The sequence below is a fragment of the Citrobacter sp. wls619 genome (assembly GCF_005281345.1).
Taxonomy (GTDB): domain Bacteria; phylum Pseudomonadota; class Gammaproteobacteria; order Enterobacterales; family Enterobacteriaceae; genus Citrobacter.
In genome coordinates, this window is record NZ_SZXJ01000027.1 from 455,242 (window position 1) to 512,912 (window position 57,671).

The 57,671-nt window shown below is 51.9% G+C and carries 50 protein-coding genes and 1 pseudogene (1 of these 51 running past the window's edge); 30 read left to right on the top strand and 21 right to left on the bottom strand.

Annotation, left to right across the window (positions count from 1 at the left end):
- Nucleotides 1-207 precede the first annotated feature (207 nt).
- From ydcS to patD, 5 genes are read left to right on the top strand one after another with little or no spacing between them, the layout of a single operon-like run.
- Complete coding sequence (ydcS, locus tag FDX19_RS04920) at nucleotides 208-1,353, top strand: putative ABC transporter substrate-binding protein YdcS (protein WP_137381809.1); 1,146 nt, start codon at nucleotides 208-210, stop codon at nucleotides 1,351-1,353.
- 16 nt (nucleotides 1,354-1,369) lie between these two features.
- The gene (locus FDX19_RS04925) at nucleotides 1,370-2,386 is read left to right on the top strand and encodes an ABC transporter ATP-binding protein (protein ID WP_137381810.1); all 1,017 of its coding nucleotides are present in this window, start codon (nucleotides 1,370-1,372) and stop codon (nucleotides 2,384-2,386) included.
- Nucleotides 2,387-3,331, top strand: coding sequence for an ABC transporter permease (locus tag FDX19_RS04930; protein ID WP_005126750.1), 945 nt, complete (start codon nucleotides 2,387-2,389; stop codon nucleotides 3,329-3,331).
- Nucleotides 3,321-4,127 (top strand): ABC transporter permease, encoded by an 807-nt coding sequence (locus FDX19_RS04935; RefSeq protein ID WP_005126751.1) that lies wholly within the window; start codon nucleotides 3,321-3,323, stop codon nucleotides 4,125-4,127. Before FDX19_RS04930 ends, FDX19_RS04935 begins: the two co-directional genes overlap by 11 nt.
- A gap of 21 nt (nucleotides 4,128-4,148) precedes the next feature.
- The gene (gene patD, locus FDX19_RS04940; protein WP_137381811.1) at nucleotides 4,149-5,576 is read left to right on the top strand and encodes an aminobutyraldehyde dehydrogenase; all 1,428 of its coding nucleotides are present in this window, start codon (nucleotides 4,149-4,151) and stop codon (nucleotides 5,574-5,576) included.
- Nucleotides 5,577-5,766: 190 nt separating this feature from the next.
- Here the strand turns inward: patD and FDX19_RS04945 are convergent, their stop codons facing one another.
- Nucleotides 5,767-6,894 (bottom strand): multidrug effflux MFS transporter, encoded by a 1,128-nt coding sequence (locus FDX19_RS04945; protein ID WP_137381812.1) that lies wholly within the window; start codon nucleotides 6,892-6,894, stop codon nucleotides 5,767-5,769.
- 101 nt (nucleotides 6,895-6,995) lie between these two features.
- Here FDX19_RS04945 and FDX19_RS04950 point away from each other — a divergent pair, with 101 nt between their 5' ends.
- On the top strand, nucleotides 6,996-7,778 hold the full coding sequence (locus FDX19_RS04950; protein WP_137381877.1) for a helix-turn-helix domain-containing protein: 783 nt from the start codon (nucleotides 6,996-6,998) through the stop codon (nucleotides 7,776-7,778).
- A 121-nt stretch (nucleotides 7,779-7,899) separates the two neighbouring features.
- On the opposite strand, the gene yncL is transcribed toward FDX19_RS04950, so the two are convergent.
- Nucleotides 7,900-7,995 (bottom strand): stress response membrane protein YncL, encoded by a 96-nt coding sequence (gene yncL / locus FDX19_RS04955; RefSeq protein WP_071828932.1) that lies wholly within the window; start codon nucleotides 7,993-7,995, stop codon nucleotides 7,900-7,902.
- A gap of 192 nt (nucleotides 7,996-8,187) precedes the next feature.
- Here yncL and FDX19_RS04960 point away from each other — a divergent pair, with 192 nt between their 5' ends.
- The gene (locus tag FDX19_RS04960) at nucleotides 8,188-8,361 is read left to right on the top strand and encodes a GhoT/OrtT family toxin (RefSeq protein WP_137381813.1); all 174 of its coding nucleotides are present in this window, start codon (nucleotides 8,188-8,190) and stop codon (nucleotides 8,359-8,361) included.
- 19 nt (nucleotides 8,362-8,380) lie between these two features.
- On the opposite strand, the gene FDX19_RS04965 is transcribed toward FDX19_RS04960, so the two are convergent.
- Genes FDX19_RS04965 through FDX19_RS04975 form a run of 3 tightly spaced genes read right to left on the bottom strand, consistent with a single transcriptional unit; the run spans nucleotide 8,381 to nucleotide 14,836 of the window.
- Entirely contained in the window at nucleotides 8,381-10,540 is a 2,160-nt protein-coding gene (locus FDX19_RS04965) for a virulence factor SrfC family protein (protein WP_137381814.1), read from the bottom strand.
- A complete protein-coding gene (locus FDX19_RS04970) occupies nucleotides 10,537-13,515 on the bottom strand; it encodes a virulence factor SrfB (RefSeq protein ID WP_137381815.1) in 2,979 nt (992 codons plus the stop codon). Before FDX19_RS04970 ends, FDX19_RS04965 begins: the two co-directional genes overlap by 4 nt.
- A gap of 4 nt (nucleotides 13,516-13,519) precedes the next feature.
- On the bottom strand, nucleotides 13,520-14,836 hold the full coding sequence (locus FDX19_RS04975; protein WP_137381816.1) for an SrfA family protein: 1,317 nt from the start codon (nucleotides 14,834-14,836) through the stop codon (nucleotides 13,520-13,522).
- Between the two features lie 282 nt (nucleotides 14,837-15,118).
- On the opposite strand from FDX19_RS04975, the gene FDX19_RS04980 reads away from it, so the two are divergent.
- Nucleotides 15,119-16,717, top strand: a complete 1,599-nt coding sequence (locus tag FDX19_RS04980) for an ABC transporter substrate-binding protein (RefSeq protein WP_137381817.1) — start codon at nucleotides 15,119-15,121, stop codon at nucleotides 16,715-16,717.
- Nucleotides 16,718-16,734: 17 nt separating this feature from the next.
- Nucleotides 16,735-16,968 (top strand): YdcY family protein, encoded by a 234-nt coding sequence (locus FDX19_RS04985; RefSeq protein WP_048211611.1) that lies wholly within the window; start codon nucleotides 16,735-16,737, stop codon nucleotides 16,966-16,968.
- 75 nt (nucleotides 16,969-17,043) lie between these two features.
- Here the strand turns inward: FDX19_RS04985 and FDX19_RS04990 are convergent, their stop codons facing one another.
- The gene (locus FDX19_RS04990) at nucleotides 17,044-17,493 is read right to left on the bottom strand and encodes a DMT family transporter (RefSeq protein WP_048211612.1); all 450 of its coding nucleotides are present in this window, start codon (nucleotides 17,491-17,493) and stop codon (nucleotides 17,044-17,046) included.
- Nucleotides 17,490-18,008: an L-methionine sulfoximine/L-methionine sulfone acetyltransferase gene (gene mddA, locus FDX19_RS04995; protein WP_137381818.1), complete on the bottom strand. Its 519-nt coding sequence runs from the start codon at nucleotides 18,006-18,008 to the stop codon at nucleotides 17,490-17,492. Before mddA ends, FDX19_RS04990 begins: the two co-directional genes overlap by 4 nt.
- Before the next feature lie 37 nt (nucleotides 18,009-18,045).
- Here mddA and FDX19_RS05000 point away from each other — a divergent pair, with 37 nt between their 5' ends.
- From FDX19_RS05000 to FDX19_RS05015, 4 genes are all read left to right on the top strand, one after another.
- Nucleotides 18,046-18,621, top strand: a complete 576-nt coding sequence (locus FDX19_RS05000) for an XRE family transcriptional regulator (protein WP_048211614.1) — start codon at nucleotides 18,046-18,048, stop codon at nucleotides 18,619-18,621.
- Nucleotides 18,622-18,690: 69 nt separating this feature from the next.
- Entirely contained in the window at nucleotides 18,691-19,725 is a 1,035-nt protein-coding gene (locus tag FDX19_RS05005) for an NADP-dependent oxidoreductase (protein ID WP_137381819.1), read from the top strand.
- A gap of 265 nt (nucleotides 19,726-19,990) precedes the next feature.
- Nucleotides 19,991-21,052 (top strand): YncE family protein, encoded by a 1,062-nt coding sequence (locus tag FDX19_RS05010; RefSeq protein ID WP_137381820.1) that lies wholly within the window; start codon nucleotides 19,991-19,993, stop codon nucleotides 21,050-21,052.
- 136 nt (nucleotides 21,053-21,188) lie between these two features.
- Nucleotides 21,189-21,410, top strand: coding sequence for a YgdI/YgdR family lipoprotein (locus FDX19_RS05015; protein WP_043016274.1), 222 nt, complete (start codon nucleotides 21,189-21,191; stop codon nucleotides 21,408-21,410).
- Nucleotides 21,411-21,450: 40 nt separating this feature from the next.
- On the opposite strand, the gene ansP is transcribed toward FDX19_RS05015, so the two are convergent.
- The gene (ansP, locus tag FDX19_RS05020; RefSeq protein ID WP_137381821.1) at nucleotides 21,451-22,893 is read right to left on the bottom strand and encodes an L-asparagine permease; all 1,443 of its coding nucleotides are present in this window, start codon (nucleotides 22,891-22,893) and stop codon (nucleotides 21,451-21,453) included.
- A 277-nt stretch (nucleotides 22,894-23,170) separates the two neighbouring features.
- Nucleotides 23,171-24,712, bottom strand: a complete 1,542-nt coding sequence (locus FDX19_RS05025; protein WP_137381822.1) for a PAS domain-containing methyl-accepting chemotaxis protein — start codon at nucleotides 24,710-24,712, stop codon at nucleotides 23,171-23,173.
- Between the two features lie 531 nt (nucleotides 24,713-25,243).
- On the opposite strand from FDX19_RS05025, the gene FDX19_RS05030 reads away from it, so the two are divergent.
- The 9 genes and pseudogenes from FDX19_RS05030 to FDX19_RS05075 all read left to right on the top strand — a co-directional run bounded on the left by FDX19_RS05030 (nucleotide 25,244) and on the right by FDX19_RS05075 (nucleotide 34,221).
- Entirely contained in the window at nucleotides 25,244-26,242 is a 999-nt protein-coding gene (locus tag FDX19_RS05030; protein ID WP_137381823.1) for an MsnO8 family LLM class oxidoreductase, read from the top strand.
- A complete protein-coding gene (locus FDX19_RS05035; RefSeq protein ID WP_137381824.1) occupies nucleotides 26,242-27,363 on the top strand; it encodes an amidohydrolase in 1,122 nt (373 codons plus the stop codon). The genes FDX19_RS05030 and FDX19_RS05035 overlap by 1 nt, the downstream gene beginning before the upstream one ends.
- Before the next feature lie 24 nt (nucleotides 27,364-27,387).
- A pseudogene (locus FDX19_RS25410) lies at nucleotides 27,388-29,646 on the top strand (NtaA/DmoA family FMN-dependent monooxygenase).
- Nucleotides 29,647-29,656: 10 nt separating this feature from the next.
- The gene (locus tag FDX19_RS05050; protein ID WP_137381827.1) at nucleotides 29,657-30,166 is read left to right on the top strand and encodes a GNAT family N-acetyltransferase; all 510 of its coding nucleotides are present in this window, start codon (nucleotides 29,657-29,659) and stop codon (nucleotides 30,164-30,166) included.
- 9 nt (nucleotides 30,167-30,175) lie between these two features.
- Nucleotides 30,176-31,102 carry an amino acid ABC transporter permease gene (locus FDX19_RS05055; protein ID WP_137381828.1) on the top strand — a complete coding sequence of 309 codons (927 nt, stop codon included), beginning with the start codon at nucleotides 30,176-30,178 and terminating at the stop codon, nucleotides 31,100-31,102.
- Entirely contained in the window at nucleotides 31,086-31,859 is a 774-nt protein-coding gene (locus tag FDX19_RS05060; protein WP_137381829.1) for an amino acid ABC transporter ATP-binding protein, read from the top strand. The genes FDX19_RS05055 and FDX19_RS05060 overlap by 17 nt, the downstream gene beginning before the upstream one ends.
- 250 nt (nucleotides 31,860-32,109) lie before the next feature.
- Nucleotides 32,110-32,631 carry a PAAR domain-containing protein gene (locus FDX19_RS05065; protein ID WP_137381830.1) on the top strand — a complete coding sequence of 174 codons (522 nt, stop codon included), beginning with the start codon at nucleotides 32,110-32,112 and terminating at the stop codon, nucleotides 32,629-32,631.
- 2 nt (nucleotides 32,632-32,633) lie between these two features.
- Entirely contained in the window at nucleotides 32,634-33,818 is a 1,185-nt protein-coding gene (locus tag FDX19_RS05070; protein ID WP_137381831.1) for a hypothetical protein, read from the top strand.
- Between the two features lies 1 nt (nucleotide 33,819).
- Nucleotides 33,820-34,221 carry a hypothetical protein gene (locus FDX19_RS05075; RefSeq protein ID WP_137381832.1) on the top strand — a complete coding sequence of 134 codons (402 nt, stop codon included), beginning with the start codon at nucleotides 33,820-33,822 and terminating at the stop codon, nucleotides 34,219-34,221.
- A gap of 211 nt (nucleotides 34,222-34,432) precedes the next feature.
- Here FDX19_RS05075 and FDX19_RS05080 read toward each other — a convergent pair whose 3' ends face one another.
- Nucleotides 34,433-35,422 carry a zinc-dependent alcohol dehydrogenase family protein gene (locus FDX19_RS05080; RefSeq protein ID WP_137381833.1) on the bottom strand — a complete coding sequence of 330 codons (990 nt, stop codon included), beginning with the start codon at nucleotides 35,420-35,422 and terminating at the stop codon, nucleotides 34,433-34,435.
- Between the two features lie 89 nt (nucleotides 35,423-35,511).
- Nucleotides 35,512-36,441 (bottom strand): LysR family transcriptional regulator, encoded by a 930-nt coding sequence (locus FDX19_RS05085; RefSeq protein WP_137381834.1) that lies wholly within the window; start codon nucleotides 36,439-36,441, stop codon nucleotides 35,512-35,514.
- A gap of 131 nt (nucleotides 36,442-36,572) precedes the next feature.
- Between FDX19_RS05085 and FDX19_RS05090 the strand changes: the two genes are divergently transcribed.
- Entirely contained in the window at nucleotides 36,573-37,190 is a 618-nt protein-coding gene (locus FDX19_RS05090) for a glutathione S-transferase family protein (RefSeq protein ID WP_137381835.1), read from the top strand.
- A gap of 12 nt (nucleotides 37,191-37,202) precedes the next feature.
- Here FDX19_RS05090 and FDX19_RS05095 read toward each other — a convergent pair whose 3' ends face one another.
- Entirely contained in the window at nucleotides 37,203-38,117 is a 915-nt protein-coding gene (locus FDX19_RS05095; protein ID WP_137381836.1) for a LysR family transcriptional regulator, read from the bottom strand.
- A gap of 348 nt (nucleotides 38,118-38,465) precedes the next feature.
- Here FDX19_RS05095 and FDX19_RS05100 point away from each other — a divergent pair, with 348 nt between their 5' ends.
- The 5 genes from FDX19_RS05100 to pptA all read left to right on the top strand — a co-directional run bounded on the left by FDX19_RS05100 (nucleotide 38,466) and on the right by pptA (nucleotide 43,079).
- The gene (locus tag FDX19_RS05100) at nucleotides 38,466-39,431 is read left to right on the top strand and encodes a hydroxyacid dehydrogenase (protein ID WP_137381837.1); all 966 of its coding nucleotides are present in this window, start codon (nucleotides 38,466-38,468) and stop codon (nucleotides 39,429-39,431) included.
- 25 nt (nucleotides 39,432-39,456) lie between these two features.
- On the top strand, nucleotides 39,457-40,155 hold the full coding sequence (locus tag FDX19_RS05105; protein ID WP_137381838.1) for an RraA family protein: 699 nt from the start codon (nucleotides 39,457-39,459) through the stop codon (nucleotides 40,153-40,155).
- A 54-nt stretch (nucleotides 40,156-40,209) separates the two neighbouring features.
- Nucleotides 40,210-41,631, top strand: a complete 1,422-nt coding sequence (locus FDX19_RS05110; RefSeq protein WP_137381839.1) for a DASS family sodium-coupled anion symporter — start codon at nucleotides 40,210-40,212, stop codon at nucleotides 41,629-41,631.
- Between the two features lie 109 nt (nucleotides 41,632-41,740).
- Nucleotides 41,741-42,682, top strand: a complete 942-nt coding sequence (gene mdh, locus FDX19_RS05115) for a malate dehydrogenase (RefSeq protein ID WP_137381840.1) — start codon at nucleotides 41,741-41,743, stop codon at nucleotides 42,680-42,682.
- 169 nt (nucleotides 42,683-42,851) lie between these two features.
- Nucleotides 42,852-43,079, top strand: a complete 228-nt coding sequence (gene pptA, locus FDX19_RS05120; RefSeq protein ID WP_137381841.1) for a tautomerase PptA — start codon at nucleotides 42,852-42,854, stop codon at nucleotides 43,077-43,079.
- Nucleotides 43,080-43,117: 38 nt separating this feature from the next.
- Here pptA and FDX19_RS05125 read toward each other — a convergent pair whose 3' ends face one another.
- On the bottom strand, nucleotides 43,118-45,094 hold the full coding sequence (locus FDX19_RS05125; protein WP_137381842.1) for an alkyl/aryl-sulfatase: 1,977 nt from the start codon (nucleotides 45,092-45,094) through the stop codon (nucleotides 43,118-43,120).
- Between the two features lie 215 nt (nucleotides 45,095-45,309).
- The gene (locus tag FDX19_RS05130; RefSeq protein WP_137381843.1) at nucleotides 45,310-45,882 is read right to left on the bottom strand and encodes a flavin reductase family protein; all 573 of its coding nucleotides are present in this window, start codon (nucleotides 45,880-45,882) and stop codon (nucleotides 45,310-45,312) included.
- A 158-nt stretch (nucleotides 45,883-46,040) separates the two neighbouring features.
- Here FDX19_RS05130 and nhoA point away from each other — a divergent pair, with 158 nt between their 5' ends.
- A complete protein-coding gene (gene nhoA, locus FDX19_RS05135) occupies nucleotides 46,041-46,886 on the top strand; it encodes an N-hydroxyarylamine O-acetyltransferase (RefSeq protein ID WP_137381844.1) in 846 nt (281 codons plus the stop codon).
- 58 nt (nucleotides 46,887-46,944) lie between these two features.
- Here nhoA and FDX19_RS05140 read toward each other — a convergent pair whose 3' ends face one another.
- The 7 genes from FDX19_RS05140 to FDX19_RS05170 all read right to left on the bottom strand — a co-directional run bounded on the left by FDX19_RS05140 (nucleotide 46,945) and on the right by FDX19_RS05170 (nucleotide 56,815).
- Nucleotides 46,945-47,838, bottom strand: coding sequence for a PhzF family isomerase (locus tag FDX19_RS05140; RefSeq protein WP_137381845.1), 894 nt, complete (start codon nucleotides 47,836-47,838; stop codon nucleotides 46,945-46,947).
- 96 nt (nucleotides 47,839-47,934) lie between these two features.
- Nucleotides 47,935-48,615 (bottom strand): respiratory nitrate reductase subunit gamma, encoded by a 681-nt coding sequence (gene narI, locus FDX19_RS05145; RefSeq protein ID WP_137381846.1) that lies wholly within the window; start codon nucleotides 48,613-48,615, stop codon nucleotides 47,935-47,937.
- The gene (narW, locus tag FDX19_RS05150) at nucleotides 48,612-49,307 is read right to left on the bottom strand and encodes a nitrate reductase molybdenum cofactor assembly chaperone (RefSeq protein ID WP_137381878.1); all 696 of its coding nucleotides are present in this window, start codon (nucleotides 49,305-49,307) and stop codon (nucleotides 48,612-48,614) included. Before narW ends, narI begins: the two co-directional genes overlap by 4 nt.
- Complete coding sequence (gene narH, locus FDX19_RS05155) at nucleotides 49,307-50,851, bottom strand: nitrate reductase subunit beta (protein WP_137381847.1); 1,545 nt, start codon at nucleotides 50,849-50,851, stop codon at nucleotides 49,307-49,309. Before narH ends, narW begins: the two co-directional genes overlap by 1 nt.
- Nucleotides 50,848-54,588 carry a nitrate reductase subunit alpha gene (locus FDX19_RS05160; protein WP_137381848.1) on the bottom strand — a complete coding sequence of 1,247 codons (3,741 nt, stop codon included), beginning with the start codon at nucleotides 54,586-54,588 and terminating at the stop codon, nucleotides 50,848-50,850. The genes narH and FDX19_RS05160 overlap by 4 nt, the downstream gene beginning before the upstream one ends.
- 55 nt (nucleotides 54,589-54,643) lie before the next feature.
- The gene (locus FDX19_RS05165; protein ID WP_137381849.1) at nucleotides 54,644-56,029 is read right to left on the bottom strand and encodes a NarK family nitrate/nitrite MFS transporter; all 1,386 of its coding nucleotides are present in this window, start codon (nucleotides 56,027-56,029) and stop codon (nucleotides 54,644-54,646) included.
- 207 nt (nucleotides 56,030-56,236) lie between these two features.
- Nucleotides 56,237-56,815 (bottom strand): TetR family transcriptional regulator, encoded by a 579-nt coding sequence (locus FDX19_RS05170; protein WP_137381850.1) that lies wholly within the window; start codon nucleotides 56,813-56,815, stop codon nucleotides 56,237-56,239.
- Between the two features lie 117 nt (nucleotides 56,816-56,932).
- Here FDX19_RS05170 and FDX19_RS05175 point away from each other — a divergent pair, with 117 nt between their 5' ends.
- Nucleotides 56,933-57,671, top strand: partial view of an MFS transporter gene (locus tag FDX19_RS05175; RefSeq protein ID WP_137381851.1) — the start only. It continues 749 nt past the right edge of the window; 739 of the gene's 1,488 nt are visible here — the first part of the coding sequence; the start codon lies at nucleotides 56,933-56,935; its stop codon lies beyond the right edge, outside the window.

A 57,671-nucleotide genomic window follows, 5' to 3' on the forward strand; every position in this document is an offset into this window, starting at 1 on the left:
GCCACCCTGGCACCTAACTCCTTGTCTATACTCCAGAAGATTAAATCACCTTGCTATAACCCGCGGCGTAATGAGCGTTAGCTCACAACCTGATTAAATTTCCTTGCGCCAGCAGGAACGCTTTCAACACCCCGACTATTTTTAGGAAAGGACATATATTTACGGCAAGGCTGCCGCTCAATATTTTTTCGACAGGAGTAAGACGTTATGAGCAAGCAATTTGCCCTCAGTAGCTTGTGTGCACTCAGTATGACGCTGATGACAGCCCAGGCAGCCGAACCCCCAACATCATTAGATAAACCGGAAGGGCGGCTGGATATTATTGCCTGGCCGGGTTATATCGAACGTGGACAAACCGATAAACAATATGACTGGGTTTCACAGTTTGAGAAGGAAACCGGTTGTGCCGTCAATGTTAAAACAGCGGCCACATCAGACGAAATGGTCAGCCTGATGGCGAAAGGCGGCTATGACCTGGTGACGGCGTCTGGTGATGCTTCACTGCGCCTGATTATGGGCAAACGTGTCCAGCCTATAAATCCTGCGCTTATCCCAAACTGGAAAACAATCGATCCGCGAGTGGTCAAAGGGGAATGGTTTAACGTCGGGGGGAAAGTTTACGGCACTCCGTATCAATGGGGGCCCAACTTGCTGATGTATAACACCAAAATTTTCCCAACGCCGCCAGATAGCTGGAACGTGGTGTTCGTCGAGCAAAAACTTGAAGACGGAAAAAGCAATAAAGGGCGAGTCCAGGCGTACGATGGTCCGATCTATATCGCCGATGCGGCGCTGTTCGTCAAAGCCACTCAGCCGCAGTTGGGTATCACCGATCCCTATCAGCTGACCGAGAAACAGTATCAGGCGGTCATCAAAGTCCTGAGCGATCAGCACGCACTGATCCATCGCTACTGGCATGACACCACTGTACAAATGAGTGACTTCAAAAACGAAGGTGTGGTGGCATCAAGCGCCTGGCCTTATCAGGCTAACGCCCTGAAAGCAGAAGGCCAGCCAATCGCCACGGTTTTCCCGAAAGAGGGCGTTACCGGTTGGGCTGACACCACCATGCTGCATAGCGAAGCAAAACATCCTGTTTGTGCTTACAAATGGATGAACTGGTCCTTAACCCCGAAAGTTCAGGGCGATGTCGCTGCCTGGTTTGGTTCTCTGCCGGTAGTCCCTGAAGGTTGTAAAGCCAGCCCGCTGCTGGGTGAAAAAGGCTGTGAAACCAACGGCTATAGCTATTTCGACAAAATTGCTTTCTGGAAAACGCCAATCGCAGAAGGTGGAAAATTCGTTCCTTACAGTCGCTGGACGCAGGATTACATCGCCATTATGGGCGGTCGTTAATTCCGCTGGGGGTTTTATGACGTACGCAGTGGAGTTTCATAATGTCTCGCGTCTGTACGGGGATGTTCGTGCAGTTGATGGGGTAAGTATTGCAATTAATGATGGTGAGTTTTTCTCTATGCTGGGGCCATCCGGCTCCGGCAAAACGACCTGTCTGCGCATGATTGCAGGGTTTGAGCAGCTTTCGGGCGGTTCAATTAAAATTTTTGGTAAGCAAGCCAGTGAATTACCGCCCTGGGAACGGGACGTCAACACGGTATTTCAGGATTACGCACTCTTCCCGCATATGTCGATTCTCGACAACGTGGCTTATGGGCTGATGGTGAAAGGCATTGATAAAAAGCAGCGTCATGCCAGGGCGCGAGAAGCGTTAGACAAGGTTGCACTCGGCTTTGTCCATGAACGCAAGCCATCACAACTCTCGGGTGGACAGCGTCAGCGTGTAGCGATTGCCCGTGCGTTGGTCAATGAGCCTCGCGTTTTACTGTTGGATGAACCACTCGGTGCGTTGGATCTCAAGCTACGTGAACAGATGCAACTGGAGCTGAAAAAACTCCAGCAGTCACTCGGCATCACCTTTATCTTTGTCACCCACGACCAGGGTGAGGCGCTGTCGATGTCCGATCGTGTGGCGGTATTTAACAATGGTCGTATCGAGCAGGTGGATTCACCACGCGAACTCTACATGCGTCCGCGTACGCCGTTTGTGGCGAGTTTTGTGGGGACGTCAAACGTCTTTGACGAAGCGATGTCGGCAAACGTCTGTGGGTTACAGGGGATGTTCTCGCTGCGCCCGGAACACATTCGGTTAAATGATATGGCGGGCGAGGTTCAGGCTCGGGGTGTCATTCAGGCGGTGCAGTACCAGGGGGCGGCGACGCGTTTTGAGCTGAAACTTGCTGGCGGTGAAAAGTTGCTGGTGAGTCAGGCGAACCTGACGGGAGAAATGCTGCCGTCGACGCTGTCGCCAGGTCAGCAGGTGATGGCATCGTGGTCACGCGATGTCATGGTTCCGCTGATAGAGGAGAGGTGAATGGCTATGAACGTCATACATTCGCCCGCACAGCCGACAAAGCTGAACCGTATCTCGGGGTTCTTCTGGCGTAATCCAGGGCTTGGGCTGTTTTTGCTACTGCTCGGGCCGCTGATGTGGTTTGGTATCGTCTACTTTGGATCGTTGCTGACGCTGTTGTGGCAAGGTTTTTACACCTTCGACGATTTCACTATGTCGGTGACGCCAGACCTGACGCTGGCGAATCTGCAGGCGCTGTTTAATCCGGCCAATTACGACATCATTGTGCGAACGTTGACAATGGCAGTGGCGGTGACGATAGCCAGCGCCATTCTGGCGTTCCCGATGGCATGGTATATGGCGCGCTATACCAGTGGCAAAATGAAAGCCTTTTTTTACATTGCCGTCATGTTGCCGATGTGGGCGAGCTATATCGTCAAAGCCTATGCGTGGACGCTGCTGTTAGCGAAAGATGGCGTGGCGCAGTGGTTTTTAACCCATCTCGGGCTGGAGCCACTGTTGACCGCATTCCTCACCTTGCCGGCTGTCGGCGGTAATACGCTGTCAACATCGGGATTAGGGCGCTTTTTGGTTTTTGTCTACATCTGGCTGCCCTTTATGATCCTGCCGGTTCAGGCTGCTCTGGAACGGCTTCCGCCCTCGCTTTTGCAGGCATCGGCTGATTTGGGCGCGCGTCCTCGTCAAACCTTTCGCTATGTGGTTTTCCCGCTGGCAATACCCGGTATAGCCGCTGGCTCTATCTTTACGTTCTCACTGACGCTGGGTGACTTTATTGTGCCGCAGCTGGTGGGGCCGCCGGGCTATTTCATCGGCAACATGGTGTATTCGCAACAAGGGGCTATCGGCAATATGCCAATGGCGGCGGCATTCACTCTGGTGCCCATTGTCTTAATTGCACTGTATCTGGCGTTCGTGAAGCGTCTGGGAGCTTTCGATGCACTCTGAACGCGCACCCTGGTTACTCAAACTGGCAGCATGGGGAGGGGTTCTCTTTCTGCACTTTCCCATCCTCATCATCGGCACCTATGCTTTTAATACAGAGGAGGCTGCTTTTAGTTTTCCGCCGCAGGGACTGACACTGCGTTGGTTTAGCGTGGCGGCACAGCGTAGCGATATTCTTGAATCAGTGACGTTGTCACTTAAGATCGCCGCGTTGTCGACAGCAATCGCTCTGGTACTGGGTACGCTGGCGGCGGCTGCGCTGTGGCGCAGGGACTTTTTCGGTAAAAGCGCAATATCGCTGTTGCTGCTGTTGCCGATTGCGCTGCCGGGCATTATTACCGGCCTGGCACTGCTGACGGCATTTAAGACCATCAACCTGGAACCGGGTTTTCTCACGATCGTGGTGGGCCATGCGACGTTTTGCGTGGTGGTTGTCTTTAACAACGTCGTGGCGCGTTTTCGCCGCACCTCATGGAGTCTGGTTGAAGCGTCTATGGATCTTGGCGCCAACGGCTGGCAAACCTTTCGTTATGTCGTGCTGCCCAATCTAGCATCAGCACTGCTGGCGGGAGGCATGCTGGCGTTTGCCTTGTCGTTTGATGAAATCATCGTGACAACGTTCACCGCCGGACATGAAAGAACACTTCCTCTGTGGCTGCTCAATCAACTGGGCCGCCCACGAGATGTGCCTGTTACCAACGTTGTGGCATTGCTGGTAATGCTGGTAACAACACTGCCAATTTTAGGGGCCTGGTGGCTAACGCGTGAAGGCGACACCGTCGCCGGAAACGGTAAATAAACGACGATATGGGAAATTGCTATGCAACATCAATTACTGATTAACGGTGAGCTGGTCAACGGTGAAGGTGAAAAGCAACCCGTTTATAACCCTGCCACTGGTGAACTTATTCTGGAGATTGCTGAGGCATCAGCCATGCAGGTTGATGCCGCAGTGCGCGCGGCAGACAACGCGTTTGTCTCCTGGGGCCAGACCACGCCGAAAGTGCGTTCGGAGCTGTTGTTAAAGCTGGCGGATACCATTGCCGATAACGCACAGACCTTCGCGGAGCTGGAATCGCTCAACTGCGGTAAACCGCTACATTGTGTGCTTAATGATGAAATTCCGGCCATCGTGGATGTTTTCCGTTTCTTCGCGGGGGCTGCGCGCACCCTGCAAGGACAGGCCGCCGGGGAGTATCTGGAAGGGCATACTTCCATGATTCGTCGCGATCCTCTGGGTGTGGTGGCCTCCATCGCGCCCTGGAACTATCCGCTAATGATGGCGGCATGGAAGCTGGCTCCTGCGCTGGCCGCCGGCAACTGTGTGGTGATTAAACCTTCAGAAATTACCCCGCTGACGGCGCTTAAACTGGCGGAATATGCGAAAGATATTTACCCGGCAGGCGTGATTAACGTCCTGTTTGGCCGGGGTAAAACGGTGGGCGATCCGCTGACCGGCCATGAAAAAGTCCGTATGGTTTCACTGACCGGCTCAATTGTGACCGGGGAACATATTATCCAGCATACTGCGCCTTCGATTAAACGCACGCATATGGAACTGGGCGGGAAAGCCCCGGTGATTATTTTTGATGATGCCGACCTTGATGCGGTGGTCAGTGGTGTACGGACCTTTGGGTATTACAACGCCGGACAGGATTGTACTGCTGCGTGTCGAATCTACGCACAAAAAGGCATCTATGATGCGTTGGTCGAAAAACTCGGCGCCGCCGTTGCCAGCCTGAAAATTGGCGCACCGAATGATGAAACGACAGAACTGGGACCGTTAAGCTCACAGGCGCATCTTGACAGGGTAGCTAAAGCGGTCGATGACGCGAAAGCGCTCGGACACATCAAGGTCATCACCGGCGGCAAAAAAGTGGCGGGTTCAGGCTACTATTTTGCGCCAACGTTGCTGGCGGGCGCGAAACAGGAAGATGCTATCGTGCAGCGTGAAGTCTTTGGTCCGGTGGTCAGTGTCACCGTCTTTGATGATGAAGATCAGGTCCTGGCGTGGGCTAATGATTCGAAGTATGGACTGGCATCGTCAGTCTGGACGCGGGATGTTGGTCGCGCGCACCGACTGAGCGCCCGCCTGCAGTACGGCTGTACCTGGGTCAATACCCACTTCACGCTGGTGAGTGAAATGCCGCATGGGGGACAAAAACAATCAGGCTATGGCAAGGACATGTCGGTCTACGGACTGGAAGATTACACGGTGATTCGCCATGTCATGATCAAGCACGAGTAATATCATAAACCGCGAACGGTAAAAGGGGCACGGATAGCTAAATATCGGCCAACGTGTCTCTATACTATGCGCGGCACTGGCCTCGTCGCCATCGGACGGCGGTAAGTTGGAAATATCCGCGAGGTCAGGCTAATTTGCATTTAATCAGGCCCCGGCACAATGTCGGGGCCTGATTATTTAGGTGATTGTTCTAACGACGGCGCAGGCTACATAGCCAGGCGATGAACGCACAGACAGTCAGAACCAGTCCCAGTTGCTGCACGATACCCGCTAACCCTAACATCATTCCCAATAACAGGTAGTAGCATAATCCGAACAGAGCCCCCGCGGCCCCAGCCTGTTCACGATAGTGATGCAGAGCCTGACTCAGCACATTGGGGATCGCGATGCCATAGGCCACAACAACCCCGACCACAGGCAGCAGAATCCAGACTGAATGCTGTAGCCACCATGCTGCGAGACCAGACAGCAGCGCTAAAGCACAGGCATGGCGCACCAGATATTCCGATGACAAACCGATCATTAACAGCTTGCGATTCAGCAGGCTGCCTGACAGTGACGCGAGGGCAAGCAAGGATCCCGTCCAGCCAAATGCCCTGGAACTCCATCCTAACTGTCCGAAAAGAAACGGGGCCAGGCTGTAATAGCTGAATAGCATGGTATTCAACAGTGCAACCAGCATGGCATTTTTCCACAGTGTACTGTCCCTCACCATGCGGGAGAGCAGCCCCGTCAATTGTGGTCTGCGCGTCGTCTCCGGCCGTGTTTCCGGCAATAAGGCTGTGGTTAACATCAGTAGCAGTATCGCCAGCAATACCAGCGCAGTAAAAACGCCCGTATGACCGTAAAGACTGACTAACCAGCCTCCGCTCACCAGACCAAAAACCGGGCTGATTGCCAGTGCTGCGCCCATAATGGAAAAAATGCGGGACAGTGTTGTTGATTCATAACTGTCCCTCAACATCGTCTGCACCACCACAGACCCGGCGGCCGCGCCAATGGCTGATACCATACGGGCCAGCAGCAAGATGCTGAAATCAGTGGCAATAACCGCCATTACGGAACCCGTCCCGTAACAGAGGAGTCCAGCCATCATTGCCCAGCGTCGTCCAATGCAGTCGCTAAGCCAGCCCCACAGTGCAACCCCCACGGCAAAGGCGACAAAATAAACGGAAAGTGTTTGAGCAGCACGTTCACTGCTTATTTGAAAAAACGTGGCGATATTTGGCAATGCCGGACTGTAAATGGTTTCCACCAGTTGTGGAAACATAATCAGTAATGTGAGAAGCCATAAGGGCGGTCGATGAGTCATATTCATAGCAATATCCAGAGAAACAAAAAACTGGGGGGGATTATTGCTGAATAGAAAATGTCTAATTACCATTATCAGGACTTTATATATCAAATATCGGACAGATGATGAAAATTGCGCCTGATGATGTCTTCGACCCGGATGGTTTTAAGGAAACAGTCGTCGGTATTGCCTCTGATATGGGCGTACATGATTCCGGTCGGCACAGTCATCTTCGCCATCAGTTACTCTTTTCGGCGGCGGGGTGCATCACCATTGAACTGGAAAATACCCTGTGTCTTCTTCCGCCTCGCCGTGCGGTCTGGATCCCCGCGAGTACGGTTCACCGGGCCATCATGCGAGGGGTGATGGCTTATCGGTCATTATATTTTTCAACCATTCTGCCGACGTTATCCGCCTTGCCACTACAGGTTGTCGAAGTGAACCCGCTTTTTTTTGAAGTCATAGAACGGATGGCATTCTGGCCCTGGCAGATGGCAGAAACGCAGCAGGCCAGCCTCATCACTGTTTTTTGTGAAGAAATCAGGGCTGCACGTCGTGAAAACTGGACGTTGCAGTTTCCCTCAGATGTTCGCCTGGATCGGTGGCTGGAAGGGGTTCGAATGGGGGCGTTACCACCCCGACTGAATCAGTTATCCCGCCAGGTCGGTGCTTGCGAACGCACAATCAGCCGCATTTTTATCAGAGATACAGGGATGAACTATCAGACCTGGCGGCAGCAATTCAGGTTGTTAAAAGCGATGGAGATGTTGGCGGAGGGGGACTCAGTCAGCCAGGTGGCGCAACAGCTGGAATTTGTTAGCGACAGTGCTTTCATCGTGTTTTTTCGGCAGCTAACAGGTACAACACCGACCCGTTATCACGGGGGAATAATGCCGCAGAAGGATTAGGGGTATTACATATTAAGGATAATTTACCGGGCTGTGGCGGAGTGGGAAGATCGTTTACTAATGGCAGAGAGAAGATTTTCTCTCTGCCAGCAGGCGCTGCAATTCATCAAAAAGAGTCACATCAAGCAAACCAGCCGAACCTTACGGAGATCAGGCTGAAAAGTCCTACAGCAGCAAATATATTTATCAGCACCACAGTCTTACTGGAAACATTCATTTTTGCCACCTTTCGTTTTAACCCCTTTGGGTATAGTACGGCTTATAGCTATCCGCAATAGTACGAAATCTGAACATGTTGAAAGTGGGCTGTTATTTAGGCGGTTTTCTTAAATAAATGAATAAAACTTGATGTGGGTCATAAAAGAGAGCATATTGCGCGCGATTTTCCCTTCTGGCCTGGATGCCCTAAATGTCTCTGTACCAAAAAATGTTGATTTTTTATGCGGTAATGGCCGCTATTGCGGCCATTATCACCTGGTTTCTGTCGCGTGATAAAAAACGTATTCGCTTTCTGAGCGCGGTATTAGTCGGGGCGACATGGCCGATGAGCTTTCCCGTCGCACTCCTGTTTTCTCTTTTCTGATGGCTCTGTCAATGCTGTATCAGGGGGTCAGCAGAGCGACTAATCTCAGTCTGTCGTCTTTGGTTACATCCAGAGGATGCTGGTATCCCACGTTTTCATTCGCACGGGTGTACAACGCAACCAGCCAGTCGTAAACGTGCCGGCTTGCACCGTGCTGCGGCTGCTCATCCAGTTGCGTCAGGCGCGACATCGGTTGTTGTACTGGCGCACTGAAAATAGCCGCGCCCTTGAAGACCCTGCTGGCAGGGCGCTGATCCTCTGCAACGTTGGCGTAGCCGAGCCAGGTAATAAAATCACCGATATCGGCGTGTAACTGCGCCCCGCAGACATTCTCTCGCTGCATAATCTGCTGAAGCCGTTGAGGCATCTCGAGCCGATAGCTGGTAGTGATAAGAATGTCGGCTACCTGTCGCAGCGTTCGCGGCTCAAGCCGTAATCGGCGCGCATTATTGTCATCGCGACACCACTGACGCACATGGTTGATCCACATTTTGTGCGCCTGGTACCCGGTCTCTTTGCTTTCGGATGAGTGCAATGGCTCCCGGACGTCGGCAAACAGGTCGATCTCTTCATTAAAAAGTCCACTGACTTGTTCTTCGCGTGGCTGCTGGACGCGCAGCAACGACTCAAAGCAGCGCATCGGTGGTAGTAACCCCTCCAGGAGTTCACCATGCTTCGCTGCCTGGGCCTGAAGCTGGCGGATCACTGTCTCGCTGGCGTCTGGTGCGCTTTCGCTGTCGTTAAGCCAGCTCATCAACGCCTCACGAACACGCTGTTGATGCTGTTCATGCAGGGACGTTAACCGTGACTGGCGTTGTTGCGCGGATGTCGCTTGCGACAGCCATTCAGCAAGGCGCAACAGGCTGTGTTTATCCAGTGCCTGCAATGTCCCCCAGCGCAACCCGGGCTTGCCCATTAGTTGCTGCACGGCCTCATCGAGGTTTTGCTGTGTGCTAAAACGAGCGTCTTGTGGCGTAATGGCCCACACAACCCCCGGTAATGCCGCATCATGCACGGGTTGGGTATCGTTGGCCCAGTTCATCAGTTTACGCGTGATGGCCGGTGTCTGCGAGCGTGAAGACACCGCGTTGCAGATCAGCAGGACATCGGGTTGCAGATGTTGGCGGTAATGTTCCAACATCCAGCCTAATTTGGCCCGCCACAGCGGGTTGGGGTGGGCATCCGGTGCGAGGGGAATATCGAGCAGGTCGACGTTTTCCAACACCGAGTCTTCGACAGTCAGCACCAGTTCACGCGTCAGCAGCGCCAGCGATTCCAGCGACAGACTGACCGCGTTAAGCAACTGATGGTTTGCAACAGGATGAACCACCACATCGCTTTGCGCGTCGTTCCCGGTTAATGCGACCTGAGTCAGGAAGCTTTCGGCAGGCAAGCCAAAATGATCGACCAGCAAACTCAGCGGCGCGGCTAGCTCGTGCGCCTGTCCGGTTTGTTGCAAAGTGTGCGCTAATGCCAGCCATTGCTGCGTTAGCTCTGGTTGTTCTCCCCACAACAGCGCCCAGGCGTGAGCGCGGGTGGTCAGATCCAGCGCCGGCAGCAACGTAGCAAATTGATGCCATAGCGCATCATCAATTTGCTGCTGGTTCGCAGGAACACAAGAGCGCCAGAAACGGCCAATAGCGGCTACGTCATGTGCCGTGATGCCCTGAACCGGATGACGCTGACGCAGCGTTTGCCATTTTTCTAACCGGGCTTCAATAATCGATTTTTCAACCTGGCGGCTGTCAGGCATTGCGCAAAACTGTGTGATAAACAGCTGTACCAGTTCTGCTTCACTCAGTAGGCGCAGACGCAGAGGCCACTCGCTATCAACGGGATTGTCTTCACGCGTAAAGCGGATCGCCATGTTGGTCGGCGCATGGCCCGGATTGATATGCGAAAAGTAGTCAAAGCTGCGATCCGGTGTAGCAATATTCAATTTCCCACTGGTGTTGCTGCACAGTGCGGACAACAGATGGGCCTTTGCTGGCTGTGAATGACCGTACAGACCCACACAGCCACGCGCTGAAAACGCCGTGTTCAGCGCAGACTCAGTAACCGCGGCGATGGTGAGCTGAGCGAGCAGGGAATCCGCCTCATCATCAAGCCGTGCTGCGCGCTGGCGTGTGTCATTCACCCATTCGATGGCGGCTTGTGCTGTGTTAAACATCTTACTCATTTCAGGTACACACTCCCGCTATCAATCCAGTAATGGCTGCCGCTATGGCGACGATCTGCCAGTGTATTCAGTTTTAACGTTAAGGCATTGGCGGCAACGGGCGTGCCATCCTGTAGCCAGGCATCACTGAGAACGAAAAATTCCGGTCCCGTTTCTTTGCTGCCACCGCGCAGTTGCAGCCGTACATTTAATACACCGTCACCGGCAATCGTTTTTGCCAGCTCAGCAGAATTGATGCTCAGCGTATACAGCGGGGTGGCTGGCCAGCGGCTGTTTGCTAACTGGCGAAAGCCCAGCGTCACGTTGCCGCGCAGCGGGAAGTGCAGACGGGTATCCAGTTTTGCTCCAGGTTTATCCAGATCGATGTCGTGATACCAGATATTTTCATCGCGTAACGTATTGACCGTATTATCCAGTACACCGAGGTAGCGGACCGTCGAGTACGCGCCGATATCCGCAGCTTTAAAGTTAAAGCGCGGCAGACGTAAATCCAGCGCCAGGCTACACAGCATCGCGCCAACGGCTGCGGTAGATTTGGGATTGCCGATGCGCCCTTGCTGGCTGAACGGATACCACTCATGTACGCGATAGCTGTCCATCCAGATCATGCGGTTGACCGGAACGGGTTGCAGATGGCGGATTAGCGCCTGAACCCCCGGCAAACAGGCGGGTCTGCCAGTGACTAACAAAATATCGCAACGATAGTGGGAAATCGCTTCACAAACGGCGTGCAGAGGGGATGTCAGGGTAAATTGCCCGGCCAGCAGCGCTTCTTGCAACTGTCTGAACTGCACCTGCAACGGTACGCTCAGCACATCAAAAGCCGGTGAACCAGACGGTAATGCATGATCGATAGCCTGTTGGATATAGTTCATCACATTGCGTGTCGGACGCTGAGAAAGCAGTTCGCCAAAGGTGGCGTGCAACCCCGCTACGGGATCGTTAATATCGCTTTGCTCCCAGGCACTGAGTACCGCATGACCCAGTGGCATAAAGAGTTGCAACGCGGTTTGTTGTCGCAAAATAGCCTGCGTATCGATTCTCCCGGAATCACCAAACAGTGTGGCCAGCAGGGCGGCGGCATCGGTTACGCCAGCCTGTTGTAAGCGGGTTTGCAGGGCGGGCAGTATGCAGCGTTGTATGACATCCAATAACATGTCATCCCCGGCGACCTTGAAGCCTTCACGAAACAGCAGATGCGGGGTGATTTTGACATTCGCCCCAACGCCGTCATCCAGTTGATAATGGACCACGGCCATATCCGTCGTGCCACCGCCAATATCGATGGAGGCGACGCGCAGTGCACGACCTTTAACTTCACCGGGTTCTGGCTGGCGGTCCGGACGGGCGAGGGCGTTAAAGAACGATTCTGTATGCCCGTCGTAGTGTGAAATCGCTTCGTTGTACAGCCAAACCAACTGTCCGCAGCTGGCCTCATCCCATTCCATCTGGATCTCAGGTACGGGAACGACGCTCTTTTCTTGCTGTTTGCGGGTGGTGAAATCTTCGTCCTGCGGGTGCCAGCCCATTGCTTTCCAGACCAGCGCAATGGCTTCAAACATACGCAGACGGAAGATCTCGCGCTCCTGTTTTGGCATGGCTGACGGCAGAGTGAGGATCAGCGTGCGCAACTGGCGTGGAGAGGCCGGGAACCCGAGGCGCAGGCGTGTCGCTACGCTGTTAATTTGTCCCAGCGCCTGGGCCAGAATCTCGCACAACATATGCGTCATCAGCGTGCTGCGGCTGTATTGTGGCGAGAACACCGGCAGCCGGTCATCTTGCGGCAGGCTGAACAGCGGCTGACCGTCATCGTTCATCAAATTCATCAGTGGGAAGGCGGTAGCCAGCGGCTCACGCTGCGTTTTGCTGTTCATCTGGCTAAAGCGCCAGTCGTGTAACACGGGGGTTTCATCCCATAAGTACCGACGTGGGCTGGAGATCCCACTGCTGCCTTCCGTTCCCATACGCTGCATCGCCAGCTTACGGGCTTCATCCCCAACGCGGACAATCGACGGCCAGATAAAGGCATCATCGCGACCGCTCTCAACGGAGAAATGTTGCTTACCAAAGCGCGCCTCGGAAAACTCCAGTCGGCTGGTGAACAGGGGATCGTTGAGGAACTGTGGTTCGCTTAATGAACGCACCTGCAATTCAGCCGTCTGACGCAAACCGTCATTAGCATCGCCATGATCTTCAATCAACACGCCGCAGGTATGGGTATTACCAATATCCAGAATCAGATCGACAGGAATCGCGGGCGTGCTGAGCGTATGGGTCACCAGCTTCACTTCCGGGACGGAAAGTTGTTCGCCTAACAGGGTCAACACATTCAGCCAGTGCGCCTGATATTCAAAGTTGCGTAGCGCTTGTTGGATCTCCTGCTCTGAACGGTTTTCTTGCTGCGTGACGTGCTGCAAAAAGGACTCGCGTAACCAGCCATCAATCCACGTCTGGTCGAGGAAATCTGCGATCTCATTATCGTGCCAGGCCAGCGCAAATCGCGTGCCATTCAGCAGATCGTTCTCATTGGGCGTCAATGCTGCCGGGGCTTCAGTCAACTGACTGTCCAGCGCCACCGTGACACGGTGAGTATTGCCGGCACTGTCCGGTTGTGCGAGTTTTCGTACCTGCACGCGCGCCCAGTTATCCGGGCCTTCAACAAATGTGCGGGGCGGGTTAAAACGCAGGAACGGCAGCGGCAACCAGACACCGTCAAGAACGTCCAGAGAATAATGCAGCGTCTGCGTGCTTTCCGGTTTCACGACTTCGGGTTGGCCACCGGTATTGCCCGGCAGGGTATAGCGTCCCGACGCCAGATCAAAATCCAGACGCAGAAGGGGACCGTTTGCCGTTTTACGCACAAAACGACCGTGGTGCGCAGATTCCTGTGGTGTCAGCCCAAAATCCAGAAATTGCACACCGCTATTGGCGATGAGCGTTACGCTCTGTTTGTAATCACACAGATTCACCAACATAAAATCAGGCACCTATCTTTTTGATCGTCAAAGGGATTTCCGCGTGTTCGTCATAACGTGCGGTACAAGCTGCGACGTCGTTTGTTCCTGCTTTACAGGTGATTTCGGGCATGGGGTATCGCGAACCGTCCGTGCAACGGGCATTCCCACGACTCTTAATCATTAATTCGCCCGATTGATGCAGACCAGAGAAAATTTCGGCGCGGCAAACGATATTGTCGCCATGCACGACACGCGCAGTGCCCTTATTGGCCTGAATTTGATAACGCAGCGACGGGGCTTTACCACTGACCGGATCTTTTATATCGACCAGCACACGCCAGTTGCCGTTAAGAAAACGTGTTGTACCAGCCTTCATCTGGTTGGCATCCATTACCAACGCATCTTTCGGGATAGCGGCAATTACCACCGGTCCTTCTACGGGCTTCTCTTTTTTCACCGGTGGAATAACTTCAGCCCGATGCAGCGGCAGCGAAGGTGTCAGCTCTGGCAGGGGTTTACTGTCTATCTTTGCCACGTCAATGAGGGCGACTGCAGGTGCGGGAGAATCCGTGTGTTGTTTCCATAATAGCGGCCCTGCAATGGCGGCAATGACTGCCGCAGCAACGGGCAGGCTCCACAGCGGCAGGCGACGCGTGGGCTTACGCTGTACTGGCGGTGGCGCGATCTCTGGCTCACTCACGATGACCGGGGGTTGTGGTTCGGGTTCAGCGGGTTTCGCTAGCTCAATGGCCGTTGTCAGCAGCGGGGTATCGGCCTCGGCGAAAGTGATTTCCGTCGGGATTTCTTCGACTTCCGGCTCCGGCTCCGGTTCAGGTGCCACTACAACCTGGGGAACGTCGGTATGACGCAGGCAATCGAGTACATCGTCACGGGTGTTTTCATTCAGATTGACGAAGCCCCAGAACGTAATGACGGGTTTGCCATCAACCAGGAACACGTGGTTCTCACCTGGAAACTGGATGGCTTTGTCGAGTAGTGAACCAAACAGTTGCAGAGAAGTTTTACCCGATTGCAGGCTTTTCCGACTCAGGGCCGCGGCATTCTCCAGCGTACTGGACAGATAGCGCAGAGCCCGAAAACGCGCATCTTCATCAGCGGCTTTCCACGCGACAGCCTTTCCTTCAAGCGGGGAATACCAGTCCACCCGATCGCCACTGTCGTTAACTTGTGGGATTGCCAGACAATCCGCCATCGCCTGTTGTTTACGCAGACGAAGCGTTTCACGAATTTGTAGTGCTGAATCAAACACGGCCTGACCACCGCCACCCACGGCCTGATAGTCATCCAAATTGCCGCTGCGCAAGAGAGTTTTTGCCACGTAATTGCCCCTTAGACTTCTTCACACAGCCATTATACGGATTCTCAAAACAAGCAAATGCCAGAAGAGATGCCAAAATGGGCGAATTTTCATGGCATAGAGTATTGGGAAAAATCTTGACGTTTTGAAAAAGACTTAAGGTAAATTACTTCGCCTACGATGATGAATTAATCAGCGAAAACAACCCGATTAGAATAACCTGATAGAGATTTGTTATTAGTGCGTCTTTGCCAGCTATGCTCTGATAGACGAGTAAATAATAAAAGAAGAAGGCTTATAACCATGATTGCAAGGAAAACGCTGCTCGCGCTGGCACTCAGCGCCGTCTTACCAACAGGTGCTGCCTATGCCGCCAGTACTGATACCATTGTTTACTGCTCTGAAGCATCGCCGGAATCATTTAACCCCCAAATTGCCAGTTCAGGTCCGTCGTTTGTCGCCAGTTCACAGGTGTTGTACAACCGATTGATCAACTTCGATCCGGTCAAAAATACCCCGGTCCCGTCTCTGGCAACGGAGTGGACAATTTCCCCCGACGGCAAGACCTACACATTTACCCTGCGTCAGGGCGTGAAGTTCAATAGTAATAAGTTCTTTAAACCTACCCGTGATTTCAATGCCGATGACGTCGTTTTCTCGGTATTACGCCAGAAAGATGCCGATCATCCGTACCATAAGGTTTCACAGGGTAGCTATGAATATTTCAACGATGTTGGCCTGGACAAACTGATCAAAGAGGTTAAGAAGGTTGATGATTATCACGTTCAGTTTGTTCTGAACGAACCCAACGCTGCATTTCTTGCTGACTGGGGGATGGATTTTGCCTCTATTCTTTCGGCAGAATATGCCGATGAGATGCTGAAAAAAGGCACGCCGGAAAACGTCGATAACTGGCCGATTGGTACCGGGCCTTATGTCTTGCAACAGTACAAGCAGGATTCACAAATCCGCTATCTGGCAAACCCGAACTACTGGGATGGTGCAGTGCCAACGAAACATCTGATTTTCTCCATCACACCAAACGTACAGACGCGACTGGCGAAACTACAAACCAATGAATGCCAGATTATTCCCGCGCCAGCACCGGTGCAGTTTGATGAAATCAAAAAGAACAAGGATCTGACGCTGCATTCGGTCGAGGCGCTGAACGTCGGTTATCTGGCGTTTAATACGGAGAAAAAGCCGTTTGATAACGTACTGGTGCGCCAGGCTCTGAACTATGCGACAGATAAAAAAGCCATTATTAACGCGGTCTTTTTAGGTTCCGGCACGGTGGCGAAATCGCCAATCCCGCCGAATATGCTGGGCTTCAATAAAGACCTGAAAGATTACGATTACGACCCGCAGAAAGCGAAAGAACTGCTGAAGAAAGCGGGGCTGGAAAACGGTTTTGAAGCGACACTGTGGTCAATGCCGGTGCAGCGTCCGTATAACCCGAACTCTCGTCGTATTGCGGAGATGATTCAAAGCGACTGGGCAAAAGTTGGTGTGAAAGCGAAAATCGTCTCCTGGGAATGGGGGGAATATCTCTCCGGGATGCGTAAAGGCGAGCACGATACTGCGTTGTTTGGCTGGATGTCAGATAACGGTGACCCGGATAACTTTGCCGATGTACTGCTGGGTTGCGACAGCATTAAAACCGGATCAAACGCCGCGCGCTGGTGTGATAAAGAGTATAATTCGCTGGTTCAAAAGGCGAAACTGGTGAGCAAACCGCAAGAGCGCGCCGCGCTTTACCAGCAGTCGCAGGAAATTTTCTATCAGCAGGCTCCGTGGATTGCGCTGGCGAATGGTAAAACCTTCTATGCCACACGCAGCAACGTCAGCGGATACAGCGTTAGCCTGATGGGCAGTGATTTTTCAAAAGCGAAATTAAATTAATACGTTAAGGAGGGAGTATGTCGCATCTGGATGAAGTCAGCGCACGTGTTGATGCCGCCATTGAAGAAAGCGTCATTACGCATATGAATGAATTGCTGATTGAACTGAGCGATGATGTTGCGCTGAGCCGGGAAGATCGTTACACCCAGCAACAACGTTTGCGTACGGCAATTGCACATCATGGGCGTCAGCATAAAGAAGATATGGAAGCGCGTCGTGAGCAGTTGACCAAAGGCGGCTCTATTCTTTGATATTTCCGTGCCGGATGGCGGTGTTCACACCTCATCCGGCGTTCCGTAGGCCTGATAAGCGAAGCGCCATCAGGCTTAAAACGAACGTCTTGCCACCAGCCAGGCACCCACTACCAGCAATATCGCACCGCATACCGGACCCACCAGCGCGCGAAGCGGTACACCCTGGCTACGCAGAATATCCAGCACCAGACCGCCAATAAGCTGGCTGGCGACCAGCACCGCGATGGTGGTGGCGGCGCCTACGTTTTGGTATCCGCTGATACTGGCGAAAACAAAGAACGATCCCAGTAAACCCGGGATCAATGTCCACCAGCGCACGCTGGAAACCAGTTCACCAAACCCCGCCGCACCTTGTTTAAACCACAGTATGCTGACAAACAGGACGATCCCGACCAGTGAGTTAAGCAGCATAGCAATCAGGATTGTCGAAGACGTCTGGGTAATGCGTACCATCAACGTGTTTTGCACCACCAGACCAATACCTGCGGCAATCAGAAAGGAGAGGGTCAGCGTCTGGTTCATCCACGCGCATCCGGTTCGCTACGGTCATCTAACTGCAGCTGCATAAAAGTCAGATCCAGCCAGCGACCAAATTTAGTCCCGACCTGGGGCATCTGCGCGGTAACATTGAAGCCCAGCGTGCTATGCAGGTGCAGCGATGCCTGATTTTGCGACTCGATTCCTGCCACCATGACATGCTTGCCACACGCGCGCGCTTCTTCAATGAGTCTGCTGAGCAGCCTGCGCCCCAGTCCTTTTCCCTGATGTTCCGGGTGTACGTACACTGAATGTTCGACGGTATGACGGAAACCGTCAAAGTTGCGCCAGTCGCCAAAAGAGGCGTACCCCGTGACGACGCCATCCTCTTCACTTACCAGCACCGGATACCCCATCAGTTGGCGAGCTTCGTACCAGGAGATGCGGTTTTCGGCATCGACCGTTTGATCGTTCCAGATAGCGGCCGTATGCAGTACGGCGTGATTGTAGATTTCTGCGATGGCGACACAGTCGTCTTTGCTGGCAAATCGAATTGACATGTTGAACCTCAGGGGTTGTTCACTATAGTATTACAATATGAATACTATTGAAGACAGCATAAATCAACGGATCAGTGCAAGAATTCGCATTGAGCGGGAATCTCGCGGCTGGTCGCTGACGGAACTTGCCGAACGTGCAGGGGTGTCGCGGGCGATGATCCATAAAATAGAACGCGGAGAGAGCAGTCCAACGGCGACGCTACTGGGACGGCTTTCCGGTGCGTTTGGTATCAGCATGTCCACGCTGATTGCCCGGGCCGAAATGCAGGAGGGTAAACTGTTACGTTTCGCCGACCAGCCGGTCTGGCACGATCCGCAAAGCCACTATTTGCGCCGCCACGTTTCTCCGCGCAGCGATCTGCCTATCGATCTGGTGCAAATCGAATTACCGGCTGGCAGTGATATCCCGATGCCCGCCTCTTCTTATGTGCAGGCCCGACAGCTTCTCTGGTTGCAGCAGGGGGAATTGGTGTTTGTGGAAGGTGATACACGCCACGAAATGAAAGCCGGGGACTGCCTGGAGTTGGGGCCGCCAAACGACTGTCGGTTTATCAATGAAACCGCGCAGTCCTGCGTTTATCTGGTTGTGCGGTTAAACCACGCTGGCAATTAATGTGAAAGCATCACAGAGATAGCGCGTCTACTATTGATGGATTCATGCCAAAAGCAGAGGAGAACATCAATGGGTCAACAAATGCAACGCAATCGTCGCTGGGTTCTGGCGTCACGCCCGCATGGCGCACCGGTGCCCGGTAACTTCCGTCTTGAAGAAGAGGCCATCACGACGCCCGGTGACGGAGAGGTGTTACTGCGTAACGTCTACCTCTCACTCGATCCCTATATGCGTGGGCGTATGAGCGACGAACCGTCTTATTCGCCCCCGGTTGAGATTGGTGCCGTGATGGTGGGCGGCACGGTCAGTCGGGTCGTGGCATCGAATCATTCGGATTTTAAACCCGGTGAATGGGTGCTGAGCTATAGCGGCTGGCAGGACTTCGCCATCTCTAATGGTGCTGATTTGGTAAAGTTAGGCGATCACCCTGAGCATCCTTCCTGGGCGCTTGGTCTGCTGGGGATGCCGGGCTTTACGGCGTATATGGGGCTGCTGGATATTGGCCAGCCCAAAGCCGGTGAGACACTGGTTGTTGCTGCGGCAACCGGACCTGTTGGCGCAACCGTGGGTCAGATCGGTAAGCTGAAGGGCTGTCGGGTTGTTGGTGTGGCAGGTGGGGCAGAGAAATGTCGCCATGCTACCGACGTGTTGGGCTTTGATATCTGCCTCGATCATCATGCCCCCGATTTCGCACGCCAACTGGCACAAGCCTGTCCGCAGGGTATCGATATCTATTATGAAAACGTCGGCGGTAAAGTTTTTGACGCCGTTTTGCCGTTACTCAACACTTCCGCCCGTATTCCGCTGTGTGGTCTGGTGAGCGGTTATAACGCCACATCACTGCCGGCGGGCCCAGACCGTTTACCGCTGCTTATGGCCACGTTACTGAAAAAACGTATCCGCTTGCAGGGCTTCATCATTGGTCAGGATTATGGTCACCGCATTCATGAATTTCAGCGAGAAATGGGGCGCTGGGTCCAGGAAGGCAAGATCCACTATCGCGAGCAGGTCACTGAGGGTCTGGAAAATGCCCCGGAGACCTTTATCGGTCTGCTGACCGGTAAAAACTTTGGCAAGGTCGTGATTCGTCTTGCTGAAGAGTGATACGAAGAGGCTAAAGGCGCTAACAGCCGGATGGCGCCTACGCCGCCATCCGGCAAGCGTTGTAGAGCCAATCTGTTTGAATATTGATTTCGCTACAAGCGAGTATTCATGGAGAAAATAAGAAGGTTTTCACCGAAAGTGAATAAACACTCCACTTTGCGATAAATAATGATTACTATTCTCATTCTTAAAAAGGCAAAACCATGATTTTGCTCATTGAAGCTATGTGAAGCAGTAACAACTGAATTTATCAAAGGGAGTCGTCATGTCTTTACGTCATCTGTTTTCACCGCGTCTGCGTGGTTCTTTACTGTTAGGTTCACTGCTCGTTGCATCATCATTTAGCACGCAGGCTGCGGAAGAACTGCTGCGCAAAGGCGTAGGTAAAGGCGCCTACGAAATGGCGTACAGCCAGCAGGAAAACGCACTGTGGCTGGCCACCTCGCAGAGTCGTAAGCTGGATAAAGGTGGGATAGTTTACCGTCTTGATCCGGTGACGCTTGAAGTGACTCAGGTTATTCATAACGATCTCAAACCGTTTGGCGCGACCATCAATAACACGACGCAAACGCTGTGGTTTGGTAATACCGTGAATAGCGCGGTGACGGCGATTGATGCGAAAAGCGGTGAGGTGAAAGGGCGCCTGGTACTGGATGCGCGTAAACGTTCTGAAGACGTTCGTCCGCTGCAGCCTCGTGAACTGGTCGCCGATGACGCCACCAACAAGGTATACATCAGCGGAATTGGTAAGGAGAGCGTGATTTGGGTCGTGGACGGTGAGACGGTCAAACTTCAGGACACGATTCAAAATACCGGTAAAATGAGCACCGCACTGGCTGTCGACAGCAAGGCTAAACGCCTGTATACCGCCAATGCCGATGGCGAATTCATTACCATCGATACCGCCACCAACAAAATTCTCAGCCGTAAAAAACTGCTGGACGATGGCAAAGAGCACTTCTTCATTAACCTGAGCCTGGATACGGCCGGTCATCGTGCGTTTGTCACTGACTCCAAAGCGGCGGAAGTGCTGGTTATCGACACCCGTAACGGTAACGTGCTGGCAAAAGTTGCCGCACCGGAATCTCTGGCCGTACTGTTCAACCCGACACGCAATGAAGCCTATGTAACCCACCGTCAGGCCGGCAAAGTCAGCGTGATCGATGCGAAAAGCTATAAAGTGGTTAAAACCTTCGATACCCCGACGTTCCCGAACAGCCTGGCGCTCTCTGCCGATGGCAAAACCCTGTACGTGAGTGTGAAACAGAAATCCACACGCGAGCAGGAAGCGACTCAACCGGACGATGTTATTCGTATCGCCCTGTAATTCTTCGGAGGGGGCAACCCCTCCAGTCATTTCTCTATACGCCACGATACGCCTCGTTACACCCCATCGGTAGCCTGACAAACTTCAGCGACTTACACTACGCCCTCAACGGCTAACTGAATAACACGGGAATACCATGAAAAAGCCATTAATCTGTCTTTGTGCGGGCGTAATGCTGTTTACGCTGGCTGGCTGTACCACCGATTACGTCATGACGACGAAAAGCGGACAAACTATTACCACCCAGGGCAAACCAAAACTGGATAAAGATACGGGAATGACCAGCTATACCGATCAGGACGGGAATGCGCGGGAAATTAACAGCAATGATGTTGCTCAGCTAATTGAAGCAAACTAAGTCAAACGGGTAGGCCAGAAATCTGACCTACCTTAAAGCGTTACGGCGCGGTGCGGTGGATTTCCGCAACGCGTTTACGTACCCCAAACCAGCCAGCGACCAGCAGAATGGCAATCAGCGGTAATGAGGCGATAGTGTAGGTCCCATTCGGATAGTCAAACGCCATTAACACCAGCACCGCCAGTAAAAACAACAGTGTTAACCAGGACGTAAACGGCGCACCAGGCAGTTTGAAGTGAACGTCTGCGGCTTTGCCATCTTTAATGGCCCGACGCAGACGCATCTGGCACACCATAATGAATGCCCACGATGCAATGATGCCCAGCGAGGCAAAGTTAAGCACGATCTCGAACACCTGCGAAGGCACCAGATAGTTGAGAAAAACCCCGACGACATACACGACAAGCGTGGCCAGTATCCCGGCATAAGGTACGTGTTGACGGCTCATTTTGGCCATAAATTTTGGCGCGGAACCGCCCATCGACATTGAGCGCAAAATACGACCGGTGCAGTACAACCCCGAGTTGAGGCTGGAAAGCGCGGCGGTAAGCACCACGATATTCATAATACTGCCAATATAGGGAACGCCGAGTTTGGAAAAGAAGGTAACAAACGGGCTTTGACCTGCCTGATAGGCATTCCACGGTAACAGCATGACCAGCAACACCACGGAACCCACATAGAACAGGCCAATTCGCCAGATAACGCTGTTAATCGCTTTTGGCACCATCGTTTGCGGATCTTTGCACTCACCAGCCGCTGTGCCTACCAGTTCAATAGAGGCAAATGCAAAGACGACACCCTGGACCAGTACCAGCGCTGGCAGCAGGCCATGCGGGAAAAACCCACCGTTATCGGTGATCAAATGAAAGCCAGTGGTGTTACCATCCAGCGGTTTTCCCGTGCCCAAAAAAACAGTTCCGACGACCAGGAAGATAACGATAGCCAGCACTTTGACCAGGGCAAACCAGAACTCCATCTCCGCAAACCACTTTACGCCGATCATGTTCATAGTGCCGACAATGGCCAACGCGCCGAGGGCAAACACCCATTGCGGTACATCACCAAATGCGCCCCAGTAGTGCATATACAAGGCCACGGCCGTGATATCCACGATTCCGGTCATCGCCCAGTTGATGAAGTACATCCAGCCAGCCACATAGGCCGCTTTCTCACCTAAAAATTCGCGGGCATAAGAGACAAAGCTGCCGCTGGAAGGGCGGTGTAAAACCAGTTCACCGAGTGCCCGCAGAATGAAGAATGAAAAAATACCGCAGACCAGATAGACCAGTGCTAACGCGGGGCCGGCCATTTGTAAACGTGCGCCAGCCCCTAAAAATAACCCGGTACCGATAGCACCGCCAATGGCGATCATTTGTACCTGCCGGTTACCCATCGCTTTGTGATACCCCTCTTCGTGAGCATTCAACCAGCGTCGTTTCGCCGCGTGTTGTTCCGCGGCTTGCGTGTTGTGTGTGTTCATTACGTTTCCTGTTAACCTGACTAATTTACAAAATCCTTTTTGCCGCAGCAGCTGCGGCGAAAACAGCGTTACCCTTCATTGTGTTACCGCGGGAAAACTGTCGGCCGAGCATCCTACATTCAATTGATAAGTGACGCAAAGCCTGGACACGGGGAAGTGGGGTTTTTCTGTGGCCTGAATTGACGGGATGTGGACTCGATTCAGTAAAAATAGAGGCGGTGGGCAATGTGAAGGAATGCGCTCATCCTGATCGTCAGCAGAATGAGCGCTGTTTGCTTTACGCCGACACGCCAAAGACCTGTACGGCCTGCTGCAATCGCGATGAGCGTTGCGTTAAATCGGCAGTCGCGTCAGTGACACGCTCCACCATCTCGGCATTATTGTGCGTCATGGTCCCAACACGCGAAATGGAATCATTAATCAGATCCAGCGCCTGGGTTTGCTCCCGCGTTGCCAGACTAATGTCTTTAATCATCATCGACATCTGTAACACATCGCTGATCATCCCGGTGAGATGCGTTTCTGTCTGTTCAACCATTTTTACGCCGGTATTGACATTAGCGACGTTCTTCTCGATAAGCTGTTTGATCTCTTTTGCCGCTGATGCAGAGTGTTGCGCAAGATTGCGCACCTCCGCGGCCACGACGGCAAAACCGCGCCCGGACTCTCCGGCTCGCGCCGCCTCGACAGCCGCGTTGAGCGCCAGAATATTTGTCTGGAAGGCGATGCTATCAATTACGCCAATGATGTCGACAATCTGACCATTATCACGAGAGATCGCCTGCATCATGGCGATAGTTTGTTTCATAATATCGCCGCCTTCAGCGGCATTGGTGCTGGTTTTATCGGCCATCGTCATGGTGTGCGCCGCCGTTTCTGCAGTTTGCTGCACTGCGCTACCAATTTCTTCAATGGCGGCAGCGGTTTGCTGAAGGTCCGCGGATGTTTCTTCAGAACGTGTATGCAGCGCGATACCTTCTTTAGAAACGCGCTGGCTGATGGCCTGAATTCCGGATATTTGCGTACTGACGTCATCAACCAGTGAATTTAGATTAAGTCCGGATTGATTAACCAGTCGCATTAACATGCCGATTTCATCTACGCGATTTAAATGGCAGTTGTCGGGTTTTCGTCCGGATACGACTTTCTTCATTTGAGTCAATAGTGTATTAACTGGCTGACAAATTTGGCACTTAAGGTAAATAGCGAATAACAGAAATAACGCCAGTAGACCGCCGGATTGAATAAAGTGGTTTACGGGGGCGAAGATTAATAACAAAGAGAGCAGGGCAACGACTCCCAAAGCATAATTGACGCGTTGACTAATGCTCAACCATTTAAACATTGAAGTCCATGCCAATATGCCACGGCGAATGATAATACCCTTAAAAAGACGGAACCCGCTAAGTTGTTGATTATTTATTTTTTCATACAGCTGCGCACTCTGAGATATTTCGTCTCGCGAAGGAACAGTACGCACTGAGATGTAGCCCGTTAACTTTTCATTGTGCCAAACGGGCGTGACGTTGGCGCGTACCCAGTAGTGGTCACCGTTTTGACGCCGGTTTTTCACCATTCCCGTCCAGCTGTCACCCTGCTGCAACGTGTACCACATGTCAGCAAACGCGGCTGGCGGCATATCCGGATGGCGAATAATATTATGCGGTTCACCCATTAATTGACTTTCGTTAAAACCACTGGCATCGATAAACGCGGAGTTTGCATAGGTAATATGACTCTCTTTATCTGTCGTCGATAGCAGCGTCGCTTTACCGTTAAGTGTGTGCTCAATTTGTGTAACGGGCATGTTACTTTTCATAAAGGCCCCATGATGGTATGTATAATTCATACAAAGATCCCCGTAATAATGCCAGGGGATATTAAAAAGCTGTTTTAAACCATTTTAATAAGAAACGCTGCATTCTCTACTAATCATCAGTTCTGTGAAAGTATTTAAAATAAAAAAATTAATGCGTGGAACCCATGTCTCTTTCATAAAAATGAAACAATCAATACAAGCGCATAACACAGACAGGTGTTTAGCCTGACTTAAATTAAATTCAACACTGAACACGCATGTAAAAATAAATCAAACGAAAAAGGATGTTGCCGCCTTTCCAGTATCAATAAAAAACCTATTATATTTTGTAGTATGCAAATACAAGCCATTTTTTCTGCATAGTGGCGCGTTCAAAACCGGAAGTTTGACTCCTGTTGGCATCAACGTTATCCCTGATCGCTGCGGGGTTGGTTATCTGTTTTTTAGCTGAGTAAATGTGAATTAAATGTTTCTATATGGTTATTTGATAATTTAATAATACTGACATGTTAACAAATATAGGCCTGCAACATGTCATACCGCCTGAGTATTCTGGATAAAAGCCCCATCGGGGAAGGTGAAACTGCCGCAACCGCGCTGGCCCGCACGCTGCGCCTGGCACAACGCGCAGAAGAGTGGGGATATCATCGCTTTTGGATAGCTGAGCATCACAATACGCCGCAACTTGCCAGCCCCTCACCGGAACTGGTGATCGCCTGGATACTGGGACAAACCCAGCGCATTCGTGTGGGCTCCGGTGGCGTCATGCTGCAACACTATAGCCCCTACAAAGTAGCGGAAAACTTTAATCTTCTGGCCTCACTGGCGCCGGGACGTGTCGATCTTGGGGTTGGGAAAGCGCCTGGCGGTTTACCGCTGTCAACGCAGGCACTGCAGTTGGGTCTGCATCAGGAAGAAAAAGGCAGTTTTGCCGACCAGCTTACTCAACTGAACGCCTGGCTGACGCTGACCGGGACAGAAAGCGGGCAGACAGTATTCCCGACTCCGCTCCCGCCTGCGCCGCCGCAAAGATTTGTGCTGGGCGCGAGCGTAGAAAGTGCACGCCTGGCGGCAGAGTCCGACTGGAACTTTATTTTCGCGGCGCACCTGAACGGCGATAAAGCGTTACTGCATGAGGTGCTGAGCTTCTGGCAGGCCAACAGTTCACGTCCAACGATTGTCGCCGTGCAGGTAGTTGTGGCTGACAGCAGTGATATGGCAGCGCAACTGGCGAAAGATGTGCAAATCTGGGGCGTCGAGTTGGAGGATGGACAACGCGTCACCGTCGCCAGCGAAGAGCAGGCGCTGGCTTTCGCCGTGCAGGCGGGCAGCGCACCACGAACAATTGCCCGGCGTGAGCAGGCGTTACTGCAGGGGAGCGCTCAGGAGGTGGTGGCCACACTGCGTTCATGGCAGGTGCAATACGGTATTGATGAATTCATTATCGATACGCCGGTGGCCGAAGGTCAGGCGCGCCTGACATCGTTACGCCTGTTGGCACAGGCCCACAGCACGATGGAGGTTGTCTGATGTCATTCGCCTCACAGCTTATCGACTGGCGTCGCGAGCTACATCAGCACCCGGAGCTGTCCCTCCAGGAAGTGGCGACAACCGCGCGTATTCGTGACTGGTTGCATGCTGCAGATGTCACGCTATTGCCGTTCAATCTGAAAACGGGTGTCGTTGCCGAAATTGGTCAGGGAGACGATGTCATCGCTCTGCGGGCGGATATCGATGCTTTACCGATCGAAGAAAATACCGATGTGCCGTTTCGCTCCGTCACGCCGGGGGTGATGCATGCCTGCGGACATGATATTCACACCAGCGTGATGCTCGGTGCTGCACTGTTGCTTAAGCAGGAGGAAAACACACTACCGGGACGCGTGCGTATTTTGTTTCAGCCGGCAGAAGAAAGTTTTGGTGGCGCTAAAACGCTGATCCGTGCCGGAGCCCTGCAAAATGTGGCCGCGATCTTTGGCATGCACAACGAGCCCGGGTTGGCGGTAGGCGATTTTGCCACCCGAGGAGGGGCGTTTTACGCCAATGTGGATCGCTTTGTGCTGCGTATTACCGGAAAAGGCGCGCATGCGGCGCGTCCACACGAGGGAAAAGATGCCATCCTGCTCGCCAGTCAACTGGTGACGGTATTACAAAGCGTCGCCAGCCGTGAGGTCAATACGCTGGATTCGGTGGTGCTTAGCGTCACCCGAATTCAGGGGGGAAATACATGGAACGTACTACCGGAATCCGTTGAGCTGGAAGGGACGCTCCGGACACATCGCGCAGAGGTGCAACAACAGGTCAAATCACGGGTCAGTGATATTGCCGCTGGGTTTGCCCACGCCTTTGGCGCACAGATCGATGTTATCTGGCACGCGGGGCCTACGGCCCTGGTCAATGACGCGCACTGGGCCGATATTGCGACCAAAGTCGCCAGACAATCCGGTTACACGACGCGCCATGCCGACCTGCATATGGGCGGGGAGGATTTTGCCGTTTATTTGCAAAATACGCCTGGGGCGTTTGTTAGCATCGGGAGTGCCAGTGAATACGGATTACATCACCCGGGGTTTAATCCGGATGAACGGTTAATTGAACCTGCCGCACACTACTTTGCTCATTTAGCAAAAACGGCATTCGCACACCTTTAATTTACCTGTTGGGTAGGGGTTACTATGGTTGAAAATCGGCAACTACGTCTGGGTACTATTTTGCATGGTGCCTCCGGAAATATGTCAGCATGGCGTCATCCGGCAGCGCGTGCTGATGCCAGTATTAATTTTGATTTTGTAAAAGAGACGGCACATATTGCGGAGGAAGGGAAGCTGGATTTTATTTTTGTCGCTGACGGTTTGTATATTAATGAGAAATCTATTCCACATTTTTTAAATCGCTTTGAGCCGCTGACGGTATTATCTGCGCTGGCAAGCGTCACCCGTCATCTTGGCCTGGTGGGTACGGTTTCTACCTCCTATAGCGAGCCGTTTACTACCGCGCGACAGTTTGCCAGCCTGGACCATCTTAGCCAGGGCAGGGCCGGATGGAATGTGGTGACATCCCCACTGGAAGGTTCGGCTAAAAACTATTCCCGTGCCCAGCATCCTGAGCATGCTCAACGTTATCGCATTGCCGCTGAATATATACAGGTAGTAAAAGGTCTGTGGGATTCCTGGGAAGACGATGCGTTTGTCCGCAATAAAACAAGTGGCGAGTTCTTTCATCCGCATAAATTACACACCCTGAATCACCATGGTGATTATTTCCAGGTGGCCGGGCCACTAAATATTGGCCGGACCCCACAAGGCCGTCCGATTATATTTCAGGCAGGCGCGTCAGACGATGGGAAAAAATTGGCGGCGCAGCATGCGGACGCTATTTTCACCCATCAGGAATCGCTGTCTGAAGCCAAAGCATTTTACCAGGATGTCAAAAGTCAGCTTGAAGCTGTCGGACGTCATGCCGATGAGCTGCATATTTTCCAGGGTGTCAGCATTATTGTTGGCGACAGTGACGCTGACGTAGAGCAACAGTATCAGGCGACCGCAGCACTGGTGTCGATCACCGACGCGCTGAATTACCTGGGACGCTATTTTGAACACCACGATTTTAGCCAGTACCCGCTGGACGCACCGTTCCCGGATCTTGGCTCCCTCGGGGAAAACAGTTTTCGCAGTACCACTGACGAGATCAAGCGCAATGCGCGGGAGCGGGGATTAACCCTGCGTCAGGTGGCGCTGGAAGCTGCCAGTCCACGTCCACGTTTTAGCGGAACGCCGGCGCAGGTGGCTGATGGTCTGCAGCAGTGGTTTGAGGAGAAAGCCGCCGACGGTTTCATCATTCAGGGGGGTACGCCAGATACCTTCCCACGGTTTGTCGAACAGGTTATTCCCGTGCTTCAGGCGCGCGGTTTATTTCGCCACGACTATCCCGGCACGACGCTGCGCGCAAGCCTGGGGCTGGCAACACCTGCAAATCAATTCACACAATAAGAGAAAAACGCTATGCAGAAAAAATCACGACTTCTTGCGCTGTCACTGGCTTTCAGCGCGACGGTCTGGGCAAATGACGTCACCATCAACGGTACCGGCGTGAGCCTGGAAGCCAATAAAACACCGATTCACACGGTTAAAAACCCACAGGCGATTGCGCAGTTACCCGCTAATCTGCGCCTGGCTGTGCCGGGTAAATTTACGGTCGCTATCGCCGGACTGAGCCAGCCGCCGCTGACTGTATTTGCCGATGATAATAAAACACTTATCGGCAGTGAGGCCGATATTGCTCGCCTGGTTGCCGATAGTCTGGGGCTGGAGCTGAATGTCGTCCCCACGTCATGGGAAGACTGGCCACTGGGCGTGGCGTCCGGGAAATACGATGCTGCGATCAGCAATATTACCGTGACCAAAGCGCGCAAAGAGAAGTTCGATTTCGCCACCTATCGTAAGGACTCCCTGGGTTTTTATGTCAAAACCGGCAGCACGCTGACGAAAATTGAACAGGCGGAAGATATTGCCGGGCTGCGCATTATCGTCGGCTCAGGGACGAACCAGGAAGCCATTCTGTTGGCGTGGAACGAAGAGAATTTGAAGAAAGGATTAAAACCGTTTACGCCAGTGTATACCAAAGATGATGCTGCTCAGACGCTGGCTCTACAGTCAGGTCGTGCGGATGCTTACTTTGGTCCGAATGTCATTGGGGCCTGGAAAGCGGCGCTGAATGGTAAAACGCAATTGGTGGGCAGCGTCGATGGCGGATGGCCGAAAGCCGCACATATTGCCGTTACGCTGAAAAAAGACAGTGGCCTGGTGCTGCCGGTGCAAACTGCCCTCAACGGTGTGATCGGCAATGGCGACTATGACAAAGTGCTGAACCGCTGGGGGGAAGGGGTGGAACGTATCCCGCAATCTGAAGTTAATCCGGCCGGTTTAGGCGACTAAGGAGGTCAATGTGAGCGATCAATTCCGCGTTGTCTCGCCCGAAGCCATTGAGCTACAGCCGATCCTCAACGGCCTGTTTGGTGAATATGCCGCCCGCTATGGCGATTATTTTTCTCGTGATGCTGAAGTAGAGCTAACCGAATGGTATCTGGCCCCACAGGGGATCTTTGTGGTGCTGGAGCGCGACGGCGAAATTATTGCCACCGGGGCTTACAAACCCTATGACAAAGACACCGCTGAAATTAAGCGTATCTGGACTAAAAGCAGCCTGCGTAAGCAGGGGCTGGCAGCGCATGTGGTGCAGGAGCTGGAGCGCCGGGCATTACTGGCGGGCTATAGCCGTATCTATCTGACCACGGGCTTTCGCCAGCCAGAGGCCGTCCGGCTTTATTTGAGTCAGGGATACGATCCTCAGTTCGATACCAAACGTAATCCAGAAGAGTACAGCCAGCCGCCTTTTGATGGGCGGTTGCGCTTCACCAAACTGTTGACTATCGCAGGTCAGGCCAAAATTGCCTGAGGAGAGAAGATGAAAACGACTGCAACCATCAAAGTCGTCCCGGCACGTTACCCGATGCGCACCATAGGGGCGATTATTGCCCTGTTTGTGCTGGCGGCGATTATTCAGTCTGTCGCGTTTAATCCGCGCTGGGAATGGGGCGTGTTTGCTCGCTGGTTCTTCGACCCGGTTATCTTGTCTGGACTTGGGCAAACGCTGTTGTTGACGCTCATTGGGACATTACTGAGCGTGGTATTTGGTGGGCTGCTGGCGCTGGCCAGACTCTCATCATCCTGGCTACTAACCAGCCTGGCGTGGGGATACATCTGGTTGTTTCGCTCGCTCCCGCTGATTGTGGTGTTGATCATTTTGTACAACTTCTCCTATTTGTACGACACGCTGGCGATCGGCATACCGTTCACTGCTCTCCAGTGGGGCAGCTTTGAGACTATCAATGTCCTCGGACAGTTTTCCACTGCGGTTGTTGGCCTGACGCTGGTGCAAAGTGCTTATACCGCTGAGATTATTCGCGGCGGGTTTCTTGGGGTTGATCATGGTCAGTATGAGGCGGCAGCCGCCCTGGGATTACCTGCATGGCGCCGCACGCTGCGCATAATCCTGCCACAGGCGTTACGCACCATTTTGCCTGCCGGATTCAATGAAATTATCAGCCTGGCAAAAGGGACGGCGATGGTTTATGTGCTGGCCATGCCGGAACTGTTCTACACCATCCAGATGATCTACAACCGCACCCAGGAAGTGATTCCGCTGCTGATGGTGGGCGCCGTGTGGTATCTGGTGATCACCAGCGTTTTGTCATTCATTCAGCATCTGGTTGAACGCGCGCTGGCACGCAGTGAAAGACGATCCGCTATTAACACCGCCAGGGTGAGTCGCACGGCTAAACGTCGCCGCCAGGTTCCACAGCAGGAGGCTATCCATGTCCCACTCGCCTGAAGGTCATATTTCCATTACCGGCGTCAGCAAATATTTTGGTCGCCATAAGGCGCTGGATAACGTATCGCTGGAGATCCCACCCGGCACGGTCACGGTTATTCTCGGGCCTTCCGGTTCAGGTAAATCGACGCTATTGCGGGCGATTAATCATCTGGAGCGTGTCGATGAGGGGTTTATTCAGATTGACGGTGATTATATTGGTTATCGCCTTCAGGGAGACCGGTTGTATGAGCTGAAAGAGGCGGAAATCCTGCGCCAGCGCATCAATGTGGGCTATGTATTTCAGAACTTTAACTTATTCCCGCATTTAACGGTGCTGGAAAACCTGATTGAAGCGCCTGTTGCACACGGACTGGCTTCGCGCAAAGAGGCTATTGAGCGAGCATTTACCTTGCTGGATGCTGTCGGACTACGGCAAAAAGCCGATGCCTGGTCGCGGCATTTATCCGGGGGCCAGCAGCAACGTATCGCCATTGCCCGCGCGCTGGCGTTAAATCCGCGCGTGATGCTGTTTGATGAACCGACGTCCGCACTCGATCCTGAACTGGTGGGCGAAGTGCTGGATGTGATTAAGTCACTGGCACAGTCGGGAACCACGCTGGTTGTGGTGACGCATGAAATCGGGTTTGCCCGGGAAGTGGCCGATCAGGTGGTGTTTATGGTTGACGGCAAAATTGTCGAGCAGGGTAGCAGCGAACAGGTGCTAAATTATCCGCGCCACACGCGCACGCAGCAGTTTTTGTCGAAAGTTCTTTGAGAGTGCGTCCAAAGAGTGAAATTATCAAGAAAATATGAACGTTCGTTAATCCTAAATTAGTCTTCCTTTTGAGTAACACGCTTAGTGACTAATTATCAAAAAATTACTTTATTATCAGGTGAATAATGACTTGGGCCTGGAATATATCACCCTTAGTGAAGTTGTGAGAAAGCATAGTAAAACTTTGCTTAAATTATGTGTTATGTATCATGCCATTGAGTATGGACACTTTTTAACTAAGGAATTGAAAATGGTAAGAGCATTGGCCTGTCTCGGCGATAAAACAAGTTTTGGAGAAATTATTACTGCTTCTGCATCCTGGTATGAAGGTGATAGAGCTATTGCCCAAACCGGTGACAGGGCGATTTGTCGAAAATGTAATGGACATTTTCCAATTTTCGCTTCTGCAGTGGACTGGATGGAAAATGGTAAAGCATATGTAGCTACTGGCGACAGGGTGTTGTGTGGCTGCTCCAATCACTATGTTTTTGGTTCAGCCACACAATATACTAGCAGTGGAGCGGGTACTTTAACCACCCGCGACACTAGTCAATTATCGATAATGATGCAAAACTCACAGGATGTCAGCAGCAGAAACTGTATTCGTTTTAAGTGTAGAGATGATGACGGCAGACTGATGGTGGATTGCCGGTATGTTCTCATACTCCCGGACGGCCATACAGAAACGGGGAATACAGATAGCCAAGGGATGACAGAGTGGCATTATGCTGAATCCGCTGAAAATATTAACCTGCACATAATAATGGATTAATTATGGCTGTTTACCATCTCAGTACCCGTATTAACTCTAATGTTCCGGTTGATTCTTTACTGTATGACCTGTGCATTTATCGCATGGACTCCAGCAGGAGGAAATACTCCTTGGTGGATGTGAAGCAACAGGGGTTTCTGGGTAACTACGAAACACAGAGTCACATGACCGGAAATATAAATGAGTCACTCTCGACAATTTATATTATGGAAATGAAACTTTACCGAAAAACCATGTTGCATACGCACTGTGTAACGTCTGTCCCGTTCACTAAAATGTATACACTGGAAGAATTTGCGTCAGGCAAAGCCTGGTCTCCGGTGAAGCGGGAGAACCCCTGTTATTTTGAGTCAAAAGGGACAATGAAGCCTGAGAGTCAGGGGGGAGAAACAAAACATATTAAGATCACTATCCCGGAACGCCCATTTATTGCGAGAAAATATCCTGTTGGTAATCCCAGAGATCCTTTTGAAAGAAATATAATCGAGCAGCAAATAAATAAAAGGTATAATCATTATCCAGATGCTTTTCCAGATCAAAATTCTGCAAGTACTTGCGGGCCCGCCGCTTTTTATTATTGTATTCAAATGGACCGTCCTGATGTATATGCACAGGCCGCCAGGGAATTGTGGGGATATGGAAAGACTAAAATAGGTACGCTGACTATTTCTCCAGGGGAAGGATGTAAACATCCTTCCGGTACATTTTATACAAGTGACGGGAAACCCAGGATATTAGGGCTTGACTGGATGACATTGGCTGGGCTTAGCGATTCAGAGAACACTGTGTTGAGTTTTGATACTCTCGATTCTCCAGTGGCAGGGATCACTATGTGGCAAACGCTGACAGAGTGGTTCGAAAAGGCTGGTTATGAAAAAGTATTTAGCAATGTTGCCCCTGTTCAGGCAGGTATCCAGGGAATCCGAGATCTAAATGAATATGCCCAAAAGGGTTATAGAGTTGTCACATTGATTAATGATGGGCTTTTAAAACGAAGCGATTCGAATTTAACGGTACCAACACACTGGATTGTTTGGGATGGGCCTGCTACACAGGATTCCAGCGGATATATGCATTTGGATTTATTTTCATGGGGTAACGTTTACGATCAAATAAAATATAAAAAAGATGCTTCGTTTTTTGTTTCTAGGTTTTTTGGAGGAATGGTTTTTAAGCCATTGAAATAAAATGAGATTATCATTGGGTGTTTTTTCCATATTCATTTTATCAGGGTGCACGTTACGCGCCGAATTTGCTCCAGAAAAAAATGAGCTTTATGATGCATTAGTTGGTGCACCTTACTATGCTCAGATAAATATTTTGGGTGGGAATGTTGCCACACTGACAAATTCTCATGGCGATAGGGAATTTGTTGGGAATATATCACCTAGTGATACAGGGCTATACTTAGCCCATTGCAACAATGACAAATATGATAATAATTGCATACAAATTAGGGGAGTACCGACAAAAAAAGGAGTGATTAAAGTTAAAGTATCTGGATTTTTCAATGTGGCAATGTTTCAAAAATCTAGTGAATTCGATAAAACCTATACTATTACGGTCAAAGATTCAGAAGGATCTTCTTAAGATCGTTTGAGAGGCGCTCTCAGCATAGCCCATCAAGATACGAGAACCCGCTCAGAGAGAGGTTTTCTCATTTCTTGATGGTTAAAAATAGCATTAACGTACAATATTAGGTGCTGAATCATCCGCGCCACACGCGCACGCAGCAGTTTTTGTCGAAAGTTCTGTAAATACGCGGAAGAGCGTTGCGGCACAGGATTGTGCCGCACAGCAATTACAGGGTAGCGACGATTTTGCCTACCTGACCGTTGGCTTCCATGTACTGGTGTGCCTCAACGATGTCATCAAACGCAAAGGTTTTATCAATCAGTGGTTTGAGTTGCCCCGATTGCAATCCTTCAAGGATGAAATGTTTAGCTCGTGCCAGTTTTTCAGCATCAGTGGTGATTTCGAAAAGCTCATAGCCGCGGAAGGTCAAATGGCGGCCAAGGATCTCAATCACCGGGATCGACAAATCGCGACCATCCAGCGAACCGTACTGGAAAAATAACCCTCCGGCAGGCATTACCTGGGCTATTTTCGCCACACCGGGGCCGCCGACCGGATCGAAGACCACGCGGGTACCTTTACCATCGGTTATACGGTTAATTTCTGCGACCAGGTCCTGCTCCTGACTGGCAATGACCTCAGCGGCACCCAGTTGCAACAGGGCGTCGCGTTTCTCATGGGTTCGCGTCATCGCAATAGGTGTTGCACCTACCATGTTGGCGATCTGAATTGCGGCCAGACCAACACTGCTGGACGCGGCATTGATCAGCACGTAATCGCCAGGCCCGATATTGGCATACTCCACCAGCGCGCCAAAAGCAGTCACATACATCATCCAGCTGGCGGCGGCCTCGGCAAAGCTCAGGTTTTCCGGATGTTTGACGACCGCATGAGCAGGCGCATTGACGATTTCGCCATACATACCGTACTGATGAAAGCTGAATGCCGGAATGACGCTCACGCGATCGCCTGGTGCGAACTCGTGCACATTGTCACCGACGGCTTCAACAATGCCGGAGGCTTCATAGCCCAGGCGAGCAGGAAAATTGGGTTGGTAAATATACTGACCGGTACGGTACATAATTTCCGCCCGATTAATACCTATTGCACGAACGCGGATCTGAACATCGTTTGCAAGCGGTGCCGGGGTCTGAATATCCTGAATATTCAGCACATCAGCGCCACCTATTTGATTGAAAACCACAACTTTAGACATAACGGACCTCGGTAAATTGTTCTGACTTGAGTCCGCACAATGTATCGGTTCTGGTGGGGGTGAAAAACCGCCATTACGGAACTTCACTATTACTCAAATTGTAATAATCCCTGAAGCCGTGGTTTTTGCTGTACGAAAAGCTGACTCAGCCAGTCAATAAAAACCCGCACGCGCGGGGCCAAATAGCGCCTGTTCGGGTAGAGAACAGACACCGGTTTAGCTTCTCCCGCATAGTCACGCAGCACCTCAATCAGTTGTCCCGACTGGAGGTAGGGTGCCAGTACGGCGTGAACGCCGTGTATGATCCCCAGTCCAGATAAACAACCGGTTAGCAGAATGTCGGAGTTGTCTACGCACATTCTGCTTGCTGGCACGACAGATACCGTTTTCCCATCGTTGATGAAGGACCACTCCAGCGCGTCACGATGACGTTCGCTAAAGAAGTTGAGTGCCTGATGCTGAGCTAAATCATCCGGTGTCTGTGGGATGCCCCGTGTAGCCAGATAATCTGCGGACGCACAGGTCACCATTTTTACCTCGCCAAGTCGTCGGGATATTAGCGAGGAGTCCTGCAATTCGCCAATGCGGATCATGCAGTCGATCCCCTCCGCAAGCAGATCAATTTTGCGGTCAGTGGAGGTGAGAACAATCTCAACGTCCGGATAGCGAGACTGAAAGTCGCTTAGCGCGGGGACTATAATCGAGTGAGCCAGCGACAGTGGCGCGTTGATCCTGAGCTTTCCACGCGGAGGCCGTGTTGGTGAGAAAGAGGCCATGATGTCATCCACGTCACCCAGCAGTGCTTTGGTCCGTCGGTAAAATGCGTCACCTTCTTCGGTCAGGGTAACCTTCCGCGTCGTGCGGTTTAGGAGTTTCGTCCCCAGATCGTCCTCAAGATGCTGAATTGCTTTCGTCACCGCGGGGCGGTGCAGGTGCAACACATCAGCGGCTTTGGCAAAACCACCTTGTTCGACAACCTGCACAAAAATGCTCATATATTCAAACATACTCGAACGCATCTCTTATTCTCTCCCGTATCCGTTATGACGGTTGTGGTTTCCGACATTGTTATTATGAGAGTAATAATCCAGGCTGCATAGATTGTCGAATGCTGCTCTACACTTAGGGTTTTAACATTGAGGGTTGCAGCATGATTAAAGTCTATGGGGTACCGGGCTGGGGATCGGCCATCAGTGAAGTGATGCTTACACTGGCGGAGATCCCTTACACGTTTATTAATGTGGACGGCTTTGACAGCGACGGGCCGTCGCGGGCGTTGCTAAAAACAATGAATCCGCTGTGTCAGGTGCCCACACTGATACTGGAAAATGGCAATGTGATGACGGAAACGGCGGCTATTGCGCTGATGATTCTGGACAGCAGGCCCGAACTGGCGCCGCCTGTCGGACATGTAGAACGTCAGCAATTTCAGCGCCTGCTGATATGGCTGGTGGCAAATGTCTATCCCACGTTCACGTATGCTGACTATCCCGAACGCTGGACGCCTGATGCCCCGGCGCAGTTGAAAAAGGGCTGTATTGAGTACCGTAAATCGCTTTATATGTGGCTGAATGACCAGCTAAGCGCCGAACCGTACGCGTTTGGCGATCAGCTCACGTTGCTGGATGTTTATATTGCCGTTCTGCGCACCTGGGGGCCTGGACATGACTGGTTCCAGGACAATACGCCCAATATCAGCGCCATCGCGGACGCGGTTTGTCAAATCCCGCGGCTGCGTACTGTACTGAAAGATAATAGAATTATTTGACGCGATGAACGCTTAAAACATGTCTTGCCCCTGTTCGCGGATCATCCTGATAAGTCGTTCTGTGATGGGAGAGGGGCTGCGATCCTTGAGTCGACCAAGAATAAAATGACGGGAATTTGCTGTTCCTTCCAGCGGGATTTCCTTCAATTGTTTATATACCACGCCGCCCTTGGTCAAATTACGCCGGGGTATGAAGCCCAGTAATTCTTTATTTGCCGCAAGGATTTTGGGCATAAGATGAAACGATGATGTTTCTATCTGGGCTCGCGGTGGCGGAAGCCCCCGGCTAATAAAAAACTGATCGATCCAGCGTCGGGAGGCCGTATTTTTCCCCGATAACAACCATTTGTATTCGACAAGATCTTGAGGCGTAATTGACTTCAACTCTTTTGTGAAAATAGGATGCTCGCAGCTGCCGACTAAAACCACAGCATCCTCCATTATCGGGTAGATAATGGCGTTTTCATAGCTGATTGTTTTAGTAACAATAATGATATCTAACTGATAATTCTGCAGATTATCCCAAAGGTAATTATTCACTCCGGGAACAATTTCGAGCATAGCGAGGGGGTTTTCTGTCAGGAAAGCCTGACACAGTTTAGGTATGAGATATTCAGCGACAGTCGGTACACAGCCTATACGTATTTTGCCTGACACCCCGCGAACATAGTTTTCGAGGTCCTGCTCCGTTTGCTCCATAAAAAAACAGAGCTTTCTGGCCCGTTCGCGCATTAATTCGCCCGCGGCGGTAAGCGTTATACCGTGCCCGCTGCGGGTCAATAATTGTGTACCCACTTCCTCTTCCAGACGCTGGATGCATTTTGACAGCGCAGGTTGCGAGCGCCCAAGGCGTTCTGAGGCTTGAGCGAGGCTACCCACTTCTGCAATAACATAAAAAAACGTCAAATCGCGAATATTGAGATTCATGACTCTACAGCACCTTTTCCCATCCGCCCGGTATTAGCGTCACAGCATGGTAGAGAATGACGCGCCATTATTTTTTGACCTGACAGCAAAAAGATGACGTTTTCTCTTGCATAAAAAGTAAGAAAATACGGCGAAATGTGTGAACCATGCCGCCTGTCAGTTCCGAATTATTACGCAATGACATCCTGATGAATTAATGCAACCAACTGTATTTTATGATGTTTATAAGCGCATTTTGTTTTTACGCTATTTAACGAAAAGTTATTGCCGCTATCAATATTATTGCCTATTGCGTCGCCTTGTCCTGGGGTAAAAATCTCCCATCCCGACTATGGCAAGGAGATGAGGATGCGTTTTACCGTATTAATGACGGCACCAAAACTGGCGCCGAAGGGTGTTAAAAAACTAATAGATGCTGACTGTAAAATAATCTATGTAAATGATTCAACAGATCCGCAGGCGATCCTGTCGATTTTATCCACTGAGCCTGTTGATGCCGTCATTTCACGCACGATGACGCTAACGGGCGAAGCTATCCGTGCTTGTCCAACGCTGAAAGTCATCACCAAACATGGCGTAGGCGTAAGCAACATTGATGTCGATGCGGCGACGGAACGAAATATTCCCGTCCTCGTGACGCCGGGAACAAACTCACAATCGGTTGCCGAACTGGCATTAGGGCTTATGCTGGCGGCCGCCAGGCGCATTGCATCCTATGACCGGGATTTACGCACAGGGAACTGGAGCCGCGCCGGAAACGGCCAACAATTAAGTGGACGCACTTTGGGATTGGTGGGTTTTGGCCAAATAGGACAAACGCTGGCTCAATTCTGTATAGCGCTGGGCATGAAGGTCGTCGCTTACGATCCCATGCTCAAGGCCAGCCCAATCGAACAGGTCACACTTGTCAACGATTTACCGGCGTTGCTTCGCCAAAGCCAGGTGCTCAGCCTGCATTGTCCGCTGGTTCCCGCTACCCGAAATCTGATTAACGAAGAGGCGCTTTCACTACTGCCTGATGGTGCAATTCTGGTTAATACCGCCAGAGGGCCGCTGATTGATGAAAATGCGCTGGTAGCTGCTTTGCAGAGTGGAAAACTTGCAGGCGCAGGTCTGGACACTTTCGTTAATGAACCACTGCCCCTCAGCGATGCTATTGCCTCACAACCCACCGTTGTTATGACCCCGCATGTTGGCGGGTCCACGCCTGATGCGTTAGACGCGATGGCTGCGCATGCCGCTGACAACGTGATTAATTTCCTTAACGGAAAACCGTTATCCCCGAGTCTGTGTGTTAACCACCTGATTAAATAATATTTACGACGTACTGGAGAATAAAATGTCTATTGGATTCAGAGTCTTTACTCAACGTGAACTGCCTACAGCTGATGTTATCGAAGGTTTCAAAACCATACCAGCAGCAAATATTGCCGACTGTATGGGGCGCCTGAGCGCGATGAATTGCCGCATCCGACGCATGACGGCACCTGCGGAACAAAATATGGTTGGTGTCGCGCTGACGGTAAAAGCGCGTCCTGGCGACAATCTGATGATGCACAAAGCGCTGAACATGATTAAACCTGGCGACATTCTGATCGTCTCCAATGAAGGGGACAGCAGCCAGTCGCTGATGGGCGAGATCATGGTCGCCTATGCCAAATCTCAAGGCATTGCGGGCATCGTGCTGGACGGACCAATGCGTGATCTTGATACCATCTATGCAATGGGGGTTCCAGTTTATGCGACAGGTCATACCCCAGGCGGCCCATTCAAAGAAGGTCCAGGCGAAGTCAATGTTCCTGTCGCTTGCGGCAATATTCACGTTACGCCGGGCGATATTATCGTCGGAGACAGTGATGGCGTCATTGTGATCCCTAAACATGATGCGGCAAAATTGCTGGAAGAAGCTCGCAAGTTTTCTGCCAACGACCATGCAAAACTGGTTGCGGCGCAAACCGGAAAAGCCGATCGCAGTTGGGTGGATAAAGCGCTCGCGGCGAAAGGCTGCGAAACGATTGACGCTGTTTATCCGGGTTAACTCTACAGATGCCAGCCACGTTTGTGGCTGGCTTGCTCAAATAGGCTAATAATAATGGCAGAAAATATAAAAACGTTGTCGTTTAAGAAACGGTGGGGAATTCCGTTAGCGATCCTGGCGATGGCGATTACCTATACCTTTCCCATGGCAGGACTCTCCATGGAGGGGAAGCATGCGCTGGTATTGTTTGCGGGTGTTTTTATCCTGTTCTTATCCGAACCTATCCCCATTGTTGTTTCAAGCTTACTGATTGTTCCTGCTGCTGTATTATTAAAAGTATGCAGCTTAAAAATGGCACTGTCGGGATTTTCTTCATCTTCCTCTTATCTTCTGGTTGGCGCATTTATTATGGCTGTGGCGCTAACCAAAACACGCTTAGCAGAACGGATTACTTTTTTAATTCTTAAAGTTACCGGCAGTAGCGTGCGTAATTTAACACTGGGGGTGACCATTGCGAATATTGTGCTGGCATTCTTTATTCCGTCGTCAACCCCAAGGGTCGCGATCCTGCTACCCATTTGTCTGAATTTAATTGCCTTATTTAAAGAAGAAGGGCGAACAAAATTTGCAGTGAATTTGCTGCTCACCATGTCGTTTACCAATTCCACGATCAGCGGCGGTATTTTGACAGCCAATTTACCGAACCCCATTACCGTTGAATTTATTCATAATGCCGGTGGGCCAATGATCTCCTATCTGGATTTTTTGATAGTCGGGTTCCCGCCAGCATTACTGATGACGTTTATTACCTGGATCTACCTACAGTTTGCTTATCCGCCTGAGCAATCGCATATCCCCGGTGGAGAGCAGTTGATTAAAGACAGTCTGGACGGGATGGGAAAAATGTCTGCGGCTGAGTGGAAAACGTTGTGGATTTTCCTCGGCGTGGTCTTCCTGTGGGTCACCGGTGATTGGATAGGTGTCGATTCTACCACGGCCTGTATGCTGGGGGCTTGTCTGCTCTTCTTCCCTAAAATTGGCGTGATTAATTGGTCGGAAGCCAATAAAGGCGTGTCGTGGCAAGTGCTGTTCATTTGCGGCGGCGGTGTCAGTATGGGGGCTATTTTGATGAAAACCGGTGCGGCAGAATGGATATCGATGTTGATCTTTAACCATCTGGGTTTATCCACGCTGAGTACCATCGCCTTGCTGATTGTCGTGCTTATCGTCGTGCAATACATGCATATTTTCTTTGTGGGCACGACAGCGATGGCGGCAGCAATGTTGCCTGTATTGATTGGTATTGCCCATGCGGCAGGTCTGCCACCGGCAATGCTGGCGTTACCGGGTGGGATGATTATTGGCGCTTATCCATTATTGATGTTTTATAACACCATTCCGGGTGTGTTGGTCTTTGGTACCGGGAAGGTTGCTATCAATGATTATCCGCGAGTCGGTATTGTTCTGTGTGCGATTGCTTGTCTGATTTATGCATTATGCGCATTGTATTATTGGCCAATGCTTGGCGTGTTTTAATTTTCAGGAATAATTACGTATTTGTTGTTAGCGATTATTTTACCGTGGTGTTTATCTGAAGTATCGCGTGGTTGATTATATCTGTCGATAATCTTGTAAAGGATATTATATGAAAGTTACGCTTCTTGGCGCTGCCGGAGGAATAGGGCAGGCGTTGTCGTTACTCCTTAAATTACACATGCCAGAGGGGTCTGAACTCGCACTCTACGATATATCAACAGCAACGCCAGGGATTGCTGTTGATTTAAGCCATATTCCAACCGATGTGCATATTCACGGATATTGTGGCGCGCAGATTCAACATGCGTTAGAAGGTGCAAATATTGTTATTGTCTGTGCCGGTATTGCCCGTAAACCGGGAATGGATCGTTCTGACCTCTTCAGTATTAATGCCAATATTATTCATCAGCTTATTGGTGACGTCGCAAAAATATGCCCGGATGCCTGTATTGGTATTATTACTAACCCTGTTAATACCACAGTGGCGATTGCCGCTAATGTCCTGCAAAAGGCTGGCGTCTACGATAAAAGCAAGCTCTTTGGCATCACCACGTTGGATGTTATTCGTGCAAATACGTTTGTTGCACAAATGAAAGGCTGTAGCGTGCGGGACGTTGAGGTTCCGGTCATCGGCGGGCATTCGGGCGTCACGATCCTGCCGTTGTTCTCGCAGCTTACGGAGATAAAATTATCCGATGACGAGATGCGTGCGCTGACAGACCAGGTCCAAAATGCCGGGACTCGGGTTGTCGAAGCTAAAGCGGGAGCCGGGTCGGCCACATTATCAATGGGGCAGGCAGCCGCACGTTTTTGTTTGTCGTTACTCCGTGCTCTGAGTGGGGAACAAGGCATTGTGGAATGCGCATATGTAGAAAGCGGCAGCCCATACGCCCGTTTTTTTGCCCAGCCCGTTGAATTGGGCGTCAACGGTGTATCTCGCGTTATTGCGCTAACTGACCTGAGCCGCATTGAGCAGGATGCACTCGAGGCAATGCAAAGCGAACTGCGTAAAGATATTGCGTTTGGTGAGCGGTTTATTTGTAAGAATTAACGCGGGTAGTTTTGAAAAAGCCGATCGTCGAAATCGGCTTTCAACGTTTACCAGGCCGGTAACGTTGTGCATCTGAGCATCATTGTAGACCAAAGACGTCTGGAGGAATTTTGCTAACTGGCGCATATTAGGTGATAGCTTTTTTGCCCAAAACAATAAGGAACCTGCAATGCCGCACATCGATATTAAATGTTTTCCTCGCGCCCTTACCAACGAACAAAAAACCGCGCTGGCGGCGGATATTACAGATGTCATTATTCGTCATTTGCAAAGCAAAGACAGCTCGGTCAGCGTGGCGCTGAATGAGATTGAGCCTGACGCATGGCAAGCGGTATGGGATGCGGAAATCGTGCCGCAGATGGACACGTTGATTAAAAAACCCGGTTACAGCATGTGAGAAAAAACGGGCGAGTTATTCGCCCGTTTTTGATGCCGTTATGGTGTGACAATATTGAACCAGAATTCAAATTTGTCCATGTAACCGAGCATGGCGTCGAGCCTGGCGCCGTCACCGGTAATTTTCACATCACCGCTGTCTTGCGCCTGTTTTAGCGTCACTTCCTTGAGGATGATTTTGTTCAGCGTATCGCGATTGAGCGTGATAGTGGCATCCGCATCTTTCGCTTCGGAATTAGCGGTATGGTTCAGAACACCGTTTTCCAGCTCCAGTTTGTATTTACCACCATCGCTACCAAGGTCGATATTGAATACTGATTTCGCATCGCCCGCTTTCTGCCCGTTAATATGTACCGCCAGGTAGTCGAAGAACATTTCCGGCGTCATAGCACGAACGGTATCCGGACTGGCCGTATTCGGCGTTGGGCCTTTCACCACGCCGTTGCGCAGTTCTTGTGCGCCCGTCAGGTAGAAGTTACGCCACGGTCCAGACTCTGCCTGATAGCCTAATTGTTCCAGCGCATCGGCTTCGAGGTTTCGCGCGGCCTGGTTGTTCGGATCGGCAAATACGACTTTGCTCACCACCTGTGCAACCCAGCGATAGTTACCCTGGTCGTAGTCAGCTTTCGCTTTTTGCAGAATGGCATCCGCACCGCCCATATAGTCGACGAATTTCTTCGCTGCTTCTTCTGGCGGCAGTTCATCCAGCGTTGCCGGGTTGCCGTCAAACCAGCCGAGGTACAGCACGTAGGTGGCTTTCACATCGTGGCTTACGGAGCCATAGTACCCGCGGTTCGCCCAGGTGTGTGCCAATGAATCCGGCAACTTAAAGTTCGCCGCGATTTCATCACGGGTCAGACCTTCGTTGGCCATGCGCAGCGTCTGGTCGTTAATATAACGGTACAGATCGCGCTGGCTTTTCAGTAGGCTCACCACCTTGTCATTGCCCCAGGTCGGCCAATGGTGCTGTGCCATCAGAATTTCCGCCTTATCACCCCAGCGTACAATCGCTTCGTTGATATATTTGGACCATGGCAACGGTTCGCGGATTTTTGCACCGCGCAGAGAGTAGGTGTTGTGCAGGGTATGGGTGACATCTTCAGCCGATTCGATGAGTTTTTTCTCTTCGATGTACCACAACATTTCTGAAGGCGCTTCGGAGCCCGGGGCCAACATGAAGTCATAGGTCAGGCCATCGATAACCTCTTTTTGCCCATCTTTCTCGATGATATTCGTTGGCGCAATCAGCGTAACCGTTCCTGCGGAAGTGGTGGTTCCCAGCCCGGCGCCGACCTGACCTTTAGCATCAGGTTTTAGCAGGTTACCGTACATGTAGCTGGCGCGGCGGCTCATGACGTTACCGGCCATGATGTTTTCAGCAACCGCTGCTTCCATAAAGCCGGCAGGCGCATAGACCTTCACTTTGCCTGCTTTAACATCGGCTTCATCAATAACGCCGCGCACACCACCGTAATGGTCGACGTGGCTGTGGGTATAAATCACCGCGACAACCGGTTTTTTGCCACGGTTTTTAAAGTAGAGATCCATCCCGACTTTGGCCGTTTCTGCCGAGACCAGCGGGTCAACAACGGTGATGCCTTCTTTACCTTCGATGATGGTCATATTCGACAAATCGAGGTTACGGATCTGATAGACACCCTCAGTGACTTCAAACAACCCGCTGATATTGATCAACTGAGACTGGCGCCACAAGCTCGGGTTTACCGTATCCGGCGCCTTATCGCCTTCCTTAATAAACGCGTACTGTTGCGGATTCCAGATAACGTTGCCTTGTTCACCTTTGATCACGTCCTGAGGAATCGGGGCGATAAAGCCCTTGTGCGCGTCGGTAAAGTCGGTGTTATCAGAAAAGGGGAGTTGATTGTAGAGCGCATTGTTGGCTTGTTGCGTGGCCGCCGTCGCCTCTTTCGGGGCTTCAACAGACATGACGGGAACAGCAAAAGACGTTAATAACCCAGCAAGTATAAAGCTTTGTGCGATTCTATTAAGTTGCATCGTAAAACCTCTCTGACACTTCGTAAGTCCAGTTCTGGGGAGATGCTGCTTTAACGGATTGCGTTTTGAATCAATATTTGACGTAGTGCACGATTAAATATAATTCACATGAATGGTTCAGCAAGGTAGGGGAACGATTTATCTGACTGGTTTCTCGGAAGTTTTGAGAAGGCTGATGGGGATGACAGGCGGATCTGCCATCCGTTTGTCTGTGATTATCTACTGGCAGTAACCTGTTTCCCGCTGGTGACAAATGTTCCGGCACCAAGGTGATGCAGTGTATTGAGTTTGCCATCATCAAACTGCCAGCGTCCTTGCACAAATGCCCGCTCATCAGCGGCAGCCGAGACCACTTCGCCAAACAAGGTGTCATATTTGTCCTGAGCCGCTGTGGCAGGAAGCAGGCGGCATTCCATCCAGGCGAGACACTTAGCTTCTATTAGCGGTAGTCCCAATACCGGGCCTTTGATTACCGGAATGCCGTAGCAGTTGAACTTATCTTCTATTCGGCCGGAAACACTCCCTACGGCATAGGTCCAGTTCGTCGCGGCAACCCCTGGAATAACAATACCAAATTGACCGCTACGTTCGATCAGTTCGCGCGACCAGGCCGTCTTGTCGACAACAATGGCTACCCGCGGCGGATCAAATTCCACGGGCATTGACCACGCGGCCGCCATCACATTACGCCGTTCTGTATTCGCGTCACGACTGGTTATCAAAATGGTGGGGCCGTGATTAAGCAGTCGGCTGGCGTGTTGTAATTCAACCGGACGAAAATGACTCATAGCGACTCCTCGGCAGACTAAAAATGACATCACAATAAACATAGATAGTAACGGGATTAGCGATTTTGTCGCCTCACCGGGGTGAACAGCGCACAAAAGCGACAGCGTAAAATTAAAAATGCGTTATAAGTACAACATTCAACAAACAGGAATCCCGTATGACGCCTTTTTTAAACGCTTATTTTGCCCGTATTGGCTGGTCTGATGTGCCCAACGTCGACATTGAAACGTTGAGAGCGCTGCACTTACTGCATAACGGTGCCATACCCTTTGAAAATCTTGATGTGCTGCTGCCGCGTGAAATGCAGCTTGACGATGTGTCCCTTGAAGAGAAGTTGGTCACTGCCCGCCGCGGGGGCTATTGTTTTGAACAAAATGGTGTATTTGAACGGGCGCTACGCGACATCGGCTTTACCGTACGCAGTTTGCTGGGACGTGTGGTATTGGCGAATCCATCAAGCCTGCCGCCGCGGACACATCGCCTGTTACTGGTTGAATTGCAGGGTGAACAGTGGATCGCTGACGTTGGCTTCGGCGGGCAAACGCTGACAGCACCGATTCGTCTGCAGGCTAACATTGAGCAGAAGACGCCACACGGCGAATATCGCCTGATTCAGGAGGGGGAAGACTGGATATTGCAGTTCCGCCATCATGATCACTGGCAGTCAATGTACCGATTCGATCTGGTGGTGCAACATCACAGCGATTATCTGATGGGTAACTTCTGGTCTGCACACTGGCCGCAGTCGCATTTCCGCCACCATCTGCTGATGTGTCGTCATTTACCCGACGGCGGCAAGCTGACGTTGACCAATTTCCACTTTACCCATTATCAGGATGGTCACGCGGTAGAGCAGATTAATCTGCCTGACGTCGCCAGCCTGTATACGCTGTTGCAGGAGCGCTTTGGACTGGGCGTTGACGATGTAAAACACGGCTTTAGCGAGGAGGAACTGGCGACGGTCATGGCGGCGTTTGATACGCATCCGGAGGCGGGAAAATAGGGGCATCAGAATTAATGCCGGATGCGGCGCAATCGCCTTATCCGGCCTACATGAAGATTTAAAAATCTATCGCCCATTCGGCGTGAAACAGGATCACTGCCGAGCCGGAAATCATCACTTTTTCTGGCTGGTTATCACGGATAGTCACTGTCACATCAACCACACCGTCGCGTCCCAGCGCACGCCCCTGGTGCCCCTGAACATGCAACGTTTTGCCATCATGGGCCATCAGGTTATGGTGTACCAGCCAGGCCCCCATTGGACCATTCGCGTTGCCGGTAACCGGATCTTCCACAATTCCAATAGCCGGTGAAAACATGCGGCCATCGGTTGCGTTTTCGCCCGGACGGAGTTGAAACGGGAAGAAGCCGTTACAGCCAATCTCTTTGCTAATTGCCGTCAGCGCGGGCAGGTCAGGGGAAAGGGCGTCAATATTCACCTCGGGCTTCAGTGGGATCATCACTTTTGAATGCCCGGTAGATGCCACCTGAATCGGCAACCCAGGCAGCATATCGTCTTCAGTGAGGTGCAGCGCGTTAATAATCGCACGGCGAATTGCTCCATCCAGCGGTGCCTCAAAAACAGGTTTCCCTTGCTCCAGGCTGATGCGGTAGTCAGCGCCGTGCGTGCGTACGTCGACCCGGTGGCGACCGGCGAGTGACGTTTGCCAGACGGTCGTATCACCCAGCCCCAGCACGTTGGCGCGAACATAATGCGCGGCGACGGTAGCATGCCCACAGATGGGCACTTCGACCGTTGGCGTGAAGTAGCGAATACGCACATCGCTGTCGTCACTGGTCAGTAGAAAAGCCGTTTCCGAATGGCGCAGCTCACGTGCTATCAGTTGCATCTGGGTGTCACTCAACCCATCCGCATGCAGCACAACTCCCGCTGAATTGCCGCGAAAGGGTTCTGAGGTAAAGGCATCAACGTGGTAAACCTGTGGTTTCATTGGCGTTCTCCTGGAATGGAGAAGCATCATAACGTACAAAAAGTGGGATAGCGATGCTGCCCGGTAAGCGCACGCGCTACCGGACAGCAGAGAAAATTATCGGCGAGAACGTACTATCTGGTAACGGCGAGTGAAATACTCAACCGGTGCGCTCCAGACGTGAACCAGACGGGTGAACGGGAACAGCAGGAAAATCGTCATCCCCAGCACCAGGTGTACCCGGAAGATCAACGCCACGCCATCCAGATGTGCAGACGCACCGCCCTGGAAGGTGACGACCGATTGCGCCCAGCCCACCAGTTTCAGCATTTCACTGCCGTCCGGATGTTGTGCCGAAAACGGGATAGTGGTCAGGCCGAGGATACACTGAATCAACAGGATACACAGGATCAGAATATCGGCAGTTGAGGACGTTGCGCGAATACGCGAGTTTGTCAGACGGCGCACCAGCAGACCCGCGCCGCCTACCAGCGTCAATACGCCACACAGACCGCCAGCAATCATCGCCATCTGTTGTTTCACCGCGATTGGCAGGAACCAGGCATACATCCAGTGTGGGGTTAACATGCCAAACAGGTGTCCAAAGAAGATCCCCAAAATGCCGATATGGAACAAGTTTGACCATAGCACCATACCGCGTTTATCCAGCATCTGACTGGAGGAGGCGCGCCAGGTGTACTGGCCGTAGTCGTAGCGTAACCAACTCCCGAGGATAAACACCGTGCCGCACAGATACGGGTAGATGTCGTAAAAAAAGACGTTCAGATACTGTATCATTTCGGGCCTCCCGCGCTGACGTCGACATATTGTGGTGCCACGTCCTGGCTAAAGCGTCGTTGATAGTTTTGTAACGGTGAACTGTCACAGGCAGTCGCATTATCCTCAATAAACTTCACCTGTTCCTCTTCCCAGACGGCATCCAGCGCCTGACGGGTATCATCGCGGGTTTCAGCGCCAACCTGTTTTGTGACACTGTCACTTGATAGAGGACTTCCGGCAAGCAGCAGCAGGGCGTCAAACAGTTGATACCAGGGGGTATTGCGCTGTTTTAACCGCCCGCCGAGCAGCGCCAGTATCGGGGCAACGTTCTGCAATCCCTCTTTGGCTTCTGCTTCAGGCAGCACGCTTAAATATTCCAGATACAGCGGCAGGTGATCCGGCAGTTCGCGACAGTTGAGCTGTAGTCCGACTTTTTCGTACTGGGCCAGCAGGTCGACCATCGCCTGACCGCGGTCGCGGGATTCGGCATGCACATGCTCGAACAACAGCAGTGAAGTGGCGCGTCCACGGTCAAATACTTCACACCATTCGGCTTGCTTATCCAGTAACGGGGCATTGAGCAGCTCGTGGGTAAAGCTGCTTAGCATGGGCGCATCACTGGCGACCAGCGCGAAAGCGTCATCTTTGCACTCCCAGAGCAACGCGTCCGGATATTCCATCAGCAGACCGATAACCTTGAGGATTTGCATCATTGACCCTCCGCTTTATCGCGTACTTCGGTGATATCGATAGCGTCAATGCGGCTACTGTTAAACAGATTGAACTTGGTGTCCGAGCCGTGACAGCCGTCGCCGAAGGTGAAGCCGCACCCGTTTTTCTCCGGGAAAGCGTCACGCGCCATTTCACGATGGCTGGTTGGGATCACAAAGCGGTCTTCGTAGTTGGCAATGGCCAAATAGCGGTACATCTCCTCAACCTGTTCAACGGTTAAGCCCACTTCCTCAACTGCACGGGTATCGGTTACACCTTCCACGGTTTGTGAGCGCATGTAGTGACGCATCGCCATCATGCGTTTCAGGGCGCGCAGTACGGGGCCGGTATCACCTGCACTGAGCATGTTGGCGAGGTACTGGACCGGGATTCGCAGTGACTCAACCGCGGGCAGAATGTTGCCATTGTGCGGCAGACCACCGGCATCAGCGTAAGACTGAATCGGTGACAACGGCGGCACATACCAGACCATCGGCAGAGTGCGGTATTCCGGGTGCAGCGGCAGTGCCAGCTTCCAGTCCATCGCCATTTTGTAAACCGGTGAACGCTGAGCCGCCTCAATCACGTTGTGCGGAATACCCTGTTTCAGCGCTTCTTCAATGACGGCCGGATCGTGCGGGTTAAGGAACACATCGCACTGACGCTCATAAAGATCGGTTTCATGTTCGGTGCTGGCCGCTTCCTCAATGCGATCGGCGTCGTACAGCAGCACGCCAAGATAGCGGATACGTCCGACGCAGGTTTCGGAACACACGGTAGGTTGGCCGGATTCAATACGTGGATAGCAGAAGATGCATTTTTCTGACTTGCCGCTCTTCCAGTTGAAGTAGATTTTTTTATACGGACAACCGCTGATGCACAAACGCCAGCCGCGGCACTTATCCTGGTCGATCAGCACGATGCCATCTTCTTCACGCTTATAGATAGCACCACTCGGGCAGGTGGCGACACAGCTTGGGTTCAGGCAGTGTTCGCACAGGCGTGGCAAATACATCATGAAGGTGTTTTCAAACTGACCGTACATCTCCTTTTGCATCTTCTCGAAGTTACGGTCACGGGCACGTTTTGAGAATTCACCGCCAAGTAATTCTTCCCAGTTGGGGCCCCAGATAATTTTGTCCATCCGTTTACCATCAATCAGCGAACGCGGGCGGGCGGTGGGCTGATTTTTGCCTTCCGGCGCACTGTGCAGATGCTGGTAATCGTAGGTAAACGGTTCGTAATAATCATCGATTTGTGGAATGACAGGGTTGGCGAAGATTTTGGTGATCACCCCCATCTTGCCGCCCAGACGCGGTCTGATTTTACCGTTAACATCGCGCACCCAGCCGCCTTGCCACTCTTCCTGGTCCTCCCAGTTTTTCGGGTAACCAATGCCGGGTTTGGTTTCGACGTTGTTAAACCACGCATATTCCATCCCTTCACGCCCGGTCCAGACGTTTTTACAGGTGACGGAGCAGGTGTGGCAGCCGATGCACTTATCCAGATTCAGTACCATGCCTACCTGTGAGCGTATTTTCATTTTTTCGCCTCCTGTACCTGATCGCGACCTTCATCATCCAGCCAGTTAATATTTTTCATTTTCCTAATCATGATGAACTCATCGCGGTTAGAGCCGACTGTTCCGTAATAGTTGAAGCTGTATGCCAACTGCGCATAGCCGCCAATCATGTGGGTCGGTTTAGGACACACACGGGTGACGGAGTTATGAATACCGCCGCGCATTCCGGTGACTTCGGAACCGGGTATATTCATGATTCGTTCCTGTGCGTGGTACATCATGGTCATGCCTGGCGGTACACGCTGGCTGACCACCGCGCGTGCGGTCAGGGCTCCGTTTGCATTGAAAGCTTCGATCCAGTCGTTGTCTTCAATACCTAACTCCTTAGCATCAGTTTCACTGATCCAGACAATCGGCCCGCCACGCGACAGCGTCAGCATCAGCAGGTTTTCACTGTAGGTAGAGTGGATGCCCCATTTCTGGTGCGGCGTCAGGAAGTTGAGCGCTTTCTCCGGGAAGCCGTTTGGCGGGATCTCACGCATTTCGCTGACGCTACGGGTATCAATGGGTGGACGATAAGCCACCAGACTTTCGCCGAAGGCGCGCATCCACGCGTGATCCTGATACAGTTGCTGTCGACCCGACAGGGTGCGCCATGGGATCAGCTCATGCACGTTGGTATAGCCTGCGTTATAAGAGACATGCTCGCTTTCAAGACCCGACCAGGTCGGACTGGAGATGATTTTGCGCGGCTGCGCCTGAATGTCGCGAAAACGAATCTTTTCGTCTTCTTTGTTCAACGCCAGATGCGTATGGTCCCGACCGGTCATTGCCCCCAGTGCTTGCCAGGCTTTCACCGCCACCTGGCCGTTGGTTTCCGGCGCCAGCGCGAGGATCACTTCCGAGGCATCCAGCGCGGTGTCGATCAGCGGGCGGCCTTTCGCCGGACCTTCGCGCTTGGTGTAATTCAACTTGCCGAGGAAATCGACTTCCGCCTGGGTATTCCACGCAATACCTTTCCCACCGTTACCGAGCTTGTCCATCAACGGCCCGAGCGAGGTGAAGCGTTCGTAAGTGGCGGGATAATCACGCTCCACAACGGCAATATTGGGCGCAGTCTTACCCGGAATAAGGTCGCATTCGCCTTTACGCCAGTCCAGGATATCAAACGGCTGCGCCAGTTCTGCCGGGGAGTCGTGCTGCAGCGGTTGCAGTACCACATCGGTTTCTTGCCCCAGATGGCCGACGCAGACCTCAGAAAACACCTTGGCGATGCCTTTATAAATTTCCCAGTCGCTTTTTGACTCCCAGGCAGGATCGACTGCAGCCGACAGCGGGTGAATAAACGGATGCATATCCGAGGTGTTCATATCGTCTTTTTCATACCAGGTGGCGGTAGGCAACACGATATCGGAGAACAGACAGGTGCTGGACATGCGGAAGTCGAGCGTCACCAACAGGTCGAGCTTGCCTTCAATCGCCGCCGACTGCCATTCCACTTCTTCCGGTTTAATGCCATCGGTTTCGCCAAGCGCTTCACCCTGAATCCCACTTTCAGTACCCAGCAGATATTTGAGCATGTATTCATGCCCTTTACCGGAAGAGCCCAACAGGTTAGAACGCCAGACGAACAGGTTACGTGGATGGTTTTGGCCGCTGTCAGGTTGTTCGCAGGCAAAGCGGATATCACCGGACTTCAGCGCCTGCGCGGTGTATTCAGCAGGGGATAATCCCGCTTGTTGCGCCTTTGCTTTTACCGTGAGTGGGTTAAGGTTGAGCTGCGGGGCAGACGGTAACCAGCCCATCCGCTCGGCGCGGACGTTGAAGTCGATCAGATGCCCGGTGAACTTCGAGGCATCGGCCAACGGAGAGAGCAGCTCCTGCGCGGTGACTTTCTCATAACGCCACTGGCTGGAGTGGTTGTAGAAAAACGAGGTGCTGTTCATCTGGCGCGGTGGACGGTTCCAGTCCAGCGCAAAGGCCAGTGGCAGCCAGCCGGTTTGCGGACGCAGTTTCTCCTGACCCACATAGTGGGCCCAGCCGCCGCCGCTTTGTCCGACGCAGCCGCAGAACACCAGGATGTTGATCATCCCTCGATAGTTCATGTCCATGTGGTACCAGTGGTTTACACCCGCACCGAGGATGATCATCGAGCGACCGTGGGTTTTGTGTGCGGTATCGGCAAACTCACGGGCGATTTGTTCGATATGACGGCTCGGAACACCCGTAATTTGTTCGCCCCAGGCCGGGGTGTAGGCTTTAACTTCGCTGTAATCTTGTGCGCTATGAACGTCATCCAGACCACGGTCGAGGCCGTAATTCGCCAGCACCAGGTCATAGACGCTGACCACCGGACAAACGCTGCCATCCGCGAGGGTGAGACGTTTTACCGGCAATTGTCGAATCAGCACCGGTTCCTGCTTCACGCTGCGAAAATGTGGGTTTTCATTGCCGCCAAAGTAAGGGAAGGCGACACCGGCCACGTCATCGTGCTGTCCGAGCAATGACAACGACAGCTCTGTTTCCGCGCCAGCCGCCAGCGGCTCCAGGTTCCATTTCCCTTTTTCACCCCAACGAAAGCCAATCGAACCGTTTGGCACGACCAGTTCACCGTTGCTGTTAAACGCTACGGTTTTCCATTCCGGGTTGTTGGTTTCACCCAGACCATCAACCAGGTCTGAAGCGCGCATCATTCGACCAGGGACAAAACTACCATCTTCGCGGCCATCCAGCAGGACCAGCATGGGCATATCGGTGTAGCGGCGGCAGTAATTGAGGAAGTAATCGCTGGGTTTGTCGAGGTGGAATTCTTTGAGGATCACGTGCCCCATGGCCATGGCCAGTGCGCTGTCGGTCCCTTGTTTCGGCGCCAGCCACTGGTCGCATAACTTGGCGACCTCTGAGTAGTCCGGCGTAATGGCAATTGTCTTGGTGCCTTTATAACGCACTTCCGTAAAGAAGTGGGCGTCTGGCGTACGGGTTTGTGGGACGTTTGAGCCCCAGGCAATGATATAGCTGGAGTTATACCAGTCGGCTGACTCCGGAACGTCGGTCTGCTCACCCCAGGTCATGGGTGACGCCGGCGGTAAATCGCAGTACCAGTCATAGAAGCTCAGGCAGGTTCCACCCAGCAGCGAGAGGTAACGCGTCCCCGCAGCGTAGGAAACCATCGACATGGCGGGAATCGGTGAGAATCCGGCCACCCGGTCCGGGCCATAGGTTTTTACCGTCCAGACGTTGGCGGCGGCAATCAGTTGGTTTAGCTCTTTCCAGTTGGAACGAATAAACCCGCCGCGCCCGCGCACCTGTTTGTAGCTCTGGCATTTTTGCGGGTCGTTCATAATAGATTCCCAGGCCAGCACCGGGTCGGGCTGGCGGGACAGGGCGTCGCGCCACAGTTCGATCAACCGTTTACGTACCAGCGGGTATTTCAGGCGGTTAGCGCTGTAGAGATACCAGGAATAGCTGGCACCGCGCGGGCAGCCGCGTGGCTCATGATTGGGCAGATCGGGACGGGTTCGCGGGTAGTCAGTTTGTTGTGTTTCCCAGGTCACAAGTCCGTTTTTAACGTAGATTTTCCAGCTGCATGAGCCGGTACAGTTCACGCCGTGGGTAGACCGCACAATTTTGTCGAACTGCCAGCGTTGACGATAGCTGTCTTCCCAGTCCCGGTTGGTGTGCATCACTTGCCCATGCCCCTCGGCAAACGTCTCGCCCTTTTGTTTAAAGTAGCGAAAGCGATCCAACAGTTTACTCATGACATTTCTCCTGCTCCTAATGGACGCTGCCTACGATCTGCAGGCCAAATAGTTGTTATTTTTTTTGCGATTTGCGGCCATAGACCAACCAGGTCACCAGCACGCAGACGATGTAAAACACTAAAAAGATTTTCATTGCCCCGACCGGCGAACCGGTCAGCGCCAGAGAAGAACCAAAGGCTTTTGGAATGAAGAAGCCACCCACAGCGCCGATGGCGGAGATAAAACCCAGTGCCGCTGCGGTATCGGTCACCGCTTCACGCTGAGCTTGTTCTTCCGTTCCACCCTGTAGCTTCACGCGGTAGATGGTGATTTTGCGAAAGATCACCGCAATCATCTGGAAGGTTGAACCGCTGCCCAGTCCCGCGGTCAGGAACAAGCCCATGAACACCAGATAGAAGGCAACAAAATTTCCTTCTCCTGAGCCGGGGAGGGTAAGAAACAGCAGCGCACTAAACAGCGCCATAAAGATGAAGTTGATTAACGTGACCCGTACTCCGCCGAACTTGTCAGAGATAACGCCGCCCGCCGAACGTGCCAGTGCGCCGATAAACGGCCCAAAGAACGCCAGTTGCAGAATATTTACGTCGGGGAACTGGGTTTTCGCTAGCATGGCAAAACCGGCTGAAAAGCCGATAAACGAACCGAAAGTGGCGAGGTACAACAGGCTTAGCAGCCACAGATGAAAGCGTTTGAGGACCGGTAACTGAGAGGCGATTGAGGCCTTCGAACTGGCGATGTCATTCATTCCCACACCCGCAGCCAGCGTTGAGAGCAGCAGCAGCGGAACCCAAATCCATGCGGCGTTTGCCAGTGACAATAAAGAACCGTCAGGCTGCGGTACGCCTTGTACCCCTAAAAAGGTAAACAGGGGCAGGAAAATGACTAACGGCGCGATTAACTGCATCACGCTGACGCCAAGGTTACCGAGACCGCCATTCACGCCCAGCGCACTGCCTTGCTTCGCTTTCGGGAAGAAGAAACTGATATTCCCCATACTGGAGGCAAAATTGGCACCGGCAAAACCACACATCAACGCAATGATGATAAATACACCGAAAGGAGTAGCGGTATTTTGCACAGCGAAACCGAGCCATACACAGGGAATAACCAGGATTATCGTACTAAAAACGGTCCAACGGCGGCCGCCAAATATAGGTACCATAAAGGAGTAGGGGACGCGTAATATTGCGCCAGACAGAGAGGGTAATGCCGTTAATAAAAAGAGTTGATCGGTGGTGAAATTAAAACCAATTTTATTCAGGTTGACAGCAACGGCGCTAAACAACATCCAGACGCAGAACGCGAGTAGTAAGCAACTCACTGATATCCAGAGGTTTCTTCGCGCAATGTGTTTGCCTTTATTTTCCCAAAAAGCGGGATTTTCTGGTTTCCAGTCAGTCAAAAGATAACGATTATTCTTCTCATTTGTTGATGGCATATTTTCCTCACATGCGCACGTCGTTCAATAAATAAACGCCTGGGGTTCCGCACTGGTGCTGATTAGAAATTATTGAAAAGTTTTAGGAATATTGACTGAAAGGATAGATAAAAAAGCGCAATAACGCGGCGTGTCAGAGGAATAACATGTTGCTTAAGTGTTACTAATTGTAAATTGAAAAGGTGTATTGTTAATTCATGTATAACATCAAATAAATAACTCCAGCGTTATCATGCGATCCAGGTGGCGATCGAAAGCCGGATCGGCCATTTCTGCAAAGCCCAGCATATACATCCCATCCAGTCCGCACACCAGCGCAATTAAACGCCAGGCGACGTCGGCGGCATCAGGCGCTGAGGAGAACTCGCCGGCTTTCTGCCCGTGGGTAATGATCGCGGCGGTTTCTTCATGCCACATACGCATTGTGAGCAGGTAAGCGCTTTTGATTTCCGGGTCCTTATCGGCGAGGATCTGCGCTTCGCGCCACAGCTTGATATACGGTTCGAACCCACCGTCTTCACTTCCCAACATGGCATGAAGTCGTTCACGATAAGTTGCGTTTTCGCTGACCAGTTCGGCATCAAGAAGGGTGCGGATCAGGCGCACAAAGGCCTGGGATTTGAGTTCACCGGCAGAGGTAAAATGATGATGCAGTTGCCCGGTCGCTACCTGAGCCTCTGCGGCAATACGTCTCACGGTCATGGCGGAAAATCCTTCTTCAAGCGCCACGCGCATTGCCGCCTGCAGGATCAATTCCCGACGTTCATCCCGATTCATATAGCTCATACTACCTCCCTATATTCACATTATTGGCAGTTTAACAAAAAGTTGGACATACGTTCAATTTTCCGTAGGATCGCTAAAGCTGGACATGTGTCCAGTTTCAGTTTTGTAGGGAGTTTTATGTTTCGTCAGTGGTTAACGTTAGTGATTATTGTGCTGGTCTACATCCCTGTTGCGATTGATGCAACGGTGCTGCACGTTGCCGCGCCCACGCTGAGTATGACGCTGGGTGCCAGTGGTAACGAGCTGCTGTGGATCATTGATATCTATTCTCTGGTGATGGCCGGTATGGTGTTACCGATGGGGGCGTTGGGCGATCGCATCGGTTTTAAACGTTTGCTGATGCTGGGTGGTGGGCTATTTGGTCTGGCTTCGCTGGCTGCCGCGTTTGCGCACAGTGCCGGCTGGCTAATCGCAACCCGGGCCGTGCTGGCCATTGGTGCAGCGATGATCGTTCCGGCGACGCTGGCAGGTATTCGCGCCACCTTTGCCGAACAACGTCATCGCAATATGGCGCTTGGCGTCTGGGCTGCCGTCGGTTCCGGCGGTGCGGCATTTGGTCCCTTAGTCGGTGGTATGTTGCTGGAGCATTTCTACTGGGGCTCTGTGTTCTTAATCAATGTGCCCATTGTTCTGGTGGTGATGGCCTTGACCGCACGTTACGTGCCACGCCAGACCGGGCGCCGGGGTCAGTCGTTAAATTTTGGCCATGCGATTATGTTGATCGTGGCGATTTTACTGCTGGTTTACAGTGCTAAAACGGCGCTAAAAGGGCATATGGCGACCGGGGTTATCGTATTGACGCTGCTAACCGGAGCAGTGCTGTTGTGGAAATTTGTGCGTATTCAGCTTGCGGCCT

What these genes read in the sequence shown, in the direction of transcription:
- ydcS (WP_137381809.1), top strand. Translation starts at nt 208, where the DNA reads ATGAGCAAGCAATTTGCCCTCAGTAGCTTGTGTGCACTCAGTATGACG.
- FDX19_RS04925 (WP_137381810.1), top strand. Translation starts at nt 1,370, where the DNA reads ATGACGTACGCAGTGGAGTTTCATAATGTCTCGCGTCTGTACGGGGAT.
- FDX19_RS04930 (WP_005126750.1), top strand. Translation starts at nt 2,387, where the DNA reads ATGGCTATGAACGTCATACATTCGCCCGCACAGCCGACAAAGCTGAAC.
- FDX19_RS04935 (WP_005126751.1), top strand. Translation starts at nt 3,321, where the DNA reads ATGCACTCTGAACGCGCACCCTGGTTACTCAAACTGGCAGCATGGGGA.
- patD (WP_137381811.1), top strand. Translation starts at nt 4,149, where the DNA reads ATGCAACATCAATTACTGATTAACGGTGAGCTGGTCAACGGTGAAGGT.
- FDX19_RS04945 (WP_137381812.1), bottom strand. Translation starts at nt 6,894, where the DNA reads ATGAATATGACTCATCGACCGCCCTTATGGCTTCTCACATTACTGATT.
- FDX19_RS04950 (WP_137381877.1), top strand. Translation starts at nt 6,996, where the DNA reads ATGAAAATTGCGCCTGATGATGTCTTCGACCCGGATGGTTTTAAGGAA.
- yncL (WP_071828932.1), bottom strand. Translation starts at nt 7,995, where the DNA reads ATGAATGTTTCCAGTAAGACTGTGGTGCTGATAAATATATTTGCTGCT.
- FDX19_RS04960 (WP_137381813.1), top strand. Translation starts at nt 8,188, where the DNA reads ATGTCTCTGTACCAAAAAATGTTGATTTTTTATGCGGTAATGGCCGCT.
- FDX19_RS04965 (WP_137381814.1), bottom strand. Translation starts at nt 10,540, where the DNA reads ATGAGTAAGATGTTTAACACAGCACAAGCCGCCATCGAATGGGTGAAT.
- FDX19_RS04970 (WP_137381815.1), bottom strand. Translation starts at nt 13,515, where the DNA reads ATGTTGGTGAATCTGTGTGATTACAAACAGAGCGTAACGCTCATCGCC.
- FDX19_RS04980 (WP_137381817.1), top strand. Translation starts at nt 15,119, where the DNA reads ATGATTGCAAGGAAAACGCTGCTCGCGCTGGCACTCAGCGCCGTCTTA.
- FDX19_RS04985 (WP_048211611.1), top strand. Translation starts at nt 16,735, where the DNA reads ATGTCGCATCTGGATGAAGTCAGCGCACGTGTTGATGCCGCCATTGAA.
- FDX19_RS04990 (WP_048211612.1), bottom strand. Translation starts at nt 17,493, where the DNA reads ATGAACCAGACGCTGACCCTCTCCTTTCTGATTGCCGCAGGTATTGGT.
- mddA (WP_137381818.1), bottom strand. Translation starts at nt 18,008, where the DNA reads ATGTCAATTCGATTTGCCAGCAAAGACGACTGTGTCGCCATCGCAGAA.
- FDX19_RS05000 (WP_048211614.1), top strand. Translation starts at nt 18,046, where the DNA reads ATGAATACTATTGAAGACAGCATAAATCAACGGATCAGTGCAAGAATT.
- FDX19_RS05005 (WP_137381819.1), top strand. Translation starts at nt 18,691, where the DNA reads ATGGGTCAACAAATGCAACGCAATCGTCGCTGGGTTCTGGCGTCACGC.
- FDX19_RS05010 (WP_137381820.1), top strand. Translation starts at nt 19,991, where the DNA reads ATGTCTTTACGTCATCTGTTTTCACCGCGTCTGCGTGGTTCTTTACTG.
- FDX19_RS05015 (WP_043016274.1), top strand. Translation starts at nt 21,189, where the DNA reads ATGAAAAAGCCATTAATCTGTCTTTGTGCGGGCGTAATGCTGTTTACG.
- ansP (WP_137381821.1), bottom strand. Translation starts at nt 22,893, where the DNA reads ATGAACACACACAACACGCAAGCCGCGGAACAACACGCGGCGAAACGA.
- FDX19_RS05025 (WP_137381822.1), bottom strand. Translation starts at nt 24,712, where the DNA reads ATGAAAAGTAACATGCCCGTTACACAAATTGAGCACACACTTAACGGT.
- FDX19_RS05030 (WP_137381823.1), top strand. Translation starts at nt 25,244, where the DNA reads ATGTCATACCGCCTGAGTATTCTGGATAAAAGCCCCATCGGGGAAGGT.
- FDX19_RS05035 (WP_137381824.1), top strand. Translation starts at nt 26,242, where the DNA reads ATGTCATTCGCCTCACAGCTTATCGACTGGCGTCGCGAGCTACATCAG.
- FDX19_RS05055 (WP_137381828.1), top strand. Translation starts at nt 30,176, where the DNA reads ATGAAAACGACTGCAACCATCAAAGTCGTCCCGGCACGTTACCCGATG.
- FDX19_RS05060 (WP_137381829.1), top strand. Translation starts at nt 31,086, where the DNA reads ATGTCCCACTCGCCTGAAGGTCATATTTCCATTACCGGCGTCAGCAAA.
- FDX19_RS05065 (WP_137381830.1), top strand. Translation starts at nt 32,110, where the DNA reads ATGGTAAGAGCATTGGCCTGTCTCGGCGATAAAACAAGTTTTGGAGAA.
- FDX19_RS05070 (WP_137381831.1), top strand. Translation starts at nt 32,634, where the DNA reads ATGGCTGTTTACCATCTCAGTACCCGTATTAACTCTAATGTTCCGGTT.
- FDX19_RS05075 (WP_137381832.1), top strand. Translation starts at nt 33,820, where the DNA reads ATGAGATTATCATTGGGTGTTTTTTCCATATTCATTTTATCAGGGTGC.
- FDX19_RS05080 (WP_137381833.1), bottom strand. Translation starts at nt 35,422, where the DNA reads ATGTCTAAAGTTGTGGTTTTCAATCAAATAGGTGGCGCTGATGTGCTG.
- FDX19_RS05085 (WP_137381834.1), bottom strand. Translation starts at nt 36,441, where the DNA reads ATGCGTTCGAGTATGTTTGAATATATGAGCATTTTTGTGCAGGTTGTC.
- FDX19_RS05090 (WP_137381835.1), top strand. Translation starts at nt 36,573, where the DNA reads ATGATTAAAGTCTATGGGGTACCGGGCTGGGGATCGGCCATCAGTGAA.
- FDX19_RS05095 (WP_137381836.1), bottom strand. Translation starts at nt 38,117, where the DNA reads ATGAATCTCAATATTCGCGATTTGACGTTTTTTTATGTTATTGCAGAA.
- FDX19_RS05100 (WP_137381837.1), top strand. Translation starts at nt 38,466, where the DNA reads ATGCGTTTTACCGTATTAATGACGGCACCAAAACTGGCGCCGAAGGGT.
- FDX19_RS05105 (WP_137381838.1), top strand. Translation starts at nt 39,457, where the DNA reads ATGTCTATTGGATTCAGAGTCTTTACTCAACGTGAACTGCCTACAGCT.
- FDX19_RS05110 (WP_137381839.1), top strand. Translation starts at nt 40,210, where the DNA reads ATGGCAGAAAATATAAAAACGTTGTCGTTTAAGAAACGGTGGGGAATT.
- mdh (WP_137381840.1), top strand. Translation starts at nt 41,741, where the DNA reads ATGAAAGTTACGCTTCTTGGCGCTGCCGGAGGAATAGGGCAGGCGTTG.
- pptA (WP_137381841.1), top strand. Translation starts at nt 42,852, where the DNA reads ATGCCGCACATCGATATTAAATGTTTTCCTCGCGCCCTTACCAACGAA.
- FDX19_RS05125 (WP_137381842.1), bottom strand. Translation starts at nt 45,094, where the DNA reads ATGCAACTTAATAGAATCGCACAAAGCTTTATACTTGCTGGGTTATTA.
- FDX19_RS05130 (WP_137381843.1), bottom strand. Translation starts at nt 45,882, where the DNA reads ATGAGTCATTTTCGTCCGGTTGAATTACAACACGCCAGCCGACTGCTT.
- nhoA (WP_137381844.1), top strand. Translation starts at nt 46,041, where the DNA reads ATGACGCCTTTTTTAAACGCTTATTTTGCCCGTATTGGCTGGTCTGAT.
- FDX19_RS05140 (WP_137381845.1), bottom strand. Translation starts at nt 47,838, where the DNA reads ATGAAACCACAGGTTTACCACGTTGATGCCTTTACCTCAGAACCCTTT.
- narI (WP_137381846.1), bottom strand. Translation starts at nt 48,615, where the DNA reads ATGATACAGTATCTGAACGTCTTTTTTTACGACATCTACCCGTATCTG.
- narW (WP_137381878.1), bottom strand. Translation starts at nt 49,307, where the DNA reads ATGCAAATCCTCAAGGTTATCGGTCTGCTGATGGAATATCCGGACGCG.
- narH (WP_137381847.1), bottom strand. Translation starts at nt 50,851, where the DNA reads ATGAAAATACGCTCACAGGTAGGCATGGTACTGAATCTGGATAAGTGC.
- FDX19_RS05160 (WP_137381848.1), bottom strand. Translation starts at nt 54,588, where the DNA reads ATGAGTAAACTGTTGGATCGCTTTCGCTACTTTAAACAAAAGGGCGAG.
- FDX19_RS05165 (WP_137381849.1), bottom strand. Translation starts at nt 56,029, where the DNA reads ATGCCATCAACAAATGAGAAGAATAATCGTTATCTTTTGACTGACTGG.
- FDX19_RS05170 (WP_137381850.1), bottom strand. Translation starts at nt 56,815, where the DNA reads ATGAGCTATATGAATCGGGATGAACGTCGGGAATTGATCCTGCAGGCG.